The organism is Chlorobaculum sp. 24CR, from assembly GCF_004118635.1.
GTDB lineage: Bacteria > Bacteroidota > Chlorobiia > Chlorobiales > Chlorobiaceae > Chlorobaculum.
Genome location: NZ_SDGU01000009.1, coordinates 112,589 through 154,777, shown reverse-complemented (window position 1 = coordinate 154,777; position 42,189 = coordinate 112,589). Strand labels below are relative to the sequence as shown.

The following is a 42,189-nucleotide window of genomic DNA, read 5'->3' as shown; positions in this document are numbered from 1 at the left end:
AGTCAAGGTCGAGAAATTGAGTATAAAAAGTTGCATTCACAGCAGCTCCAACTCTTCTAAATACCTCGAAGCTCTGCTTCGAGGATCCTTTATTTTAAAATCATTTTTTTTATTAGCTACTTTTTGAGTGAATAAAGGGTTGAATATCACGGATACATAAGCTGAACCATATGCTGACAGATGGTTGTCGTCAACATAGAGGAAATTTCCTGAATGCATTGGCAACGCTTTGCCAGAACTGTCAAACAACATTTTTTCAGGATGAAGCACTGTTATATTTCTATTCTCTGATATATCATGTATTGCCTTGAAAGGTATTTTGTTCAATTCAAAATAATCCTCCTTGTTTGATGAAATAACGGAAACCGGGATGTTCAAGCGTTTACTGATAAATAGCAAACTGTTCGGGTCTTTTTTGAGCCTCGGCACATCCATTACCACTATTACGTCTTTACCCATCGAACGAAGTGTATCAACAGATCGCGATAATCCTGTTCTCAGTAGCTTTTCCTGGCTTTCACCCTGATGGAACTGATCGTAAATATCGCGATACGAAGTTGACGGAATATCAGACCACTCCGCAGCAATGATAACCGTTTTGACTTCAGGATGGTGGCGCAGGAAGTTGATGACGGCGTTATTATGTCCGACCTCATCGTGTTCTCCTCTGATGCGATCCATTCCCAACAAGGGGCGCACACCGGTTCGGCTGATATTGTAACCGGAAACATGATAAGCCATTGCTTTTTTTTCAAGGCCTGATGCAAGCGCCACGGCATGTGAATCTCCCCACAATGCGAATGATGGTGTTGACCTGGAAAACCCGATGACCGGTGGCTGATTGCCATCTTTCATGCCATCGATCCACTTGTCTCTTGCCTCATGCTCAATCCATGCAGGATCGGTTTTCATACTGATTGTTGCACCGGGGTTATTTCGCCATGGCATGCCCTGCTGTAAATGGATAACTCTGCCCGAGGCTGCGCTGACAAACATTATCGTTAGAGCTACAGCAAAAAGGGGGCCTCTTTGCTGTAGCAGGGCCTTGCCGCTCCTGAACGGTTTTTCGATATATTTCCATGACAAGAATGCAAGCGCAAGCGAGATGGCTATAATGGTGATGGCATCGGGAAGCCCATAGCGCCAGAAAATCAGGTACTTCTCGAAGGCAAGAATCGGCCAGTGCCAGAGATAGAGGGAATAAGAGATCAATCCGATGACGACGAGCGGTTTGAAACTTAAAATTCTGTTGCCAATACCAGACTCTTTTTGGCCAATGTTGATGCCGCTATGAATAATCAAACCTGCGCCAAGCACCGGGACAAATGCGCTCAAGCCGGGAAACAGGGTGTTTTCGCTATAGAACCAGACACTTCCCAGAACAAGGATTAGTCCTGTCAAGGAGGCCGCATCGCGAAAGCGTTCCGACTTCAATGAAGGAAATACATGAAAAGCTAAAAGAGTCCCTGTCAGGAGCTCCCAGGCGCGGAATTGAAGAAAATAAAAAGTTGCCCGCTGGTAATCATGAATGTAATAGATGCTTGATCCAAAAGAAATAATCCAGAGGAGCAGTATTATGTTGAATGCTTGTTGCTTTTTAAACTTATGGAGCTGTGATAGGAGTAGTGGGAATATAACGTAGTATTGCTCTTCGATAGCCAGCGACCAGGTATGAAGCAACGGCTTTTGAAACGATGGTGCTTCAAAATAGCCAGATTGTTTTTGAAACAGGATGTTCGACCAGAAAAGAGTGGCTGCCGTAATGCTTTCTCCAAGCGCATCGAAAGCATCCTGAGCCATGAAGAAAAAGCCTGCAATGAGTATGAAAAAGATGACGGCAAAAAGCGCGGGATAAATTCGTCTGATCCTTTTTTCGTAAAACCTTACAATGGAAAATTTATCCTCTTCAATATCCTTGAGGAGAATAAGGGTAATCAGGTATCCTGAAATGACAAAGAAAATATCGACACCAACAAATCCGCCACTAAAACCAGGTATTTCTGTATGAAAGAAAAGAACAGACAGAACTGCAATAGCTCTTAATCCATCAATATCAGGGCGATAATGTATTTTCATGTTCTATAATTATGGTGCCGGATAAAAGTCTGTTTTTGCTTGTTTCGCTATTATTTATCGCGTGAAATTTCGCAACGCCTCAATTTTTCGAGCAGCGCCAATTCCCGCCTGGCGATGATGTCGAGCGAGTAGTTGTCGAGGGCAAAGGCTCTTGCGTTCTTGCCGAGATCGTATCTGAGCTGCTCTGAATCGATGAGCGTCGTAATCGATTTTCGGATGCTCTCCGCGCTGGTTTCGCACAGCCAGCCGTTTTTGCCGTGCGTGACGACCTCGCGGATGCCCGGCGCGTTCGCGCCGATGACAGTGGCGCCCGCCGCCATCGCTTCGATCAGGGTTTTCGGGTGGCCTTCGTAATGGGAGGGCAGGATGAATATTTTCGACCGGTTCAAAAATCCCGGCAGTTCGGTGTTGGGCAGATTTCCCTTCCAGTCGATGTCGAGATCTTGGGCGCGAGCTTTCTCTTTCAGCTCGTTTTCCAGCGGGCCGCTGCCGATGATGACCGTTTTGAGCTTCAGTCCGCGCAGCGCATCGAGGAGCGCCTCCAGATTTTTTTGCGGATTGAGCCTGCCGATGAAGAGCAGGTCGATCTCTTTTTCGGCATCTCGCGGCGAAAAGCTCTCGGTATCGACGTAGTTTGGCGTCACGGTGATCTTCGTCGCGCTGCCGGGAATGCGTTCGATGATGCTGTCGCGCATCATCGGCGTCGTCACCTCGATGGCGTCGGCCTGGCCGAAAAGCTTCCGCTCGTCGTCGAGCGCCTGCCGCGCCTCTTGAGAGTCCGCGCCGTGCTGGTTGGCGACGAACTCCGAGTGCATGTAGCCGCAGCGGGCGAGCATGGGCTTGTTGTAGCGCCGCGCCGCCGCGAGCGCCGTCAGAGCGCCGGGGGTCTGGTTGGACTTGATGACGCTGCACTGCCGCAAAACCTTGCCGTGCAGGAGCGGGATCATCCGGGTGTAGAGGCCGAGCGGCAGCCTGAACTCGTTGCAGAGAATTTTGATGCCTCGCAGTTTTTCCGCGTAGCGCTGTTTGTCCCACCGACCGTAGGTGACGAACGACACCCGCACAGCCTTTTCGACATACTTCCGGTAGAGCGCCACCTCGCGTTCGAGCATCCCGCTCCGCTCCCAGGCCCTGAGCGAAGTGTCGTGGGTGAAGAAGAGGACGAGGTGCATTGGCGTATCACGTTGTTGTGCAAGGAGTTAGGTCAGAACAATGCCAGCTTTGCCTGAAGATGCCGGAGTCAGCCATTATAAGTATGCCGACGCTGACTTTCACTGCCATGCGATTGAAAAGTGAGAAAATCTACTGGCGTAAAATAGACAAATCGAATCGAAATTTTCGATCTCGGCTTCCCGGATTGGCGTGCCTGGACGGACAGGCTTCTGGTCATCAGGTCAGGTTTTGTTGTTTTGAAAATGTTTTTTTCAGTGATTTCAGAAGCTTCTGTGCCGGCGTTTTCTTGTGCTTGTGGGCGTGTATCTCGAAGTGGTCGTTATTCCGGATTGTTCCGGGCAGGAGAGCGTATTCGAGCTGCTCATTCCTGGCAACATACGCAAAGCTTAGCTGGTCGCGTTTGCTGTGCCGTTGCAGCTCCTGCCACCAGAGTTCAGAAAATCGAATGATGTTGGGCTGGTTATGGCGGCGAAGAATATGGTGTTTTCCGTCAGGCCATACTTTTCCGGATGGCCCATGCGGCGGTAGTGCTTGATCTGTCGCCTCATGGTTACCGGATCGTCTTTCTGCCGTTCGATACAGGCTTCGAGTTCTTCATAGATGCAGTTTCTGCTTGAGTGGGAAAATGCAGCCCAGTTGTGCTTAACCAGATGGCTCAAGGCAAAGTCCCTTATATCGGTTCGTTTTATGGAGACTGAGCCATCTATGTAGATTGAATATTCGTGATCAGGAAAGAACCGGTGGGGGAGCAGTTTCACCATGCGGTTCCGCCTGGTGTTATCCATGCCTTTGAGGTCGAGGTATCGTATGTCGAATGTTCCGGATATGAGCTTGCGGTTATTGGTGAAGCAGACGAAATCGCATCCATCGATCGGTTCCGGAGGGGTTTTCAGGTCGTCGTACTCACCAAAAAGCGCCGTATAAACCACAATTTTGCTGTTCATTTGCCAAGGTTCATTCATTGTTTTTGAAGTGGAGTTGTGCCGTAAAGTCGTTGATCGAGTTAGTGGATGACCGCAGAGCCTGCCGCTATAGCTTCGAGCAGGATTTTCGGGTTTTCTTCGTACCGGGAGTGCCGCCTGAACTCGTTGTAGAGGATTTCGATGCCTTGCGGTTTTTCCGGGTAAGGCTTTTTGTCTTGGCGGCCGTCGGTGATGAACGACACCCGTACCCTTTTTCGACATACTTCCGGTACGGCGTCAGCTCGCGTTCGAGCATGCCGCTCCATTTCCAGACTTTGAGCGAAATGTTGTAAATGAAGAAAAGGGGTAGGGGGCATAAAAAAGCGTTCGTATCGCTATATTTTGTGTATTCGCTTCGTATTGAAGCTCTATCTTTTTTATGATTTTGTTAGTGAATTTTAAAAGTCAAAATAATTTTTCTGGCGATAAAAAATAATGACTGGCTCTGCTTTTTTGCGCTTTATAAAAACAAGTTCATTGCAAGTGAGCGTTGCTGAATTAGCAATTATCCCGTTGTTATAGAGACATTTTTACTGCCATATGCTTAGATGGTGTTTTCATTGAAGAAGAAGTCTCGCAGGCGTAACGCCTGATTTTCGCATGAATAAAAAGATCGAATCTTTGTTGTGTCGGGAGCTGGTTTGGCGATCAGTTTGTTAATACATGAATCTATATTATCGGCATTTTCTTCCAGAAAAACTATGGATTCATATAGTGACGCAAGTTTTTCATACGATGGTAATTTGTTGGCAATAATGGGGATGCCTGTTATTGCAAAAACCAATGCCTTGAAAGAGCTGTGTCCAAGATTATATGGATCGTCTATATAGGTTCTCGGCAAGAGGGCGATATCGCAATCCATGAGATGATTTGGAAATGTCTCGTATCTCCATGGCATGTATTTGAAGTTAAAATCAATTTTCTGATTGTGAATTTTTTCATCGCAAATCAAAATTATTTTGTTGTCAATGATGCTGCTGAAATTATTGAGAAAGTGTGCTTTGCTGGAGACGCCAGACCAGCCAAATATAGGGTTTTGATAATTGATGTTCGATTTTTGAAGATGAAAGTATTCGGTGTCGATAGGATCATCCATTATATGGATATTGCTGTTGAAGCGCTTTGCATAAGAGGCAATATTTTCAGTGCTGCAAATGATGCCGTCGCACACCTCGGCAATTTTTTTTTGATAATATACCTGTTCTGCATTGCAGCCACTATGTTCAACAAAATAGTTGACGACGGAATCGAAGTACACTTTTTTGGCTGTTTTTCGCAGTGCCTTGCAAAGAAGCAAGTTCTTTTTTGTCGCCAGTCGATAGACTATCGCTATATCATAAAATCTCAAGGGCTTGTTGATGGAGACATCAAATCCCAGGTTCTTGTAATGCGTAACCATTTGCAGGGCGCGAATCCATATCGAGGCGGATACCTTGTTGTAATCATCGCTGACTTCCGGAAGGAATAGCCCTAACTTTTTTTTCATGTGTTGCTCGGGTTATTTTGTTTTTTTGAAAAAAATAGTCCTGAATTCTACTTCATTTCAGATTGGGTTCACATTAGCTGATTTTGACACTCTTCGTCATGCAACGCAGCAGGAATTTCAGGTATTTTTTTATTTCTGGCCGGTACAGCGGTTGCAAAAATGACGAGCGGTACACTCGCAAAGTCGCTTTGCCGTGCCCGGTATTCTTCCGGCAGACAAGCCACCACTTTCGGCCCATTTCGCGGCGGAATATCTCCGCATCGAACATCCCCGTCGCGTCGTTCGTCCCGACCAGTTCTTCAAGCCACGCTTTCGCTTGTTCGAGGTCGATGTCGTTCCGGTTTTCCGCGATGGCGTGGTGAATCGCAAGCTGTTCGTCAGAGACCTCGCCCGCCAGTCGCTTCAGGTATTCCGTCCTCAATGCTCTTGCGTTGGTGATCTGCAAGTCAGCTTTTCTGGTGCTGATCTGCCCCTCGTGCTCGCGGAAATGGAGCAATATTTCGTCGATGTTGGCGAAGCGGGCGAGGGGCGCGAGTCGCGTCCAGTAGTTGTAGTCTTGTGTGTAAACGAGATTGTCCGGATAGGGATGCGCTTTTGCCAGCTCCGTGCGGATGATGACCGTCGGGTGGTATAAACAGGTGCTGAAGAGGAGCTGGATTTTGAGTTCCTGGTCGCCCGTGGGCAGCATCATGGTGTTTTTGAGCTTTCCCTTTTTGAGGACGCGCATGCCCGCTCCCGAAACACCGACTTCGGAGTGTTCGTCCATGAAGCGCACCTGCCTTTCGAGCCGTTCTGGGAGGCTGATGTCGTCGGCATCCATGCGGGCGATGTACCTGCCTTTCGCCAGTGCGATGCCCTGATTGAGCACGTGCACGGTGCCCCGGTTGTCGGCGTTCGCGACGAGCACGATTCTCGGGTTGCCGTACGATTCGACGATCTGGCGGCTCCGGTCGGTCGAACCGTCGTCGATGACGAGAAACTCGAAATCCGCGAAGGTCTGCGCGAGGATGCTCTCGATGGCCTCCTTCAGGTAGCGCTCCCCGTTGTGCACGGGCATGAGAACGGTGACCGTGGGCTGCGGCATCTTTACTGCTCCTCTGCGGCCATGGCGAGAATTTTGGCGGTCATGCTCGTGTCGGAGAACTGTTCGAGCACGAACTGCCGTCCCTTTCTTCCCATTTCGCGCGCCTTTTCCGGGTCGTCGAGGAGAGCGCAAATGCTTCGCTTCAACGCCTCCTGGTCGCCGTTCGGCACGACCAGTCCGGTTTGCCCGTCGATCACCCCTTCCGACAGTCCGCCCGTGGTGCTGACGATGACCGGAATCTCGCAGGCGCTCGCCTCGGGGATCACTCTCGGCAATCCCTCCTCCTGATAGGACGGGTAATAGACCGGCTCGGAGGTGAGCACGAAAATGTCCGCAGCCTGGAGGAGTTTGGGCAGCTCACGGTTGTCCATCTTGGGATGGATGCGTACCCGCTCTTCGAGATGCAGCTCCTCGAGGAGCCTGTCGAGCAGCAAGCATTCCGGTTCGTCACGGTCGGCGACGATCATGTAGGTCATATCCGGGTAACGCTCGCGCAGGGCGGCCACGGCCATGACGACATGACGGAACCCCTTGACCGCTACCATGCGGCCCACGGTGACGAGCAGCTTGCACTCCGGCGCGATGCCGAACTGCTTGCGCAGCGCCCTCTTCTTTTCCGGGTCATGTTCGGGGACGAAAACATCGGTCAGCACATTGCAGCCGAGCACGAGGCTTGGGCAGCGGAGATTCGGGTACATCGACCGGGCGATGAGGTCGAGCGACTTGCTGACCGGCATGAAGAGATCGGCGGAGCCGTAAATACGGTTGATTTTTTCGATCACCTTGTGCTTTCTCGGAAAGACGTGTTTGGTGACATCCGTGCCGTGCGAGGCGCAATAGATTTTGAACCCGAACAGCGGCTTGAGGCGATGGATGATTTGCAGGTCGTCCCAGGTCGCGGCAACGAGAATCAGCTCCCTGCGCGTCGCCATGTACTTCAGCAGCGTCGGAAGCCGGTAGAGCCAGTGGAACTTCTGCCAGTCGTGCCCGGCGAGGTAGCGCACCTCCCGCGTCGAGCGGACGCCCTTTTTCTTGTGGCTTCGGGTAAGGTGGGTCAGCACGACGGCCTCGTAACCGTTCGCGGTCAGCGTCTTCAGCAGGTTCTCCGCCCAGAGCGCGATGCCACCCATGTAAGGCGGATATTCCGAGCAGAGTATGACGAAGGTTTTCTTTTTCATTTGGCCATGTTGCCGTTTCTGAGTCCATCCACCAGCGCGATCCATCGGCCATCGGGCATCCGGTGCGGATCGACGGTGTGCATCCCCCTGCCGTTCCAGACCTCGTTTCCCTCCTGCACCACCGGAGTGTCGGAAACCGCCTCTTCGCGGTAGGTGGTCGGCGTCAGCTCGGTGATGCGAAAGCCCCAAGCCTTGCTGCCGTAGCGAGGCTGGCCGTCCTGCGCGAAGCGGTAGAGCACCGCGCCGTCCCTGACGACCCGACCGCCGGGTCGCGCGAAGTGGTCGCTGTTCCTGAAGACGGGACTTGCCGGGTGCTCGGTCCACGGGCCGGTGAGCGTTTCGGCGACATGCAGATGGAGATTGTTCACCTTGCGCATGTAGCTGAAGAGATACCAGTGGCCGTCGTGGAAGACGATCGACGGGTCGAGCAGCGGCACCTTGCGTTTGTCGCCATGCAGGAGCGTCACGATTGGCCGCCAGTCGTCCGGAAACGAGGCTGCCTTGTAGAGCCGGATCGATTTCGATTTGGCGCACTCGGGAATCATGTACATCTCGCCATCGTGTTCAAAAACATACGGATAAGAGAGGTGGAACCGTTCCCGGAGCACGACGTGGCTGTAGCGCCATGTCTTCAGGTCGTCGCTGACGGCATGGCCGATTTCGCCCATCTTCCGCTTCGTGTTGAGCAGCTCGAAAAAGAGGTGGAACGCTCCGTCGCGCTCGATCATGAACGGATCGGCGACGAATCTCGCGGGCACATCGGTGACCTCCTTCGCCGTCAGGATCGGATTGCGGATTCCGGGTGCGGGCGCGAGCGTGACGGGATCCGGCCCTTCATACAAACCGATCGACCAGACATCGTTTTGCTGCCGCCGCTGTTTTTGCTTCCAGCGCTTGATGCGGTACTTGACGAGCAAGCCGAGTCCAGCGAGGAGCGGGATGGTGATGATGCCGAGAACGAGGGTCATGTGTCGGGGCGATGCTTGAACGGAGACATTGTGCCCGTCAATTTAGGCGATTTCACGTTTCTTTCCCAATGGCGCGGGCCGTGAGCCGCCGCACGGCGTCAGCGGCTTCGCCTGGCTCGATGCCGCTCACTTCGCCAGTGGGCGAGATGACGATTTCGTACGGAATGGCGTAGGGGCCGAAGCGCGAAATGTCCTGCGGTGCTTCGCGGTACAGTCCGGCGACGGGCGTGCCGGTGGCCGAGGCGACGTGCACCATCGAAGTGTCGGGCGTCACCAGCAGCCGCAGCCTCGACACGATGCGGCTCGCTTCGTAGAGGTTCCGCGTCGGCGGCGAGGCGACGACGTTCGGGCACTGCGCTTCGAGGCGGCGCTTGGCATCCAGATCGTCCGGCCCGGAGAGCACCACGAAGCGCTCGCCGGGGAAGCGTTCGAGCAGCGCCCGCCACTTCGCCTCCGTCCAGAGCCGGTTCGGCTCGCCTGCGCTGATGTTGACGCCGACGGGCGCGAGCGCCGCGATTTCGCCGAGAAACGCCGTCAGCTCCTCCGTCACCGGCATGGCGGGCAGCGACGGACGACACGCCCCCGTCTCCGCCGTGACGCCAAGCAGCGGCAGGAGGGCGCAATTTTTCACCGCCATGTGGCTGTGGAACTCCGTGTCGAGCAACCGGTCGTAAAGTCCTTCGTGGAAAGGGTTTTTGTGTCCCACCTTGAAGCGGGCGCGGATGAGCGCCGACTGGAGCAAAAACCAGGTCGAGGGGTGATCCTTGGTGTTGAAGAGCAGGTCGAACTCGCGGGCGAGCACCTCCCGGAAATAGCGCCGGGGCTGTTTCTTGACGAGGTGCACCGCCGTCACCAGCGGGTCGTTCATGAAGAAATTTGCCGAGGCGCGGCTGAAGGCGATGAGGTGAATTTCGAGATCGGGAAAGGCGCGGCGCAAATTCCTGACGAGCGGCGTGAGCAAGACGCAGTCTCCGAGCTTCTCCTGGGCGAGGATGGCAACGGAGTTCAGCGGCCCGCTGAATTCGGCGCTGCCGCTTCTCGTGCGGGCGAGGCGTTGCAGCGAGCGGGCGAAAAGCTGGCGGAACTGCCGCTTCTTCTTTTTTCGGGGCTTCATCTCCGGGCTGGTTTTCCGGGCCGCATCCGGCGTCATCGATGTTTCGGGATTTTTCGTTATCGGAGCAATCAATGTACGCCATTTTTTATCTTTATGCAGGTCCATCGATTTTCCTGGCAGTAATCTTTTCAAACCATGAGCTTGAAAAAAAAGCTGGTCGTGGTGCTCGGCTCGAAACCGGGTGCGGATATTCCTCTGGGAGACGCGGTCTATTGCGCCAACGCCGCTATCGGCTACTACGCGGAGGCGGTCAGCCGGTTCACGCAGGTTGTGAGCGTGTTGAGTCCCGACTCGATCCATCCGAAGGAGCGCCGGGAGGGAGCGCCAAACCGGGAGATGAATGTGCGGCAGTGGGAGATGATTATCGCGTCGCGGCCCGACAAGATGATTCTGACGAGAAGCGGCTATTTCGAGTTTTTGAAAGAGGTGCTCACCGAGGCAGGGTTCCGCTTGCCGGTCGAGGCGGTGGCGGCGCATGAGCGGCGGGCGCTGGTCGGCAGGCTCAGCGGCTGTTACGATCCGATTGTCTCCGGCGAGTTCTTCCGGCTCTCGATGCGGAGAAAAATCCGCTATGCTGGCTCGCTGACCAGCACTTTTCTCAAGCGCCTCTTCGACAGACGCAAGGATTGCGGGTCGGTGTTCCGGCCATCGACAGGCATTCTCGCGCTCGTCTTTGCTATCGCCGATCATGGCCGGGATGCCGATTACGTCATTTGCGGCATCGGCGCTCAGAAACGGGACGAATATCTTGATGGCAGGCACATCCACGGGCGCGATCTGCCGCAGCATGTGTTCGCCGACGTCAAGGTGCTTCGCAAGCTGGCCCGTCGCTACAATCTTTTCACCACCGAGCCAGAGCTGGAGCATCTCGTTCCGCGTTACCCCGCCTCGGACGAGGCGTGACAACGAGCCGTCACGTTCCCTTTTTTCCGTTCAGCCCCGTCGCGCTTTTTCGGCGAGCTTCGCTTTCAGATGCTTTTCGAGATTGTCAACCATGATCGGCACGGTGAAGTGCGTTTCGACGCGCTCGCGCCCGGCCTTGCCGAACGCCGCCATCGCTGCGGGGTTGTCGATGATTTTTTCGATCGCCTCGGCGATGGCCGCCGGATCTTTCGGCGGGATGATGAGGCCGGTGTCGCAGTCGAGGCTTTCGGTGCTCGCGCCCATCAGCTCGCGCGCGCCGTTCACGTCGGTGGCGACGACCGGCTTCTGCATCGCCATCGCCTCCATGACCACGTTGGGCATCCCCTCGAAAAGCGAGGCCAGCACGAAGAGGTCGCACCCTTTCAGGCACGGGTAGATGTCGGGCGTGAAGCCGAGGAAGATGAACGACTCTTCGCGTCCGAGCGCCGAGACCCTGTTTTTCAGCTCGATTTCGAGCTTGCCTTCGCCCGAAATGGCGAAGATGAGGTCGCTGCGCTTGCGTTGCAGCATGGCGGCGGCGTCGATGAGGTACTCGAAGCCTTTCTGCTTCGAGAGGCGTCCGGCGCTGTAGATGATCTTTTTGCCGGGGTAGCGCGAGGCGAAGTCGAACGTCGTGACGTTGCCGGGAATCGTGAGGCCGTTGTAGATCACCTTCACGAAATTTTCGTCGAACCAGCCGTACTCCGCGTAGGCTTCGCGGATGGTGCGGCTGTTGGTGATGATGCCGTCGGTCAGGCGGGTGAGCGAGAGCTTGTGCTTCCATTTCTTGCTGCACAAGAGCATCCCGTGGCGCGCCAGCACCACGGGTCGCCCGACGAGCCGCGCGGCGAGGCCCGCCACGCGCACATCCTTGTTGAGGTTGCAGATGAGAATGTCGGTCTGGTGCTTTTTCATCCATGCGGCGATTTTCAGCGTCGCCAGCGGGCTGAAGTCGCCGCGAATCTCCATCGCTTCGGTGCGGACGCCGCGCCCGGCGGCGTACTCCAGCAGCCGGGAGTTGCGCTTGCTGGCGAGCACCACGTTGTGGCCGCGATCGGTCAAGCCTTTGGCGGCGTTGACCATCCACTTTTCGCCGCCGCCGAATTTGTTGCGGCCGATGGAGTTGATGAAGAGAATGTTCATGGATGCGGTTTTGTCATGCCAGGGAGGCTCTGTCAGTTTCGGATTTTCTGGAAAAAAGCGATCATCTCTTTTTCCATTTTTTCCGATGAAAATCGTTCCAGGGTGATCTCTCTTGCATTGCCGGAAAGTCGCGTCCTGAGATTTTTGTCCTCGTATAAACGGTGAAACCGGGTGGCGAGCTGCGATTCGTCTCCGTAATCGACATAGAGGCAGTGTTCATTGTCTTCGAGCAGCTCTTCCGTTCCGCCCGCCCTGGTGGTGATGATCGCGTTGTCCAGCAATGCGGCTTCGATGATGGCATACGGAATACCCTCGTTTTTGGAGGTCAGGGCGAAAACATCGCTGGCCAAGAGGTCAGGGTAAGGATTTTTCACGAACCCGGCAAAGATGACAAAGCGTTTGACGCCGAGCGATTCCGTGAGCGCTTCGAGCTTTTCTCTCTGGCCGCCCGATCCCATGATGAGCAGACCGGCGTCAGCAATGCCATGCTCTTTGACGAATCTGGCGAATCCGCGGATCAGGAAGTCGAACCCTTTTCTTTCGCTCAACTCGGCCAGTGACGTGACCATGAAATCGAACGCCTTTTTCACGGGAACGATGCCGCCGCGATCGATCGATATGCCGTTGGGGATGACCGCGATCTTTTCCGGTTTCATGAACGGGGATTGCAGCAGCACCTCCTTGATGGTCTGCGCGTTCACCATGATGCCGTCGGCCAGGATGTTATATACCAGATTGTTGACGAGCGTCTTCTCCAGACTTCTGACAATGCCGAGAATCAGAATGTTTTTTGCGCCGGTAATCCGGCAGGCGATGCCTGCGAGGAAGTAGTCTTTCCGTTTCGTCGGGACGACCACATCGATCCGGCGTTGTCTGATGATGGAGACCAGTCTGCCCAAGGTCAGCAGGTCGGCTTCGTTCATGAACGGCAACCGGTATTTATCCACGGTGAAGCGGTTTCCCACCTCATCGGCCCGATAGGCCAGACTGACGTCATGCTTTTTGCCGAGCACTTGCGCCGCATTCAGAACCCAGGCTTCGTTGCCGCCCCATTTTCGCGCGGAGCAGGTGAAAAGTATGTTCATGTTTCATAGGGGCTGATTGCCGAAGTCATAATAAAAAAACGGGTTACGGTGTTCTGAATAGGCGTCGGCGACCTTGCGGCGTCTGTTTTTTTTGTGCTGTCATACGGACGACTTCCGTGCTCGCTTCTGCGGTTTCCTCGCCATGAATTCAAGCCATTTTCATCGTTTTCCCGCCACCTCCCGGCAGAAGCCGGCGATTTCGCTTGCCATCCGCTCCATCGAAAATTGTTCGATGATCCGCGCCTTCGCTTGCCGCGCGAACTCCGCCCGGCGCTCCGGCGATTCGACGAGCAGTTGCAGGGCACTCGACAGCGCCTCCTCGTCGCCGTAGTCGAGCAGGAGGCCGTTGAGGCTGTCGTCGATCACCTCTTCGACGCCGCCCGCCCGCGTGCTGACCGGCGCGTTGCCGAGGTACATCGCTTCGAGCAGGGCGTTGGGCAAGCCTTCGTTGGTCGAGGTGACGGCGAAAATGTCGCTCGCGGCGAGCCACGGGTAAGGATTTTGCTGGAAGCCCGGAAACAGCACGCGCTCCCGCAGCCCCAGCTCGGCGGCGAGTTTGGTGAACTCCTCTTTCTGCGCCCCGTCGCCGATCAGCACGATTCCCGCGTCGCGGTTGCCGGTGTGCTTGACGAAGCGCGCGAAGCTGCGAATGAGAAAGTCGTACCCTTTGTTCCACGTCAGACGCCCAAGCCCGGTGATCGTCACCGGGAATGGGTTGGCGACGGGCTGTTCCGAGCGCCGCCGGTCGAGTTCGGCGGTGTCGAGGCCGTTGTAGATGACGCGGATTTTCGCTTCGGGTATGTAGCCGGTTTCGAGCAGGGTCTTTTTGATTTTGCTCGCGTTGACGATGATGCCGCTGCTGAGGGTGTGGTACATGAAGCGCTGCCAGGGCCATTTCAGCTTGCGGTCCGCGCCGAGCCGCAGAATCATCGGCACGCCGGTGATCTTGCCCGCCAGACCGCCGAGGAGGTAGTCCTTGCGCTTGGTCGGGATGACGACCTCGATGCCGTTTTGGCGAATGATCGCCACCATCCGCAAGAGCGTGTAGAGATCGATGTGGCTGAGGCAGGGGAGGCGGAATTTCGGCAGGTCGAAGTTTTTGCCCACCACCTCCTTGCGATAGATGAGCGAGACCTCATGCTGCTCTGAGAGCTTGCGGGTGGCCATCCGCGTCCATTTTTCGGTGCCACCCCACTCCCGCGCGGAGTTGACGAAGAGAAGCTTCATCCGTTACAATCTGCCGTCGATGGTGCCGGTTGGCAGCACCCCCTTCACGTCGTAGATCACGGCGTTATCGCCCGAGCGGAGTTTGCCGATAGCCATCTCCGCGAACGCCGCGTGCGCGACGGCGAGAATGATGGCGTCGTAGCCGCCTTCGACCGGCGCGTCGATACAGTCGAGTCCATATTCATGCCGCACCTCCTCCGGGTTGGCCCAGGGGTCGTGAATGTGCACCTGCGCGCCGTACTCCCGCAGCTCGGCCACAATATCGACCGTGCGGGTGTTGCGGATGTCGGGGCAGTTCTCCTTGAAGGTGATTCCGAGCATGAGCACCTTCGCGCCTTTGACCTTCATATCCCGCGAAATCATCAGCTTGACCACCTCCGAGGCGACGTAGCGACCCATGTTGTCGTTCAGGCGGCGGCCCGCCAGAATGATCTCCGGATGGTAGCCGTACTCCTGAGCCTTCTGCGCCAGGTAGTAGGGATCGACGCCGATGCAGTGGCCGCCGACCAGGCCGGGCCGGAACGGCAGGAAGTTCCACTTCGTCCCGGCGGCCTTGAGCACGTCGAGCGTGTCGATGCCCATGCGGTTGAAGATCATCGCCAGCTCGTTGACGAAGGCGATGTTGATGTCGCGCTGCGAGTTCTCGATCACCTTGGCCGCTTCGGCGACCCTGATCGACGAGGCCAGGTGCGTGCCCGCCGTGATGACCGAAGCGTACAGTTCGTCGATTTTGCGGGCGGCTTCGGGCGTGGAGCCGGAGGTCACCTTTTTGATCTTCGCGACCGTGTGCTCCTTGTCGCCGGGGTTGATCCGTTCGGGAGAGTAGCCCACGAAAAAGTCCCGGTTGAAGCAGAGGCCCGAGACCCGTTCGAGCACCGGCACGCAATCCTCCTCGGTAGCGCCGGGATAGACGGTCGATTCGTAGATTACGATGTCGCCTTTATCGAGCACCCGCCCGACGGTTTCGCTCGCCCGGATGAGCGGGGTGAGCACGGGGCGGTTGTGTTTGTCGGTCGGCGTCGGCACGGTGACGATGTAGATGTTCGCTTTGGCGATCTCCGCGATCGAGGAGGTGACGAAGAGGCCCTTGTCGCCATCGGCGCTCAGCGGGTTGCTCGCCGTGAGCACCGCGCCGAGGGCCTCCGCATCGACTTCGAGCGTCGAGTCGCACCCGTTGTTGAGCTCTTCGATCCGCTCCTGCTTGATGTCGAAGCCGGCCACCGGGAATTTTTTCGCGAACTCGACGGCGAGAGGCAGGCCGACGTAGCCCAAGCCGATCAACGCGATTTTGGTGTTCTCCATTTTGCCGGTTAAGTGTTTTTTATTCTGATAGTTGGCTATGGATTTGCTGGAGATTTATTCCACGGACAGGCGATGCGAATGTTCATTCCTTGCGGGTAAAGCTCAGGTCAGAAACCCGAATGGCATAGAATTTTTGTCTTTTAAGATAAGAAATCATCGTGATTTTCTGCTGACCTATCTGTGCTGGTCATGGCGGTAAGAGGTCTGGATAAGAGATGTTAGCTGTATCAATTCCTTGATCAGGCGCAAGTTTATATGTTTGAGGTGTTTGAGATTTGTATTTCAAAGCGTTTATTAAGATAAAATACTGACCATTTGCTGTATTGACGCAGTTTCATGCATTCGTCCGAATTTCCACTCTGGCTGAAATCCAGAGTCTCGTCACAAATTAATCATTGATGACGGCACAGCCCTTTGTGCGATGGTTAGTATTCATTTTTTCGGAGATGCTGCAAGCAGTACTGGTATTCTTCGGCTATTGATCGTGTGCCGGGTGATTGGAGCAGGCCGCCCGCTCACGAGCTAACTTGCAAGAGTCAGGATAATGAATCTTCCTATAGTTGTTGATCTCGACGGAACCCTTACCCCGACTGATACCCTGGTCGAGTCACTTTTGAAGTATATACGGAAGTCGCCCCTCAATCTGTTCAGGGTTGTTGGTCTGGGGCGGCAGGAGCGCGCGGTTTTCAAGAGTCGCATCGCCGATCACAGCAGTATTTCAGGGGAGTTGTTGCCGTACAACGAGCCGTTTCTCCAGTATCTGAAAGAGGAAAAGGCCAAGGGTCGCCGTCTTGTGCTGGCCACTGCCGCGCACCGTTCGATTGCCGAAGCCGTATCGGTTCATCTCGATATCTTCGACGAGGTGCTGGCCACCGATGGCACGCACAATCTGAAAGGCAAGGCGAAGCTGGAGGCGATTCGTCAGAGTCTGGGAGAGCAGTTTGTCTATGCCGGCAACAGCCGGGCGGATATTCCCATCTGGATGTCATGCAAGCACGCTATTCTGGTGGGAGTTCCTTCGCAAGTCGCCAGGTCGGTAAGGCCGCATGTCTCCGTTGAACGCGAGTTCAAGTGGCCTGCGCCGGACTTCAAGGTTTTGCTGAAAGCGTTGCGTGTGCATCAGTGGCTCAAGAATCTTCTGCTCTTCGTGCCGTTGCTGACCGCCTTCAACATGACCAATGCCGGTCACCTGATTCAGGCGATGGTGGCATTTGGCTCGTTCTCGCTGGCCGCTTCGTCCACCTACATTTTCAACGATCTTCTCGATATCGAAAACGATCGCGCCCATCCTCGCAAGCGCCTTCGTCCATTCGCCAGCGCGAAACTTTCGGTCATGAGCGGCGTCGCCATGAGCGTCGTGCTCATGGCGGTCGCTGTCGGCACAGCGCTCTGGCTGTCGAACGGCTTTTTTGTGATGCTGATGCTCTACGTTATGATGACGGTTTTCTATACGCTGGTGCTCAAGGAGATTGTGCTGATCGACGTGCTGATGCTTGCCCTGCTCTATACGTTGCGCATTCTGGCCGGTTCGGTTGCCACCGGCGTGAAGACGAGCTTTTGGTTGATGGCTTTCTCGGTCTTTATATTTTTCAGTCTGGCGCTGGTCAAGCGATGCGCGGAGCTCGTGGCGATGGACGAGAAAGGGAAGATGGGCACCTACGGTCGTGATTACCGGGTCGAGGATCTGAGGGTTTTGTGGCCGCTGGGTGTCGGCTCGTCGCTTGCCGCCGTGGTGGTGTTCGGGTTGTTTATCAGCGCCCCAGAAACCATTATCCGGTACGCAACGCCGGAAATGTTGTGGTTGATCGCCATTGCCCTCATTTACTGGCAGTCGCGCTTGTGGATCAAGACGTCGCGTGGGCAGATGCATGACGATCCGGTGATTTTCGCCATTACAGACAAGGGGAGCCAGGTCATCGTGCTGTTCATGATTGTCGTAACGTTCTTGGCCCGTTTCATTTCGGTCAATTTCCTCCCATGAGTACCTTTATCGTTGCGCTTTGCAGTATCCTGATTTCAGCGGCTGCGCAATTTTCGCTCAAGGCGGGCATGTCGGCAGATGCCGTCAAAACGGCGATGCAGCAGCCATTCTCGACGAAGACCCTGTTGACGGTTCTGACTGACAAGTTCGTGGTTGGCGGCTTCCTGCTTTACGGAATCGGCGCGGTGGTCTGGCTGTGGGTGCTCTCGAAATGGGACGTGAGCAAGGCGTATCCTCTTGTGGGAATTGGCTTTGTGGTGACGGCGGCGGTTGGCGCCATGCTTGGCGAACACTTGACATGGTCAAGGGGCGTCGGTATCGGCATGATCTGCCTCGGCATCTGGTTTATCTCGAACTCCTGATCCTGATCCGGATGCTGATGCCTGGTGTCATTGAGTGTTTTTGCGCCGCCCGTCGAAGCCGTTTTGACCATTCGCTTTTGACGTCGCCGTTCGCTGCTCTCTGGATTTTGCCGGTTGACGTTGATGTTGCGACTGGTAGCCGGGCCGTCTGCTTTTCCCCTGATCTTGCCGCTTTTCACGAACGCTTCAGTTTTTTTCAATCGAATTCCCGGTATCACCGAAAAGCATTGGCGTGCCTTTCGGATATTGCCGTAATTCCTGATGTGTGTTAGCATGAAAGATGGTTTCAACGGCCGTATGCCTGAAAAGATATGGAACATCGTCAGCTATGTGCTGATTCCGCTGGTATTTGGCTACGTGGTGAGTATGCTGGTCGGGTTTCAGTTCGGCATCTACAACAACATCTTTCACCTTCCGTATATACTGAAGCTTTCTGAGTTACCTGAGTTCCGCAACGATGCGTTTTACGCAACGCTCAATAATTTTACGTCGATCGTTTTGCCGATCATGAGGGCTTTTACCACCGAGGAGAATGTCCGGCAGGTATTTTACTTCGTAAGCCTGGCGAGCAAGATTGCCGGGTTTGCGGGACTGGTCTATCTGTCGAGAGCCGCCGGATTCCGGAAGCCGGTCGAACTGCTGCTGGCCATGACCGTGCTGGCGCTGACGCCCTTGCTGCAAGGCAGCTCCATCATCGGAGACCACGACATGTTCGTGCCATTTTTCACGCAAACCGAGCTGACCTGGGTGTTCGTGTTTCTCTCCGTGGGGTTGCTCTGCAAAGACCGGATCGCTCTGGCCTATGCGATGGTGGGGATTGCGTTTTCGATCAACGCTTTCGTCGGCATCTGGCTTCTGGTCATGAATACGGTGGCGCTGCTCCTGGTGAAGCGGCCGCTTTCCGTGAAGGCGTTCCTGAAAGCCGCAGGCGGGTTCTTGTTGTTTGCCTTGCCGGTGGCGCTCTGGATCTATTTCATCGTTAACGGCAAGCACCAAAAGGTCGATTTCAGCTACATCGACTATATCCGCACGTACTGCAAGGTGCACTTTCTGCTTGAGTCGGTTGACCGGATGCTGGTGCTGAAGCATTTCATGCTGGTCGGTTCCGGTCTTCTGGCCTCCAGGCATCTGCCGAACAGCCGCTTCTGGATCGCTATTCAGCTTGGCGCTTTGTTGCTGCTGCTCGTCGGCATTCCGCTGCCTTATCTCGTCAATAACCGCTTCGTTTTCAATCTGCACCTGATCCGCGCGGCGGGTCTCGGGCAGGCGCTGGCGACGGTGGTGATCGTTTTGGCGGGGGTGAGGCTGTTGCTGAACAAGGAGGAGCTGGCGATGCGAACCATCGGGGCGGTCGTGTTGCTCTCTCTTGCGCTGTTGCCTGTGAGGCTCATCGGCATGATCGTGCTTCTCGCTTCGATGCTTCTGGCATTGCCCGGAGATGGTGTTGTTACCCGTTTTGACCGGTCGGGAATTTTTCGGTGGGTCAGGGCGTGGCGCCGCCCGCTTGCGTTTGTCTGCCTGGCGCTTTGCGTGTTGGCGCTGTTTTCACCTATTCCTCCATATCCGTTCATCTTGATACAGGCGGGGAAGCTTGCCGTAATTCTTGGGGTTTCAGCACTTTTGGCGTTCGGACGTTATCGTCACGTGAGCGTCGGCGGTCCAGTGGCGCTTCTCTTGCTGTGCTTCATGGTGGCCATGAGCTGTTATAAGGATATTTTCGAGGAAAAACTGTACGCCAATCGAAAATATCCCGTAAGGCGAAGCTGGACGGAAATGGTGTCCTGGATCCGGAACAGCAGTCTTCACGGCCCGTTTTTGCTGCCGCTCGATGACATCGACCATACCGACTATTTCCAGTTGCAGGCGCGCCGGAAAGTCTGGGTGTCGTGGAGGCAGGGCGGCGCGGTTATGTGGTACCCATCCTTTTACCGGCAGTGGTCAACACGATTCCGCGAGGTCTCTGCCCTGCATACACCCAAAGAGATGGTGGCATACGCCAAGGCGCACGGCATCCGTTACCTGCTTTTGCATGATCCAAAGGCAAGCGTTCCGATCTCCTGCGAGCTGTTGAAACGGACGCCCTGTTACGTTCTGTACGAAGTACGCTAAATCGCAGGGGCGACATGGCTGTTTAATCTGATTGTCCGGGAGTCGCTTCTTTCGTTCGGGATTTTGTCCAAAGTTTCATGCCAGCCAAGCAAAGGCCGAGCAGCAGAAGCGCGCCGACGGTGCGTCCGGCAAGAATGAGTCTGAGTGAAAAGAGCGTCTCGCGGGCGAAATAGTATTCGTTTTCATGCACATGTGGCCATGCGGTCAGTAAAACGCCAACGATCAGCACTGCTGTTGCAATCCGGTAGTAGGGCAAATTACTCCTTCGCCACCAGATCGGGAATAGCGCGAAGGGTACCGACAGGAACAGGAAGTAGTTCGTCCAGGTTACGGGCAGAACAAGAACCATAAGTGCCGCTGCCAGAATCACTTCAAGTTCGACAGTTTCTGGATCACCTGTGCGCTTGATGCTCGCAGGTGCTACATTGAAGAATCTCCATCCGGCAAATACGACACCCATGGATACAGCCAGTAACGAGAGAAAGAGAGCAACAACAGCGGCTTGTGGCCGTGGTGAAGGCGTCCAGTCGGTCAGGCCAGCGCTGCTGAACGCACGCATCCACAAACCATCGAGGCTTTGATTGTTGAATACGGCCAGACCTCCATGGGTGTTTGCACCGAAAATGCGTTCAGCATATTGACTCATGATTTCTGTGCCGACCCAGAGCCAAGAAGCCAATACTGCGAGGAGAAGCACGGCAACCGAAGTAGCTACCGTCGTCCAGCGCCGTCGCGCAGCAAACACTACCAGCAGCAGCAGCGGTGGTATTTTGAGAGCGCACAAAGCGCCGAGTGCGATGCCCGCGCCGATATTTTGTTTTCGCAGCAGCAAAAATATGCAGATAGCCAGGAGCAGGACGGCCAGTGGCGTGGTCTGTCCAAGATCGAGGCAGCGGTACATAAGCGGAGCATAAGCAAGAAAAATCAGTGCGGGAAGGAGTGCCGCTCCTGCATCCGATGGCATTCGTGACTGGGCAGTTTTGACAAGTAGCAGCAATGTGCTTGCGAAAGCAACGATGCAAATCCACCACAGGATGTGCCATGCAGTGCTATACCCGAACATGGCTGGAGGCACGCAGAAGAGGCTGAGAACCGGAAGGTTGGTGAAGGTGGATTTGCTTAAATACAAGTCGCCTATTCGGCCATCCAGCACGGCACGACCCGCGTCATAATAGGCAGGGAAATCATTTAACAAGCGTGGCGAGTAGGTTTTGGACAGGTACCAGCCGATTGCTACCACCAGCAGAAGCAAAACGATTTTTCGCGCCGTGCCGGGAAAATTTTTGTCGAGGGGTACATCGTTCAATTCACTGTTGTTTCTCATGGGCTGTATCTGAAATCGGTGCAAGGTGAAGCTGATAGTTGTCCGCTTTATAAAAAAAGCAGGGCCTGCTTGCTGATTGTCCGCAACGGTTGGCGTTAAAGGATGAAATCTGTCTGAGCGTGGTTGAATATTGTCAGTCTCAAGCAAATTCCCTGAACAATCCAGACAGAGAATTCAGCTCAATAATCAGTTTTTCCGGGTGCTCTTCAGTAATATTCTGGTGGAAAAAGGCTTGGTAACAATAAAATAATTTCCGTGAATATCATGGTGTCGATTCTTATTCTGGCTGTGCTGTCGGCGGTTCTGTTCCTGTATTTGTTTTCGGACAGTGCTCCTGACGGGTTCAGGCTGAAAAAGTACAGGGAACATTCTCTGCTCAACCGGAGCTATCTGCTGTTGCTGACGATGCTGGTCAGTGCTGTGCTGGTCAGTGCTATGCTGGCTGTCTGGTTCCATCAGCCGGAGAACACGACGGCGGGATATATGCTCCAGACGCTGAATGTGCTGGGGTTCAAAAGCGGTGACGATTCGTGGGGTGTCATGTTTGAAGCACTGAACAGACTGAGGGCTGATCCGCAGAATCCAGTGTCACTTTTTGAGCGCGTTTTTTTTACGGACAAGATAAAGTTCCAGTATCCGCTGAGCTCTTTGCTCCTTGTTGATTTTCCCCAGCGAGTGTTTTCCGCAGACTGGAGTTCCGTCTCTATCGTGCTGAACCGGCTCTCCTGGATCGGCCTGATCGCTATGGGCTTCATGATCTATTATCTGCTTTTCGACACAGCCTCTCGCTATGGTGAACAGGGCGTGCGGAGTGGCCTCGATAGCAGGAAACAGTTCCGTTTCCCATTGTTGCTGATAAGTTTTGCGTCGGTCTTTCTGTTTTATCCTCTGACCAGGTCTTGCTATCTTGGTCAGATTCAGACTTTGCTCACCTGTCTGACGGCAGCCGCCCTGATTGCATGGAGCAAAGATCGTAAAATTCTTGCCGGTTTTCTGATTGGTCTCTGTTGCTCCATCAAGCCTCAATATGCGGTTGTGCTGCTGTGGGCGGCTTTCAGGAAAGAGTGGAAGTTTTCCGTTTTCCTGCTGGTCACGGCAGGCCTGTTGCAAGTTGTTTCGGTGCTGGAGTATGGATTCAATAATGTTGTCGGGTATCTCGATGTTCTGCGATTTATCAGCCGGAGGGGTGAGAGCTTTTTTCCGAACCAGTCGGTGAATGGCGTGATGAACCGGTTGCTATTCAACGGGAACAACCTCGAATGGCTGGAAGATAGCTTTCCTGCTTACAATCCGGCAGTTTATTACACAACGCTTGTCAGCTCGGTCATCATTCTCGGATTTGCTTTGCTCTGGCGGGTGCGGCAGAAACCACAGCTTCTCGATCTGGCGCTGATCTTCCTCAGTGTCACCATTGCCTCTCCGGTGGCGTGGGAGCATCATTACGGGATAGTGCTGCCGATATTCGCGGTGCTTATTCCTGCGGCCATTGCTCGCAGGCCGTTTGGCAAGTGGACGGAGGCGTATCTGCTGGTTTCCTATTTCCTTGTGAGCCAGAAGCTTGACAGTTTTACAGACCAGTTCGCCAATACTTACCTGAACTTCCTGCAATCGTACCTCTTTTTTGGCGCTGCCATGGTGCTGGTGCTGCTGTACCGGTTGCTGTCGGTCGAGACGAAGATTGCGAAGACTTCGGCATGAACGCGGGAGCCATCCGGTTTTTCGCCGAGATGACAAAAGGGTAAAGCCGAGGCCGGAGTTTCAGTTGCTCCGGCCTCGGCTTTATTTTCATATCCGGCTACGGGCTGTTTGCGACCGCTCAGACCTTGAAGAATTCACGGTACCAGGCGATGAAGCGGTTGACGCCCTCCTGTACCGTTGTTTCGGGTTTGTAGCCGAGGTCTTTGACCAGATCGCTCACATCGGCGTAGGTCGAAGGAACGTCGCCCGGCTGCATGGGCAACAGATTCTTTTCGATGGTTTTTCCGAGCGCCTTTTCGATGGCCGTGATATAATCCATCAGTTTGACCGGCTGGTTGTTGCCGATGTTGTAAACGCGGTACGGCGCGGATGACGAGCCGGGATCGGGCGCGGCTCCGCTCCAGTCGGGGTTCGGCTGGGCCGGATGGTCGAGCACCCGCACGACCCCCTCGACGATGTCGTCGATGTAGGTGAAGTCGCGCTGCATGTTGCCGTAGTTGAAAACGTCGATCGGTCGGCCTTCGAGCGCGGCCTTGGTGAAGAGGAAGAGCGCCATGTCGGGCCGTCCCCAAGGGCCGTAAACCGTGAAGAAGCGCAGGCCGGTGGTTGGGATGCCGAACAGGTGGCTGTAGGTGTGGGCCATCAGTTCGTTGGATTTCTTGCTTGCCGCGTAGAGGCTGACCGGGTGATCGACGTTGTCGTGCACCGAGAAGGGCTGGTGTTCGTTCAGGCCGTAAACCGACGAGCTTGAGGCATAGCAGAAGTTGCCGAGGCTGTTGTGGCGGGCCGCCTCCAGAAGGTTCACGAAGCCGACGATGTTCGAGTTGACGTAGGAGCCGGGATTCGTCAGGGAGTAGCGGACGCCGGCCTGGGCGGCCAGATTGCAGAGCGCGTCGAATTTTTCCGTTTTGAACAGATTGTCGATGCCCTCCTTGTCTTCGAGATTGAGCTTGACGAAGCGGTAGTCGGGATATTTCGATGACTGTACCGGCTTGCCGTATTCGATAGCGGACTCCTCGATGCCTGAGTAGGCGAGTCGTCCATACTTGACCCGCTGGTCGTAGTAGTCGTTGATGTTGTCGATGCCGACCACTTCGTCACCCCTTGAAGCGAGGCGTTCGCAAAGATGGAAACCGATGAATCCGGCGGAGCCGGTAACGAGAATTTTCATGCGGGAGGTATGAATTGATACCCGTTTGCCGGGTGGTTATCGGGAACAGGCGCACTCCTTGGAGGTTGAGCAGCGTAGGGAATGCGTTTATGCCTCTGAAGATAATCAGCTTTTTGGTAAAAAAAGCGTTTCATTCAGGATGAAAACGCTGGCCATGTTTGTTCATTGTCCACTCTTACGAAAATAGGGTATCTTTCCGCCTGCCATGAAAGCAATCAATCACCAACTGCTGAACCGCGCTGCATGAATTTCACTGAAGACTCGAAACAGCACCGGCATCCGGCTTTTTTGGATATTGCGCTGGTGTTGCTCTCCGTTCTTGCCGTCTATCCGATTGCCGGTTCGCTGCTCACCTTGCTGGCGACCGGCGGCGTCTCTCTGGGCGAAGGGTTTCGGGGGGCGACGGCTCCGGTCGTCTCGAAGCTTCTGCTGGCTCAGGCTTTCGGGCAGGTTGCCGTGCTCGCGCTGCCGGTTTTCTGGCTGGTGAGCCGCTTCAGCGGCGGCGGACTGTTCGGCAGGGCGACGCTCGACTGGCTGGGAATCGGCAAGCGGGACGGCCTTCGCCCGGCCCTGATGGCCGGAGCCGGAATGCTCTTGCTGCAACCCGCGCTCTACACCATCCTTGAGTTGCAGAGCCTGCTGCTTCCCTGGTTCGGAAGCGCCGGTAAAAAAATCGTGCAGGATCAGGCGGCACTCGATCTTTTGCTCAGAACGCTGGCTGGTGGCGCATCGATGGAGGGGTTGCTTCTGTCGATTCTGGTGCTTGTGCTCACTCCGGCGTTCTGCGAGGAGCTGTTTTTCCGCGGCTACATCCAGAAAGGTCTCGCCCTGAGTCTGTCCCCAAAAAGAGCGGTGCTCCTGACCGGAGCGGTGTTTGCGCTGTTCCACATGGCGTGGTTCAATTTCGTGCCCCTGACTTTGCTTGGGTGGTATATTGGCTATATTTACCTGAAATCTGACAACCTTCTCGCCCCTGCTGCCGCTCACGGCGCGAACAATCTGGCTGCGCTGGTTCTGCTGAAAACCGGCGTCGATTCAGGCGGCGCTGCTGACGCGGTTTCCGGAGTGCTTGTCTGGTGGCCGTGGTGGGTTTTGGTGGCGGTTTCGTTGTCTCTATTTTTTCTGCTGATCCGGCATTTTCCGGTGAAGCCGGCATTGCAGGATGCCGATAACCCGATGCCTGGCGGGCATCGCTGACCTCTTTTTTTCCGATGCCAAGCAATCTCTCGCAGAGAGTGGCGGTCGCCATCGCGGGCATTCCGCTGCTGCTCTGGCTCAATATGCAAGGCGGCCCGTACTTTCTCGGACTGGTGCTCGCGCTCAGCCTGATGGCGACCTGGGAGTTCTGGCGTCTGGCCGCGCACCGGGCGCATCCTCCGTCGATCGCTATTCTCTTGCCGCTGACCGCGTTCATCCAGCTCGATTTTTATTACGGCTTCATCGCTTACTGGGAGGCGATTGTCGCCGTGGTCATGTTTCTGTATGTGCTTGAAATCTGGCGAAACCAGGGTTCACAGTTCATGAACCTCGGCGCGACGCTTGTCGGTCTTTTGTACGTGAACCTGAGTTTTGGGGCATTGCTCCGGCTCCGTTTGTCGGACGCCACCGGCGCGGGTTCCGGCCAGGCGCTGGTGCTGCTTTTGTTTTTGTGCGTCTGGGGGGCAGATATTTTCGCCTATTTCGGTGGACGCGGCCTCGGCGGCAGGTTCATCAAAAAGAAGCTTTTCCCTCGCATCAGCCCGAAAAAAACCTGGGAGGGGTACCTTTTCGGCATTGCCGGAAGCGCGCTTGCGGCGTGGCTCTGCTCGACCTGCATCTCAGGCTGTCCCGACGGGCGGGCCATACCGGCGGGCCTGTTGATCGGCGCGGTCGCGCCCGCCGGCGACCTGCTCGAATCGATGTTCAAGCGCGATGCCGGGGTCAAGGACTCGTCGGGCCTCATTCCTGGGCACGGCGGCGTGCTCGACCGCTTCGACACGGTGATGTTCGTGGCTCCGCTACTCTATTTTCTCGTTCATCACTGGTGATCTTTCCCCGATTGAAACCGGGGCGGAAACGAATGTTTTTCTTATATTCCGGTTCTGTTTTTCAGAGGTTCACCTCTGTTTGACGGTATCGTGCTCTCCGGGTTTCCGGAATCCTGTGTCGATCACCTGCGGCAGCCGGACTGCTCGCGGGTTTTTCCCGTTTCCGCTCCGGCGACAAGCCGCGAAACGCTCAGGCGAACCTGGTTTCACGATCTTGCATCCACACTCTGCAATGCTGTTATCGATCATGAAAATAGAAGCCCTTCTTACAGAAAAGCACATCAACCTGAATCTCGACTCCAGCTCCAAGGAAGAGGTGATCGATACATTGCTCACCATGGTGGCCGGTCATGACAAGGTCAGGGATGTCAAACAGCTTGCCGAGGATGTCCGAAAGCGGGAGCGAGAAATGTCCACGGGTATTGGCAAGAACATCGGGTTGCCTCACGCCAAGACCTCCGCCGTGAGCGAACCGGTGCTGGCGCTGGTGACGCTTTCGGGTGAGGTGGATTTCGAGTCGATCGACAACCAGCCGGTCAAGATCGTCTTTCTGCTCGCCACGCCCGAGACCATGCTCGCCGAGCACCTCAAGCTGCTCGGACGCATCACCCGGCTCGCCGGGCGCGACGACGTGCGTCGCAAGCTCATCGAAGCGACGACGCCCGGCGACGTTCTCGACCTTTTCCGCGAAGAGGAGAAGGATTTACCCCAGATTTAATATTGACGACCGCAAGGCAGCTATGACGCAGTTTCAGGCAGTGAAAGGGACAAGAGATATTTTCCCTGATGAGATTTCAAGATGGCACCATGTCGAGAGGGTTGTTCACTCGGTGGCCGCGCTGTACGGATTCAGCGAAATCCGCACGCCTGCCTTCGAATATACCGAGCTGTTCCAGCGGGGTATCGGCGCGACCACCGACATTGTTGGCAAGGAGATGTTCACCTTTCTTCCCGACCCCAACGGACGCTCCCTGACGCTCCGTCCGGAGATGACCGCCGGGGTGATGCGCGCCTGCTTGCAGAAGAATCTCCTCTCGCAGTCGCCGGTGCACAAGCTCTGGTACATCAGCGATCTGTTCCGCAAGGAGCGTCCGCAGGCCGGACGCCAGCGCCAGTTCACGCAGTTCGGCGCGGAGCTGCTCGGCGTCTCCAGCCCGGCGGCGGTGTCGGAGGCGCTGACCTTCATGATGCAGGTGTTCGACACGCTCGGCCTGCACGGCTTGCGGCTGCGCATCAACTCGCTCGGCGACCTCGATGACCGCGCCCGCTACCGCGAGGCGCTCCGGGCCTACTTCCAGCCCTACGAGTCGGAGCTCGACGAGCCGTCGAAGGAGCGGCTCGAAAAGAACCCGCTGCGCATCCTCGACTCCAAAAATCCCGCGCTGAAGGAGATGATCGCCGGAGCGCCGAGGCTCTACGCTTCGCTCAAGCCGGAGGCGGTGGCGGAGTTTGAAGCGGTGCTCGCTTACCTTGACGACCGGGGCATCGCCTACGACATCGACCATCTGCTGGTGCGCGGACTCGATTATTATTGCCACGCGGCGTTCGAGGTGACCAGCTCCGAGCTTGGCGCGCAGGACGCCATCGGCGGCGGCGGGCGCTACGACGGCCTGGCGCGTGAACTCGGATCGCCGCACGATCTTCCGGCGGTCGGGTTCGCCGTCGGCATGGAGCGGCTCATGATCGTCATGGAGAAGCAAGGGTTGTTCGCAACGCTCAATCCGCACGGTCCGCTCGTTTCTGTCGTCATACAACAGCAGGAGCTTGCCAGCCATGCCATGCAGGTCGCTTTCCGGCTGCGCAAGGCGGGCATTCAGACGGAGATCGATCTGGCCGGAAGGAGCATGAAGGCGCAGATGCGCGACGCCAACCGCATCGGTTCAGCCTATGCGCTCTTCGTCGGCCAGTCGGAGTTCGAGTCGGGCGTCTATGCGCTCAAGAATCTCGAGACCTCCGAGCAGACCGCGCTCGATCTCGACGCCATCATCGAAGTGCTGCGCGAACCGGCGGCGCGGGAGTCGCAGAGGCCGTGAAGCCTCGGGTCACGATTTACGGCAAGCCGGAGTGCTGCCTCTGCGACGCGGCGCTCGAAGTGCTCGACGAGGCGAGGAGGCAGATTCCGTTCGAGATCGAAAAGTGCGATATTTCCGGCAGCGCCGATCTCGTCGAACGCTACGGCCTCGACATTCCGGTTATCCTTGTCGATGGCCAGGTGGCCTTCAAACACCGGATCGACAAAAGCCGCCTCGTCGAGCTGCTTGGCGAGTGGTAAGATCTCCGGGAAAGTTTTGTCGATGTCACTGCACACGGATATTGAACATGATTATCCAGACAAAAACCAATCATTTTCGACTGTAGGGACGGGTCTTGTGCCCGTCCTCTTCATCAGTCTGTTCATTGCGAGAAGCAACGCGACGCGGCAATCCATGCGGAGCCAGTGCAGGCACACAGCAAAGATATTGGTGGAAACAGGCGGCAAGAGATTGGGCTAAAGCCCGGATATTTTTTATGACTGGCTCTCCCCGGCTTGAAAGCCAGGGCAATTTGAATGTAAGACAACCGAATGTCCGACGGGCTAAAGCCCGCCTGAATGCAAGTGGATCGCCACGTCCCGACAAGTCGGGATGGCTCGCGATGACCAGTCTTCGTCATTTTTCTTTTGATACAACATTATGCTGAAATTCATACTTCTTCTCATCGCTCTGTGGCTGGCCTTGCGGCTTGTGGGACGGATCTTTCGTTTCACCACTTTTATTGGTGGCAATCAGAGCGAACGACGCGCCAGTGGCTCTTCGACCTTTTCCTCTTCCGGCAGCCGCGCGCAGGTCGAGGAGGCGGAGTACGAGGTGATCGACAGCCAGATCAAACAAAAGGAGTAAAGCGCGCCGATTGCGAGATAGCTGTTTGACATGTGCGCGCTTTTTTTGTACATTGTGGCTCACTGGAGCACTGGCCTGTTAGAAGCAAAGTTTCTGAAAGTGGGGTATCCCCACTTTTTTGTTTTCGGAAATTCGAGTTGATGAACGCGATGATGGATGAGTTGATACACAAGGCGATTGGCGAGTCGATCGCCGACCTTGCTGCCGCAACCGGCGACGAGATGTACGTTGTCGAAGCCGTCATTCGCGCTGGCGGCAGAAAAATAGAGCTGACCGTCGATACCGACAAAGGCGTCAGCATCGGTCAGTGCGCGAAGTTGAGCCGCGCCATCAGGGCGCGTCTGGAGGTTTGCCAAGACAATATCATGCTGGCGGAAGGAGATTTCGATCTCATGGTCTCGTCACCCGGCATTGGCGAGCCAGTCAAGGTTCAGCGCCAGTACCTGCGACATCTGGGACGTTTGATACGGGTCAATTACCTGGACGGGGAGGCTCAGCCTAAAGAGATTACGGGCCGCCTGCTCGAAGCTGCCGTCGGTGCTGGGGAGGAGGAGGCGCCGTCGATCACCATCGAGGCTGTCAAAGAGGGCCGCAAAAAGAGAAGCGCCGGCGAAGCGCCGGTGACGCTTCGCCTTGCCGACGTCGTCAAGGCGGTCGTGCAGACCGGTTTGTAAGTCCTGGTTCCGTGAAGTGCAAGAACGAATCGCAGACTATTTTATTACAAATAAAGATCACACAGCGATGCCAAGAAAGCAGCTAAAGGGTGAAACTCAGGATCAGAAAGCGCAGATTGCGAGCGCTTTCGGTGAAATCGAGCAGTCGAAGATCTTTCTGGACAAGCGCTCCGAAAGCGCCGCGGTCAAGATGGACATTGCCGACCTGCTCAAGGAGATCATCCAGAAACAGCTCAGGAAAGATTACGATCCAGAGGTGGAGTCCAATATTTTCATCAATCCGGAGCGCGGCGATTTCGAGGTCTATATTCTGAAAAAAATTGTCGATGACGTCGATCTTCCGACCATCGAAATCGATATCAACGAGGTTCGCAAGATCGATGATTCGCTCGAACTTGGCGACTATTACGAAGAAGGGCCGATCAAGCTCGACGATTACCTGACCCGCAAGTCGATACAGATCATCAAGCAGTCGGTGCAGAAAAAGGTGCGCGACCTGGAGCGTCTGGCCGTTTACGAGGACTGCCTCGAAAAGGTGGGCGAGGTGGTGGCCGGAGAGGTCTATCAGGTGCGCTCGAACGAGGTGATCTTCACCTACAACACCTCCAAGGATCACCGCGTCGAGCTGGTGCTGCCGAAGTCGGAGATGATGAAGAAGGACAATCCGCGCCGCACGCCGCGCATGAAGCTTTACGTCAAGCGCATCGAGCGCGAAAAGGTCAAGTTGCGCAACGACGACGGCACGGTCGAGGAGCGCGAAAAACCGGACGGCGGCATGAAGGTGATTGTTTCGCGCGTTGACGACCGCTTTCTTTACAAGCTTTTTGAAAGCGAGGTTCCGGAGATTCTCGACGGCTTGATCGTCATCAAGGGCATCGCTCGCGTACCGGGCGAGCGAGCCAAAGTGGCCGTCGAATCGACCAGCTCGCGCATCGACCCGGTCGGCGCGACGGTCGGCTATCGCGGCAAGCGCATCCAGAGCATCGTCAAGGAGCTGAACAACGAGAATATTGACGTCATCTACTACACCGACGAGCCGCAGGTGTTCATCGCTCGTGCGCTCCAGCCGGCCAAGATCGACCCGATGACCGTACACGCCGACATGAAGACCCGCAAGGCGCGCGTCATGCTCAAGCCAGACCAGATCAAGTACGCTATCGGCAAGAACGGCAACAACATTCATCTGGCTGAAAAGCTGACCGGTTACGAAATCGACGTCTATCGCGACGTGATCGACAAGTCGCTCGAAGATCCGAACGACATCGACATCATCGAGTTCCGCGAGGAGTTCGGCGACGACATGATCTACCAGTTGCTCGACGGCGGGCTCGACACAGCGAAAAAGATTTTGCAGGGGGGCGTCGAAAAGATCGAGGAGGCGCTGGTCGGCGCGCCGAAAACCGAAGAGCTGTTTGTTTTCAACAAGGGGCGCAAACCGGTAAAGCCTCGGGAGCGCCGGATTACCGACGACGAAAAGCGCTACTGGAAGAAGATTGCCGAAACCATTTACCGCACGGTTCGCGAGCAGTTCAGCGAGGAGGATCTGAAGTCGCTGCTCGACGATAGTCGCGAACGGTTGCTCATGGGCGAGAGCTTGGACATGGGCGAGAACATCGATACGGGCGACGCCATGGACATGGGCGAGAACATCGATACGGGTGAGAGCCTGAATTCCGAAGAGCGCCCGGACGAAGAAACAAACTGAGAATTACCACGGGATTTCCAGACAGGCGTCAGGGCGGCGGATTGTGGCGGAATTCCGGCAAGAGGATAATCATCCAGGAGAGGCCAATGGCTATCGAGGAAAAGCAAAGAAGATTCCGAATCAGTGATATTGCCAGGGAGCTGCAAGTCAGTCCCCAGGAGGTGCTGCACTTTGTCAAGCAGGAGGGAGGCAAGGTAGCGTCCACCTCTTCAATGGTGGAGGAGGAGATGCGCGACATGATTTTCGGCAACTTCAGCCAGGAGAAAAAGCAGGTCGATGAGACCCGCAAGATCAGGGCTGAAAAGCAGAAGCGCCTGACCAGGCTCGAAGAGCAGTCGCGCAAAGCGTACGAGAAGGAGCAGCAGCTCAAAGAGAGCCTGAGCAGCGTCCCGCCGCCAGCGCCTGTCGCGCCCGTGCCTGAACTCAGAATCGAGGTTCCTCCGGAAGCCGTCGCCAGGCCTGTCGCCGCCGAGCCGCCCGCCGCCCCTCCGGTCGCTCCCGCGCCGCCACAGCCGGAACCCGTTGCCGTCGAGCCGGTCGCCAAAGAATCAGCGCCCGCCGAGCCGCCCGTCGAGCCTGTGGCCGAGGCGCAGCCTGTTGTCGCCGAAGAACCGCCCGTTCCGGAGGCCGCCGCTGTTCCGGAGCCTGTTGAGGCTCCCTCCCAGTTCCTGGTGCAGACCCTGCCCGAATCGATGAAGACCTACGAAGCGCCGCAAAAGATCGGCGGCCTGACGGTGCTCGGCACCATCGATGTGTCGAGTGGCTCCGACAGGAAGAAGAAGTCTCGCAAGAAGAGCTTCAAGGAGAATGCCGCCGAACTGAAGGGAGAGTTTGAAAACGCCTCTTCTCCAGCCGCTGGCGCAGAGGAGGCCGCCAAGAAAAAAGCTGCCAAACCAGCGGGAGAGGGCGGGACTTCGACCGGAGGCAGTGATGCCGCCGACAGCAAGAAAAAGAAGGGCAAGAAGAAAAAGAAGGTCGAGGTTGACGATAAGGTCATCTCCAAGAATATCAAGAGCACCATCAGTGGCATGGACGACAGCAGTTCGACTGGTTCCCGCCAGAAGTTCCGCAAGATGCGTCGCATGGAGCGCGAGCGCGAGTACGAGGAGGCCGAGGCGATGCGCGAGGCCGAAAGGAGCCTTATCCGCGTCACCGAGTACGCCTCGCCGCACGAGCTTGCCGAACTGATGGGGTTGACCGCCAAAGAGATTATCCAGAAGTGCTTCACGCTCGGCAAGTTCGTGACCATCAACCAGCGTCTCGACAAGGAGAGCATCGAGCTGATCGCGCTCGAATTCGGTTTCGACATCGAGTTCACCACGGAGGTCGAGGCGACCACGACCGTGGAGCAGGTTGACGAATCGGAAGATATGGAGACCCGCCCGCCGGTGGTGACCATCATGGGCCATGTCGATCACGGCAAGACCTCGCTGCTCGACTACATCCGCCGGAGCAACGTGGTTGCGGGCGAATCGGGCGGCATCACCCAGCACATCGGCGCGTACGAAGTATCGCTCGATGGCGGACGCCACATCACCTTTCTCGACACGCCGGGTCACGAGGCGTTCACCGCCATGCGTGCTCGCGGCGCGCAGGTGACTGACATCGTCATCCTCGTCGTGGCCGCCGACGACAGTGTCATGCCGCAGACCATCGAGGCGATCAACCACTCCAAAGCTGCCGGCGTGCCCATCGTCGTGGCGCTCAACAAGATCGACAAGCCCGAAGCCAACGTCGAAAAGATCAAGACGCAGCTCTCCGAAGCGGGCGTGCTGGTCGAGGACTGGGGCGGCGAGAACCAGTGCCAGGAGATTTCGGCCAAGAAGGGCATCGGCATCAGCGAGCTGATGGAGAAGGTGCTCACCGAGGCTGATATCCGCGAGCTGAAAGGCAACTATTCGAGAGAGATTCCCGCCAGCGGCATCATCGTCGAGTCCGAGCTCGACAAGGGCAAGGGCGTGGTTTCGACCGTGCTGGTGCAGCGCGGCTTCCTGAAGGTTGGCGATCCGTTCGTGGCCGGCAACTCGCTGGGCAAGGTCAGGGCGCTCATGGACGAGCGCGGCAAGCGCATTCATGTGGCGGGTCCCTCCACGCCGGTGCGCGTACTCGGTTTCGAGGATATGCCGCAGTCCGGCGACGCACTGACCGTCATGGCTTCCGACCGCGATGCCCGCGACCTGGCGCAGAAACGCCAGATCATCAAGCGCGAGCACGAGTTCCGCCGCAGTACGCGCGTCAAGCTCGACAGCATCGCCCGCCAGATCAAGGAGGGCCTCAAGAAGGAGCTCAGCGTCATCATCAAAGCCGATACCGACGGCTCGATCCAGGCGCTCGCCGACGGCCTGATGAAGATTCACAACGAAGAGGTGAAGGTGCAGATCATTCACCAGGGCGTGGGTCAGATCACCGAAACTGACGTGTTGCTTGCCGCCGCTTCGGATGCGATCATCATCGGCTTCAGGGTGCGCCCGAACGTCAACGCCAAGAGGCTTGCCGAGAAGGAGGATCTCGACGTGCGTTTCTACAGCGTTATCTACCACGTGCTCGAAGATGTGGAGAAGGCGCTCGAAGGTATGCTGTCGCCCGAACTGCACGAGGAGAGTCTCGGTTCGATTGAAATCCGCCAGGTCTTCCGCGTGCCCAAGGTGGGCAATGTCGGCGGTGCGTACGTGCTGGAAGGCAAGGTGCCGCGCGACGCGAAGGTGCGCCTGTTGCGCGACGGTGTACAGATTTTCGACGGCCAGCTCGACTCGCTCAAGCGCTTCAAGGATGACGTCAAGGAGGTCGATGCCGGTTACGAGTGCGGCGTCAGCCTGAAGAACTACGACGATATCAAGGTCGGTGACGTGATCGAGGCCTACAAGATCGTCGAGAAAAAACGCAAACTCTGAGCAACCGGAAGGAGGGCATCGATGTCGATACGAACCGAAAAAGTCGCCTCGCTGTTGCAGCGGGAGCTGAGCGCGATTTTTGAGAAGGAGCTGCCCCGCAGCGGCCCGCTGGCCACCGTAACCGAGGTGCGGATCACCGCCGACCTTGGCATCGCCAGAGTCTATGTTTCGGTCATCGGCTCCGAGGCCCAGCGCACCGAGGTGATGGAGTACCTTCACGCCGAAAACAAGATGATCCGCAAAACGCTCTCTTCGCGGATTCGCCACCAGTTCCGGCGGATTCCTGAGCTGGAGTTCTACGAAGACCGCCTCTTCGAGCAGGCTAACCGGATCGAGCAATTGCTCAAATCGGTCAAGCCTGCCCGTGATGAAGAGCAGCAGTAACCCGCACTGTCCGGAATCTGGAGTACGATGATCGAACAGGGTCGCGCTTCCGTCCTCAGCGAAGAGGGCGATTACCTGCTGGTTGACAAGCCGCTTGGCTGGACCTCGTTCGACGTGGTGGCCAAGATTCGCGGCGCGTACAAGCGCAACGGCGCGAAGCGCAAGGTGGGTCACTGTGGCACGCTCGACCCAAGGGCGACCGGCCTTTTGATTCTCGCCACGGGGCGCAAGACCAAGACCATCTCGTCACTCGAACTGCTCGACAAGGCTTACGAAGGCACGATCAGGCTCGGAGCGAAAACCGTGAGCCACGATACGGAGACCGAGGAGTACGACCTCCGCGATGTGTCCGCGCTCGACGAAACGGCCATCCGCGCCGCCGCCGCTTCGATGATTGGCGAGCAAATGCAGCAGCCACCGATGCACTCGGCGGTCTGGCACAACGGCAAGCGGCTCTACGAGCTGGCGCGGCAGGGCCACGAGGTGCGGGAGCGCAAGGCGCGACGGATCGAGGTTCATCGGTTCGAGATCACCGGTATCGAGCTGCCCTATGTCAATTTTTTCATCCATGTCTCCAAGGGCGCTTACATCCGGGTGATCGCTCATGAACTGGGCGAACTGCTCGGCGTCGGCGGCTATCTCAAATCATTGAAACGGGTTGCGATAGGTCAGCATCAGCTTTCGGAGGCGATGAGCGTCGAAGAGGTCGTTGACCAGATAACCCGAGCCGCTTCGGCCATCGAAGAGTAAAACAGCAAGGAGTATGCGCGTCGTAGTTTTGCAGGGCAGTACGGTCCTTGATCCCGCAACCGGGTTGCCGGTGCAGCTTTCGCCGGAGCCTTCGGCCGTCACCATCGGATCGTTCGACGGGCTGCATGTCGGCCACCGGAAGATCATCGGCAGCATGACCGGGCACGCCAGGGAGCTCGGCCTCAGAAGCGTCGTCGTGACCTTCGAGCCCCATCCGAGAATCGTGCTCGAAGGGGGCGGCGGGTGCGCGGTGCGATTGCTGACCACCTTCGACGAGAAGGTCCGTCAGTTCGCTTCGATGCCGATCGATCTGCTCTTCGTGGTGCGCTTCGACCGGCAATTCGCCTCGACAAGCTCCGAAGCGTTCATCCGCGAGGTGCTCGTGAAGCGGCTCGGCGCGCGCCATGTCACCGTCGGCTACGACCACGGTTTCGGCAAGCGGCGGAGCGGCAGCGAAGAGACGCTGCACGAGCTTGGCGCGGCGTGCGGCTTCAGCGTCGATGTGGTCGGCGAAGTGGTTGTCGCCGGTTCGCCGGTATCGAGCACCCGAATAAGGCGATTGCTCGAATCGGCCAAGATTCGCGAGGCTGACGAATGCCTCGGAGCGCCCTACTCGATCAGCGGCACGGTCATTGAAGGCGACAGGCTTGGCCGTTCCATCGGCTTTCCGACGGCGAATATCGCCCTTTCCGATAGCTGCAAAATGCTTCCGGCTCACGGCGTCTATGCGGCGACGGTCGAGATCGACGGCAAGGAGTATCCGGTCATGATGAACATCGGCCATCGCCCGACCGTCGCCGAGAATGGCGAGGTGAGGGTCGAGGCCCACATCATCGGTTTTTCAGGGAACCTGTACGGCAGGTTTCTCTCCCTGAAGATGCTCGATTTCATCAGGGCCGAAAAGCGTTTCGCTTCACTTGACGAGCTCAGGGCGCAGCTTGATCTCGATAAAAAAGAGGCGGAATTCTGCAAGAAATAATGTTATATTAAGGGCCGTTTTTTATTTCGTTATAACACATCACACAGAAAACATCATGGGTCTGACAAAAGAACACAAAGCCGAGATTATCACGAAGTTTGGTGCTTCTGCGACGGATACCGGAAAAGCGGAGGTGCAGGTTGCCCTGTTCAGCCGCAGGATCGCCGATCTGACCGGTCATCTTCAGCAGCATCCCAAAGACAAACATTCACGCCGCGGCCTGTTGATGCTGGTCGGCAAGCGCAAGCATGTGCTGAACTACCTCAAGAATGCCGATATCGAACGCTATCGCAAGGTGCTTGCCGATCTCGACCTGCGCAAGTAACCGGCCTCTTCCGGAGCCTGCGGGGAGCGTTCTCCGCAGGTATCTTCAAGAATGTAACAGAGTGAGTGTATGTTGGAAAGCATGACCGGATACGGCAGCGCCGAGCGTTCGGAAAAAGGCATGAAGGTGCTTGTCGAACTTCGCTCGGTCAACAACCGTTTTGCCGAAATCGGGGTCAAGCTGCCCAGGCAGTTGCTGTCGTGGGAGCTGGAGGTCAGGGAGCTGATCCGCGCCACTTTCCAGCGCGGCAAAATATCGGCGTACGTGCAGCTTCAGCTCGACGAGGCCGAGCAGTTGCCGGTGACCGTGAATCCGGCGAAAGTCAGGGCCTACAAGTCTCTTCTCGAAGCCGTGCGCCGGGAGGCGGAGATCGAAGCGCCGGTGACGCTCGACCACGTTCTGCGTTTTTCCGAGATTTTCGAGTCTGACCACACCATTCTGGAACACCCCGACCAAATCTGGCCTATCGCCAGTTCAGCCCTTGCCGAAGCTATCGGCCATCTCAAGGAGATGCGCCGGAAAGAGGGCGAGGAGCTTGCCGGTGATTTCAGGTCAAGGATCGACGAAATCGAATGCACACTCAAAGATATTCGCGAGATTGCTGCCGGTAATCTCGAAACGATCCGCAAGCGGCTGGCCTCGAAAATCACTGCCATTGCCGGGCGCGATGTCGAGTACAGCAAGGATCGGCTCGAAATGGAGATTGTCATGGCTGCCGAGCGGCTCGATATTACCGAGGAGTGCATCCGCTTCAACAGCCACAACAAGTTTTTTATAGAAGAGCTGAACAACAGTTCGAGCGGCTCTGGCCGCAAGCTCAATTTCCTCCTGCAGGAGCAGCTCCGCGAGGCCAACACCATCGCTTCAAAGTCGCAGAACGCCGATATTTCGCAGAAGGTGGTGCACATCAAGGAGGAGCTCGAAAAGGTCAGGGAGCAGCTTCAAAACATCGAATAAGCCTATGAGCGCGGAACAGGTTTCTGGCCAAGGTCGGCTGATCGTCTTTTCGGCCCCGTCGGGCACCGGAAAATCGACGGTCGCCAAACTCGTGATGGAGCGTCTCGGATCGCTCGAATTTTCGGTCTCAGCCACGACGCGCCAGATGCGCGACGGCGAGCGTGACGGCGTCGATTACCACTTCCTCGCCCGCGAGGAGTTCGAGAAAAAGATCGCCGAAAACGGCTTTATCGAACATGAATTCTTTTTCGGTAACTTCTACGGAACGCTGCTCGACAAGACCATCGAGGCGATCGAGGCGGGCCGCAATCTGCTTTTCGATCTCGATGTGAAAGGGGCGCTGAACCTCAAAAGAATTTTCGGAGAACGGGCGCTGCTCGTTTTTCTTAAACCCCCGAGCATGGAGGAGCTTGCCCGCCGCTTGCAGGCGCGCCAGAGCGAGAGCGCCGAGGCGCTCAAAACGCGGCTCGAACGGGCGGAGATGGAGCTGTCCCATGCCGGAGAATTTGATTTTGTCGTGGTCAACGACGATCTTGGGCGCACCGTCAATGCGGTCGCCACGCGGATCGCCGAGTTTCTTCCACAATCATAACGCACTATTGCCATGTCGGTCAAACCAGTTGATTTGAACAAGCTGAGAAGTACGCATGAAAATCTCTACGAAACCGTTGTAGCCATTTCGAAGAAAGCAAGGGAGATTCACGAAGAGGAGCGCTCCGAACTCGAAGAGCGCCTGCTTCCGTACAAGGAGATGATCCGGAACCCCGCTTCGGAGTCCGAATCGGAAAAGGTGTTTCCCGAACAGATCGCCATCAGCGTGGAGTTCGAGTGCCGCGAAAAACCCTCCCAGCAGGCCGTGGAGCAGTATTTCGATCATGAGTACGATTATGTTCTCGAAAAGAGTACCGAAACGAAAGTAGCGGAGAGTGAGGATGAAGATGAATCTGACGGGGATTAACCAGATCACGCTTCGGGTCAACGATGTGCGGTTGTCCGAAGAGTTTTATGCCGGTATTCTCGGTTTCCGGGTCGATCACCGCGCCGGAGCCAACATCTCCTACCTCCGGCTCAATTCCGATATGCTCGTGCTGGTCAAGGCCGAGACGCCGGGTACAGCCGACGCACGCGACATTCGTGTCGATCACTTCGGATTCAGGCTGGCCTCGGACGCCGAGGTTGACCAGGCCGCGGTTTATCTCGACGACCGGGGTGCGCATCTTGTCACCCGGCCCGCGCATCGCCGCGAGGGCCGCGCTTTTTTCGTGATGGATCCGGACGGCAACCTGATCGAATTTTACTCCATGAGTGCTACCGGTTTGCAGTCGCCGACTGAAAAGATCGATACCCGCACGGCCGGCGATATCGCCTCGGAATCCCGCCGAGAGCTTGCCGCTGGCGGCGAGGTCAAAAAGACGAGGCGCTCGCGGAAGTAGTGCCATGACAGCCCTGAGTTGTCGGATCGCTCCTGACGCTCAGGTGACAGTCAAGAACACTGTCGGGTGCATGGTTCAGATCGAAATCGATTTTCTGATGGAACAGCTTGCCTGTTCTTGACCGATTTTTACTTCGGCGATGATCACGCTCAACGACTTGCTTCGGACTTCAGTCCGGGGTTTATTGATAAGAAAGGATAACCCTGGCCTTTAGCCCAACTTTTTCCGGCGGCGGCGATTGCGATTTTTGCCTGCTGAAGTAAAGCTGGAAATTTATGCTGAAGTACAACAACAGGGTGTTTGGCTTTGTTGTTTTCATCGGAGTTCGATTGCGGTAAGGAGTTCGATTTGGATTTCGATGGTGCAGGATGGTTTCACTCAAGACCTTAAACTGCCATGCACATCGGTGTTTTGACCGGCGGTGGCGACGCTCCCGGTATCAACGCATGCATCAAGACTATCGTGACGATCAGCGCCGAGAAGGGGTACCGGGTGACTGGAATCCGCCGGGGCTGGAACGGCCTCTTGGCTTTCGATCCCGATGATCCGGCTTCCCGCACGGAGCATATCGCCGATCTCGATTCCGAGCTTGTGCGCAGAATCGACCGCACCGGCGGAACCCTGCTCCATACCAGTCGGCTCAACCCCGGCAACCTCAAGAAGAAAGAGATTCCCGCCTTCCTCCGCAACTCGCCGCATCTGTTGCGCTCTGGCCTGCATCACTCAGGCAACTTCGATTTGACCGATCACGTGCTCCGGAGTATCGAAGCGCTTGATCTCGATGTCATTATCGTCATTGGCGGTGACGATACGATCGGTTACGCCGAGCATCTTTCCCGCAAAGGGGTCAAGGCGATCGGCGTACCGAAAACGATGGACAACGATGTTTATGGATCGGACTACTGCATCGGTTTCGGCACCGCTGTCACCCGGAGCGTCCAGTACATTCATCAGCTCCGCACCAGCTCCGGCTCGCACGAGCGCATCACCATTGTCGAGCTGTTCGGACGCAGCACCGGCGAGACCTGCCTGGTCAGCGCCTACCTGGCGGGCGTTGATCGCGCGCTCATTCCCGAAGCGCCCTTTGACCCCGAAACCCTTGCCGAGTTCGTGATTCAGGACAAGGATGCCAATCCGAGCCGTTATGCCATGATCGCCATCAGCGAAGGGGCGCGGATGATCGGCAGCAAGATGATCGAATATTGCGGTCGGCGCTACGACGAGGATGGCCATGAGCCTGCCGGTATCGGCCAGTTGACCCGCGAAACCATCTCGATGCTGACCGGCCAGGAGGTGATCTGCCAGCCGCTCGGTTACCTGATGCGTTCGGGTATTCCCGACGCGCTTGACCTGATGGTTGGGTTTAACTTCGCGCAGCTCGCCGTCGAACTGATCGCGGAGGGGACTTTCGGCGTCATGGTGGCGCTGCAGAAGGGGATATACACCTGTCTGCCGCTCGCCGAGGTTTCAGCCAACACCAAACAGGTCGATATCGGTGAACTTTACGATATGCGCAGCTACCGCCCGAAGATGAGAAGCGTCATGGGCAAGCCGATGTTCTTGTACTGAAGCTGGGAGGTGGTTTGGAAGCCGGGAGGTTCTGCGGGGGTTGTGTGCAATAGGTCGTATAGGTTTTACAAGTCCTATAGGTGAAGAGGGGAGAATGTCTTTCTGGAGCTTGTCCACTCAGTCCACCTCGTCCACTTAGTCCGCTGCTTACAAATACTTCTCGCCCTGGAGCAGCAGTTCGGCTTCCCGGAGCTGTTCGGGGGTGTTTATGCCTCGGATTTCGTTGGGGTCGGCTACCTTGAAGGCGCACACCTTTTTGCCTTTACCGAAGCAGATGCCGAAGACGTCGGTGAGGTAGTACTCTTTTTGCGCATTGTCGTCGGTGATGCCGTTCAGGGCGGAAAAAAGCTCGGCAGCGTTGATGACGTACACGCCAGAGTTGATTTCGCTTACCGTTTTCTCCTCTTCGGTGGCGTCCTTCTGCTCGACGATTTTCAGCACCTCCTCGCCGCCGCCGTTTCTGATGACTCTTCCGTATCCTGTCGGGTCGTCCATCTCTGCGGTCAGCACCGTGGCGACCGCCTGCCGCGAACGGTGGAAGTCGATCAGCTCCCTGAGCGTGCGGGCTGTGAAGAGCGGCGCGTCTCCCGACAGGATGACCACCTCACCCTCGAAATCCTTCAGAAACGGTTCTGCCTGCATGACGGCGTGGCCCGTGCCGAGCTGTGGCTCCTGCAGGGCGTAATCGACCGGGAAGCTGGTGGTTGCCTGCCGAACCAGCCCGGCCTGATGGCCGACGATGAGCACGATTTTGGCGGGATCGAGCGCCTGCGATTTTTCGATGACATATGCTACCAGCGGCTTGCCGTTCGCTTCGTGCAGTACCTTCGGAAGATCCGATTTCATTCGGGTGCCTTTACCGGCGGCCATGATGACGATTGCAAGGCTCATAACGCTGTTTTGTAAGGGGTTAAAGGAGTTTCAGCCGAGATATTCGTTTTCAGAACCTACCCGGTGGCGGCGTTTGGGGTTGTTCATCCGGTCAACGATGACGATCATCGGCTTCCAGTTGCGAGCCTCTTCCGGCTCCATTTCGGCGAAAGCCATGATGATGATTTCGTCGCCGGGCAGCGCGCAACGGGCTGCTGCGCCGTTAAGCTGAATTTCGCGCAGACCCTGGGTCCCCTCGATGATGTAGGTCTCGAATCGTTCACCGTTGTTGTTGTTGACCACCAGTACCTTCTCGTTGGCGATCATGTCGGCCATCTCGAGCAGCTCCTTGTCGATGGTGATGCTTCCTTCATATTCCAGGTCTCCACTGGTGACAATG

At 56.2% G+C, this 42,189-nt stretch carries 41 protein-coding genes (1 of these 41 running past the window's edge); 23 read left to right on the top strand and 18 right to left on the bottom strand.

Annotation, left to right across the window (positions count from 1 at the left end):
* Window positions 1–36: 36 nt before the first annotated feature.
* The 10 genes from EST62_RS02425 to EST62_RS02385 all read right to left on the bottom strand — a co-directional run bounded on the left by EST62_RS02425 (window position 37) and on the right by EST62_RS02385 (window position 10,077).
* On the bottom strand, window positions 37–2,076 hold the full coding sequence (locus EST62_RS02425; protein WP_129050500.1) for an acyltransferase family protein: 2,040 nt from the start codon (window positions 2,074–2,076) through the stop codon (window positions 37–39).
* A 50-nt stretch (window positions 2,077–2,126) separates the two neighbouring features.
* On the bottom strand, window positions 2,127–3,248 hold the full coding sequence (locus EST62_RS02420) for a glycosyltransferase family 4 protein (protein WP_129050499.1): 1,122 nt from the start codon (window positions 3,246–3,248) through the stop codon (window positions 2,127–2,129).
* 217 nt (window positions 3,249–3,465) lie between these two features.
* Window positions 3,466–3,696, bottom strand: a complete 231-nt coding sequence (locus EST62_RS13945; RefSeq protein WP_371414669.1) for a glycosyltransferase domain-containing protein — start codon at window positions 3,694–3,696, stop codon at window positions 3,466–3,468.
* Window positions 3,636–4,193, bottom strand: a complete 558-nt coding sequence (locus EST62_RS02410) for a glycosyltransferase domain-containing protein (protein ID WP_167599130.1) — start codon at window positions 4,191–4,193, stop codon at window positions 3,636–3,638. Before EST62_RS02410 ends, EST62_RS13945 begins: the two co-directional genes overlap by 61 nt.
* Window positions 4,194–4,252: 59 nt before the next feature.
* Window positions 4,253–4,414: a hypothetical protein gene (locus EST62_RS13365; protein WP_167599129.1), complete on the bottom strand. Its 162-nt coding sequence runs from the start codon at window positions 4,412–4,414 to the stop codon at window positions 4,253–4,255.
* Between the two features lie 341 nt (window positions 4,415–4,755).
* Window positions 4,756–5,697: a hypothetical protein gene (locus EST62_RS02405; protein ID WP_129050497.1), complete on the bottom strand. Its 942-nt coding sequence runs from the start codon at window positions 5,695–5,697 to the stop codon at window positions 4,756–4,758.
* 73 nt (window positions 5,698–5,770) lie between these two features.
* Window positions 5,771–6,781, bottom strand: coding sequence for a glycosyltransferase family A protein (locus EST62_RS02400; protein WP_129050496.1), 1,011 nt, complete (start codon window positions 6,779–6,781; stop codon window positions 5,771–5,773).
* Between the two features lie 2 nt (window positions 6,782–6,783).
* Window positions 6,784–7,959 carry a glycosyltransferase family 4 protein gene (locus tag EST62_RS02395; RefSeq protein ID WP_167599128.1) on the bottom strand — a complete coding sequence of 392 codons (1,176 nt, stop codon included), beginning with the start codon at window positions 7,957–7,959 and terminating at the stop codon, window positions 6,784–6,786.
* Complete coding sequence (locus EST62_RS02390; RefSeq protein WP_129050494.1) at window positions 7,956–8,927, bottom strand: hypothetical protein; 972 nt, start codon at window positions 8,925–8,927, stop codon at window positions 7,956–7,958. The genes EST62_RS02395 and EST62_RS02390 overlap by 4 nt, the downstream gene beginning before the upstream one ends.
* Window positions 8,928–8,979: 52 nt before the next feature.
* Window positions 8,980–10,077, bottom strand: a complete 1,098-nt coding sequence (locus EST62_RS02385) for a glycosyltransferase family 9 protein (RefSeq protein WP_245153408.1) — start codon at window positions 10,075–10,077, stop codon at window positions 8,980–8,982.
* A 99-nt stretch (window positions 10,078–10,176) separates the two neighbouring features.
* Between EST62_RS02385 and EST62_RS02380 the strand changes: the two genes are divergently transcribed.
* Entirely contained in the window at window positions 10,177–10,944 is a 768-nt protein-coding gene (locus EST62_RS02380; protein WP_245153406.1) for a hypothetical protein, read from the top strand.
* A gap of 30 nt (window positions 10,945–10,974) precedes the next feature.
* On the opposite strand, the gene EST62_RS02375 is transcribed toward EST62_RS02380, so the two are convergent.
* The 4 genes from EST62_RS02375 to EST62_RS02360 all read right to left on the bottom strand — a co-directional run bounded on the left by EST62_RS02375 (window position 10,975) and on the right by EST62_RS02360 (window position 15,701).
* On the bottom strand, window positions 10,975–12,087 hold the full coding sequence (locus tag EST62_RS02375) for a glycosyltransferase (protein ID WP_129050492.1): 1,113 nt from the start codon (window positions 12,085–12,087) through the stop codon (window positions 10,975–10,977).
* A gap of 32 nt (window positions 12,088–12,119) precedes the next feature.
* Window positions 12,120–13,172, bottom strand: coding sequence for a glycosyltransferase (locus tag EST62_RS02370; RefSeq protein ID WP_129050491.1), 1,053 nt, complete (start codon window positions 13,170–13,172; stop codon window positions 12,120–12,122).
* A gap of 159 nt (window positions 13,173–13,331) precedes the next feature.
* Window positions 13,332–14,399 carry a glycosyltransferase gene (locus EST62_RS02365; RefSeq protein WP_129050490.1) on the bottom strand — a complete coding sequence of 356 codons (1,068 nt, stop codon included), beginning with the start codon at window positions 14,397–14,399 and terminating at the stop codon, window positions 13,332–13,334.
* A 3-nt stretch (window positions 14,400–14,402) separates the two neighbouring features.
* Window positions 14,403–15,701 (bottom strand): nucleotide sugar dehydrogenase, encoded by a 1,299-nt coding sequence (locus tag EST62_RS02360; RefSeq protein WP_129050489.1) that lies wholly within the window; start codon window positions 15,699–15,701, stop codon window positions 14,403–14,405.
* A gap of 544 nt (window positions 15,702–16,245) precedes the next feature.
* Between EST62_RS02360 and EST62_RS02355 the strand changes: the two genes are divergently transcribed.
* The 3 genes from EST62_RS02355 to EST62_RS02345 all read left to right on the top strand — a co-directional run bounded on the left by EST62_RS02355 (window position 16,246) and on the right by EST62_RS02345 (window position 20,153).
* On the top strand, window positions 16,246–17,682 hold the full coding sequence (locus EST62_RS02355; protein ID WP_129050488.1) for a UbiA family prenyltransferase: 1,437 nt from the start codon (window positions 16,246–16,248) through the stop codon (window positions 17,680–17,682).
* Entirely contained in the window at window positions 17,679–18,044 is a 366-nt protein-coding gene (locus EST62_RS02350) for an EamA family transporter (protein WP_129050487.1), read from the top strand. The genes EST62_RS02355 and EST62_RS02350 overlap by 4 nt, the downstream gene beginning before the upstream one ends.
* A 297-nt stretch (window positions 18,045–18,341) precedes the next feature.
* Complete coding sequence (locus tag EST62_RS02345; RefSeq protein ID WP_129050486.1) at window positions 18,342–20,153, top strand: hypothetical protein; 1,812 nt, start codon at window positions 18,342–18,344, stop codon at window positions 20,151–20,153.
* Window positions 20,154–20,175: 22 nt separating this feature from the next.
* Here EST62_RS02345 and EST62_RS02340 read toward each other — a convergent pair whose 3' ends face one another.
* A complete protein-coding gene (locus EST62_RS02340; protein WP_167599127.1) occupies window positions 20,176–21,477 on the bottom strand; it encodes a glycosyltransferase family 87 protein in 1,302 nt (433 codons plus the stop codon).
* A 264-nt stretch (window positions 21,478–21,741) separates the two neighbouring features.
* Here EST62_RS02340 and EST62_RS02335 point away from each other — a divergent pair, with 264 nt between their 5' ends.
* Window positions 21,742–23,175, top strand: a complete 1,434-nt coding sequence (locus EST62_RS02335) for a glycosyltransferase family 87 protein (RefSeq protein ID WP_245153414.1) — start codon at window positions 21,742–21,744, stop codon at window positions 23,173–23,175.
* A gap of 118 nt (window positions 23,176–23,293) precedes the next feature.
* Here the strand turns inward: EST62_RS02335 and EST62_RS02330 are convergent, their stop codons facing one another.
* A complete protein-coding gene (locus tag EST62_RS02330; protein WP_129050483.1) occupies window positions 23,294–24,346 on the bottom strand; it encodes an NAD-dependent epimerase in 1,053 nt (350 codons plus the stop codon).
* A gap of 243 nt (window positions 24,347–24,589) precedes the next feature.
* Here EST62_RS02330 and EST62_RS02325 point away from each other — a divergent pair, with 243 nt between their 5' ends.
* From EST62_RS02325 to EST62_RS02240, 18 genes are all read left to right on the top strand, one after another.
* Entirely contained in the window at window positions 24,590–25,543 is a 954-nt protein-coding gene (locus EST62_RS02325; protein ID WP_129050482.1) for a CPBP family intramembrane glutamic endopeptidase, read from the top strand.
* Window positions 25,544–25,557: 14 nt separating this feature from the next.
* Window positions 25,558–26,373 (top strand): phosphatidate cytidylyltransferase, encoded by an 816-nt coding sequence (locus EST62_RS02320; RefSeq protein WP_129050481.1) that lies wholly within the window; start codon window positions 25,558–25,560, stop codon window positions 26,371–26,373.
* Window positions 26,374–26,620: 247 nt separating this feature from the next.
* Window positions 26,621–27,091 (top strand): PTS sugar transporter subunit IIA, encoded by a 471-nt coding sequence (locus tag EST62_RS02315; protein WP_167599126.1) that lies wholly within the window; start codon window positions 26,621–26,623, stop codon window positions 27,089–27,091.
* A gap of 22 nt (window positions 27,092–27,113) precedes the next feature.
* Complete coding sequence (hisS, locus tag EST62_RS02310; RefSeq protein ID WP_129050479.1) at window positions 27,114–28,406, top strand: histidine--tRNA ligase; 1,293 nt, start codon at window positions 27,114–27,116, stop codon at window positions 28,404–28,406.
* Complete coding sequence (locus EST62_RS02305; RefSeq protein ID WP_129050478.1) at window positions 28,403–28,645, top strand: glutaredoxin family protein; 243 nt, start codon at window positions 28,403–28,405, stop codon at window positions 28,643–28,645. Before hisS ends, EST62_RS02305 begins: the two co-directional genes overlap by 4 nt.
* Before the next feature lie 400 nt (window positions 28,646–29,045).
* Window positions 29,046–29,252 carry a hypothetical protein gene (locus EST62_RS02300; protein ID WP_129050477.1) on the top strand — a complete coding sequence of 69 codons (207 nt, stop codon included), beginning with the start codon at window positions 29,046–29,048 and terminating at the stop codon, window positions 29,250–29,252.
* A gap of 152 nt (window positions 29,253–29,404) precedes the next feature.
* On the top strand, window positions 29,405–29,926 hold the full coding sequence (locus EST62_RS02295; RefSeq protein WP_245153404.1) for a ribosome maturation factor RimP: 522 nt from the start codon (window positions 29,405–29,407) through the stop codon (window positions 29,924–29,926).
* Window positions 29,927–29,993: 67 nt separating this feature from the next.
* Entirely contained in the window at window positions 29,994–31,631 is a 1,638-nt protein-coding gene (nusA, locus tag EST62_RS02290) for a transcription termination factor NusA (protein WP_245153402.1), read from the top strand.
* A gap of 86 nt (window positions 31,632–31,717) precedes the next feature.
* A complete protein-coding gene (gene infB, locus EST62_RS02285; RefSeq protein ID WP_129050475.1) occupies window positions 31,718–34,522 on the top strand; it encodes a translation initiation factor IF-2 in 2,805 nt (934 codons plus the stop codon).
* A 21-nt stretch (window positions 34,523–34,543) separates the two neighbouring features.
* Window positions 34,544–34,906, top strand: coding sequence for a 30S ribosome-binding factor RbfA (gene rbfA, locus EST62_RS02280; RefSeq protein WP_129050474.1), 363 nt, complete (start codon window positions 34,544–34,546; stop codon window positions 34,904–34,906).
* A 27-nt stretch (window positions 34,907–34,933) separates the two neighbouring features.
* Window positions 34,934–35,656, top strand: coding sequence for a tRNA pseudouridine(55) synthase TruB (truB, locus tag EST62_RS02275; protein ID WP_129050473.1), 723 nt, complete (start codon window positions 34,934–34,936; stop codon window positions 35,654–35,656).
* A gap of 13 nt (window positions 35,657–35,669) precedes the next feature.
* A complete protein-coding gene (locus tag EST62_RS02270) occupies window positions 35,670–36,635 on the top strand; it encodes a bifunctional riboflavin kinase/FAD synthetase (protein WP_129050472.1) in 966 nt (321 codons plus the stop codon).
* A gap of 55 nt (window positions 36,636–36,690) precedes the next feature.
* Window positions 36,691–36,960: a 30S ribosomal protein S15 gene (gene rpsO / locus EST62_RS02265; protein WP_129050471.1), complete on the top strand. Its 270-nt coding sequence runs from the start codon at window positions 36,691–36,693 to the stop codon at window positions 36,958–36,960.
* 69 nt (window positions 36,961–37,029) lie between these two features.
* Window positions 37,030–37,917: a YicC/YloC family endoribonuclease gene (locus EST62_RS02260; RefSeq protein WP_129050470.1), complete on the top strand. Its 888-nt coding sequence runs from the start codon at window positions 37,030–37,032 to the stop codon at window positions 37,915–37,917.
* Window positions 37,918–37,921: 4 nt separating this feature from the next.
* Window positions 37,922–38,509: a guanylate kinase gene (gene gmk, locus EST62_RS02255; RefSeq protein WP_129050469.1), complete on the top strand. Its 588-nt coding sequence runs from the start codon at window positions 37,922–37,924 to the stop codon at window positions 38,507–38,509.
* Between the two features lie 12 nt (window positions 38,510–38,521).
* A complete protein-coding gene (locus EST62_RS02250; protein WP_129050468.1) occupies window positions 38,522–38,875 on the top strand; it encodes a hypothetical protein in 354 nt (117 codons plus the stop codon).
* The gene (locus EST62_RS02245) at window positions 38,856–39,350 is read left to right on the top strand and encodes a VOC family protein (RefSeq protein ID WP_129050516.1); all 495 of its coding nucleotides are present in this window, start codon (window positions 38,856–38,858) and stop codon (window positions 39,348–39,350) included. Before EST62_RS02250 ends, EST62_RS02245 begins: the two co-directional genes overlap by 20 nt.
* Window positions 39,351–39,746: 396 nt before the next feature.
* A complete protein-coding gene (locus tag EST62_RS02240) occupies window positions 39,747–40,919 on the top strand; it encodes a 6-phosphofructokinase (RefSeq protein WP_129050467.1) in 1,173 nt (390 codons plus the stop codon).
* Between the two features lie 147 nt (window positions 40,920–41,066).
* Here the strand turns inward: EST62_RS02240 and EST62_RS02235 are convergent, their stop codons facing one another.
* Together EST62_RS02235 and panD are read right to left on the bottom strand one after the other, a co-directional pair.
* Window positions 41,067–41,810, bottom strand: a complete 744-nt coding sequence (locus EST62_RS02235) for a sugar phosphate nucleotidyltransferase (RefSeq protein ID WP_129050466.1) — start codon at window positions 41,808–41,810, stop codon at window positions 41,067–41,069.
* 30 nt (window positions 41,811–41,840) lie between these two features.
* On the bottom strand, window positions 41,841–42,189 hold the 3' portion of the coding sequence (panD, locus tag EST62_RS02230; RefSeq protein ID WP_129050465.1) for an aspartate 1-decarboxylase. 38 nt of this gene lie beyond the right edge of the window; 349 of the gene's 387 nt are visible here — the last part of the coding sequence; its start codon lies beyond the right edge, outside the window; it ends in the stop codon at window positions 41,841–41,843.

Coding starts and splice junctions, on each gene's coding strand:
- EST62_RS02240 (WP_129050467.1), top strand. CDS start 39,747: ATGCACATCGGTGTTTTGACCGGCGGTGGCGACGCTCCCGGTATCAAC.
- EST62_RS02410 (WP_167599130.1), bottom strand. CDS start 4,193: ATGAACAGCAAAATTGTGGTTTATACGGCGCTTTTTGGTGAGTACGAC.
- EST62_RS02315 (WP_167599126.1), top strand. CDS start 26,621: ATGAAAATAGAAGCCCTTCTTACAGAAAAGCACATCAACCTGAATCTC.
- EST62_RS02250 (WP_129050468.1), top strand. CDS start 38,522: ATGTCGGTCAAACCAGTTGATTTGAACAAGCTGAGAAGTACGCATGAA.
- EST62_RS02365 (WP_129050490.1), bottom strand. CDS start 14,399: ATGAAGCTTCTCTTCGTCAACTCCGCGCGGGAGTGGGGTGGCACCGAA.
- EST62_RS02360 (WP_129050489.1), bottom strand. CDS start 15,701: ATGGAGAACACCAAAATCGCGTTGATCGGCTTGGGCTACGTCGGCCTG.
- EST62_RS02370 (WP_129050491.1), bottom strand. CDS start 13,172: ATGAACATACTTTTCACCTGCTCCGCGCGAAAATGGGGCGGCAACGAA.
- EST62_RS02330 (WP_129050483.1), bottom strand. CDS start 24,346: ATGAAAATTCTCGTTACCGGCTCCGCCGGATTCATCGGTTTCCATCTT.
- infB (WP_129050475.1), top strand. CDS start 31,718: ATGGCTATCGAGGAAAAGCAAAGAAGATTCCGAATCAGTGATATTGCC.
- EST62_RS02375 (WP_129050492.1), bottom strand. CDS start 12,087: ATGAACATTCTCTTCATCAACTCCATCGGCCGCAACAAATTCGGCGGC.
- EST62_RS02355 (WP_129050488.1), top strand. CDS start 16,246: ATGAATCTTCCTATAGTTGTTGATCTCGACGGAACCCTTACCCCGACT.
- EST62_RS02425 (WP_129050500.1), bottom strand. CDS start 2,076: ATGAAAATACATTATCGCCCTGATATTGATGGATTAAGAGCTATTGCA.
- EST62_RS02295 (WP_245153404.1), top strand. CDS start 29,405: ATGGATGAGTTGATACACAAGGCGATTGGCGAGTCGATCGCCGACCTT.
- hisS (WP_129050479.1), top strand. CDS start 27,114: ATGACGCAGTTTCAGGCAGTGAAAGGGACAAGAGATATTTTCCCTGAT.
- EST62_RS02385 (WP_245153408.1), bottom strand. CDS start 10,077: ATGACGCCGGATGCGGCCCGGAAAACCAGCCCGGAGATGAAGCCCCGA.
- EST62_RS02260 (WP_129050470.1), top strand. CDS start 37,030: ATGTTGGAAAGCATGACCGGATACGGCAGCGCCGAGCGTTCGGAAAAA.
- rbfA (WP_129050474.1), top strand. CDS start 34,544: ATGTCGATACGAACCGAAAAAGTCGCCTCGCTGTTGCAGCGGGAGCTG.
- EST62_RS02400 (WP_129050496.1), bottom strand. CDS start 6,781: ATGCCGCAGCCCACGGTCACCGTTCTCATGCCCGTGCACAACGGGGAG.
- EST62_RS02270 (WP_129050472.1), top strand. CDS start 35,670: ATGCGCGTCGTAGTTTTGCAGGGCAGTACGGTCCTTGATCCCGCAACC.
- EST62_RS02245 (WP_129050516.1), top strand. CDS start 38,856: ATGAATCTGACGGGGATTAACCAGATCACGCTTCGGGTCAACGATGTG.
- EST62_RS02320 (WP_129050481.1), top strand. CDS start 25,558: ATGCCAAGCAATCTCTCGCAGAGAGTGGCGGTCGCCATCGCGGGCATT.
- EST62_RS02405 (WP_129050497.1), bottom strand. CDS start 5,697: ATGAAAAAAAAGTTAGGGCTATTCCTTCCGGAAGTCAGCGATGATTAC.
- EST62_RS02345 (WP_129050486.1), top strand. CDS start 18,342: ATGCCTGAAAAGATATGGAACATCGTCAGCTATGTGCTGATTCCGCTG.
- EST62_RS02300 (WP_129050477.1), top strand. CDS start 29,046: ATGCTGAAATTCATACTTCTTCTCATCGCTCTGTGGCTGGCCTTGCGG.
- rpsO (WP_129050471.1), top strand. CDS start 36,691: ATGGGTCTGACAAAAGAACACAAAGCCGAGATTATCACGAAGTTTGGT.
- EST62_RS02340 (WP_167599127.1), bottom strand. CDS start 21,477: ATGAGAAACAACAGTGAATTGAACGATGTACCCCTCGACAAAAATTTT.
- EST62_RS02380 (WP_245153406.1), top strand. CDS start 10,177: ATGAGCTTGAAAAAAAAGCTGGTCGTGGTGCTCGGCTCGAAACCGGGT.
- EST62_RS02350 (WP_129050487.1), top strand. CDS start 17,679: ATGAGTACCTTTATCGTTGCGCTTTGCAGTATCCTGATTTCAGCGGCT.
- EST62_RS02420 (WP_129050499.1), bottom strand. CDS start 3,248: ATGCACCTCGTCCTCTTCTTCACCCACGACACTTCGCTCAGGGCCTGG.
- nusA (WP_245153402.1), top strand. CDS start 29,994: ATGCCAAGAAAGCAGCTAAAGGGTGAAACTCAGGATCAGAAAGCGCAG.
- EST62_RS02395 (WP_167599128.1), bottom strand. CDS start 7,959: ATGAAAAAGAAAACCTTCGTCATACTCTGCTCGGAATATCCGCCTTAC.
- EST62_RS02335 (WP_245153414.1), top strand. CDS start 21,742: ATGGTGTCGATTCTTATTCTGGCTGTGCTGTCGGCGGTTCTGTTCCTG.
- truB (WP_129050473.1), top strand. CDS start 34,934: ATGATCGAACAGGGTCGCGCTTCCGTCCTCAGCGAAGAGGGCGATTAC.
- EST62_RS02325 (WP_129050482.1), top strand. CDS start 24,590: ATGAATTTCACTGAAGACTCGAAACAGCACCGGCATCCGGCTTTTTTG.
- EST62_RS02390 (WP_129050494.1), bottom strand. CDS start 8,927: ATGACCCTCGTTCTCGGCATCATCACCATCCCGCTCCTCGCTGGACTC.
- gmk (WP_129050469.1), top strand. CDS start 37,922: ATGAGCGCGGAACAGGTTTCTGGCCAAGGTCGGCTGATCGTCTTTTCG.
- EST62_RS02235 (WP_129050466.1), bottom strand. CDS start 41,810: ATGAGCCTTGCAATCGTCATCATGGCCGCCGGTAAAGGCACCCGAATG.